Source organism: Terasakiella sp. (genome assembly GCF_048267425.1).
In the GTDB taxonomy this organism is placed as follows: domain Bacteria; phylum Pseudomonadota; class Alphaproteobacteria; order Rhodospirillales; family Terasakiellaceae; genus Terasakiella.
In genome coordinates this window covers 229,103-286,773 of sequence record NZ_JBLWXN010000004.1, presented here as the reverse complement: position 1 = coordinate 286,773, position 57,671 = coordinate 229,103, and the positions used below count along the sequence as shown (strand labels likewise).

At 47.4% G+C, this 57,671-nt stretch carries 56 protein-coding genes (2 of these 56 running past the window's edge); 42 read left to right on the top strand and 14 right to left on the bottom strand.

Translation table 11 applies throughout. The features are described from left to right. The 18 genes from dnaE to gloA form a co-directional block, all read left to right on the top strand. Nucleotides 1-2,065, top strand: the 3' portion of a protein-coding gene (gene dnaE / locus ACN0VA_RS09220; protein WP_417820857.1) for a DNA polymerase III subunit alpha. It extends 1,442 nt beyond the left edge of the window; only the last 2,065 of its 3,507 coding nucleotides appear in the window; its start codon lies off the left edge, out of view; the stop codon is at nt 2,063-2,065. Between the two features lie 2 nt (nt 2,066-2,067). Next, nucleotides 2,068-2,646: a hypothetical protein gene (locus ACN0VA_RS09215; protein WP_417820856.1), complete on the top strand. Its 579-nt coding sequence runs from the start codon at nt 2,068-2,070 to the stop codon at nt 2,644-2,646. Nucleotides 2,647-2,807: 161 nt separating this feature from the next. Further along, on the top strand, nt 2,808-3,599 hold the full coding sequence (gene rpsB / locus ACN0VA_RS09210) for a 30S ribosomal protein S2 (protein ID WP_417820855.1): 792 nt from the start codon (nt 2,808-2,810) through the stop codon (nt 3,597-3,599). 107 nt (nt 3,600-3,706) lie between these two features. After that, nucleotides 3,707-4,630: a translation elongation factor Ts gene (tsf, locus tag ACN0VA_RS09205; protein WP_417820854.1), complete on the top strand. Its 924-nt coding sequence runs from the start codon at nt 3,707-3,709 to the stop codon at nt 4,628-4,630. A gap of 162 nt (nt 4,631-4,792) precedes the next feature. Beyond that, a complete protein-coding gene (pyrH, locus tag ACN0VA_RS09200; protein WP_417820853.1) occupies nt 4,793-5,512 on the top strand; it encodes a UMP kinase in 720 nt (239 codons plus the stop codon). Nucleotides 5,513-5,527: 15 nt separating this feature from the next. After that, nucleotides 5,528-6,097 carry a ribosome recycling factor gene (gene frr / locus ACN0VA_RS09195; RefSeq protein ID WP_417820852.1) on the top strand — a complete coding sequence of 190 codons (570 nt, stop codon included), beginning with the start codon at nt 5,528-5,530 and terminating at the stop codon, nt 6,095-6,097. Between the two features lie 5 nt (nt 6,098-6,102). Next, entirely contained in the window at nt 6,103-6,837 is a 735-nt protein-coding gene (locus ACN0VA_RS09190; protein WP_417820851.1) for an isoprenyl transferase, read from the top strand. Further along, nucleotides 6,830-7,642 carry a phosphatidate cytidylyltransferase gene (locus tag ACN0VA_RS09185; protein WP_417820850.1) on the top strand — a complete coding sequence of 271 codons (813 nt, stop codon included), beginning with the start codon at nt 6,830-6,832 and terminating at the stop codon, nt 7,640-7,642. Before ACN0VA_RS09190 ends, ACN0VA_RS09185 begins: the two co-directional genes overlap by 8 nt. Beyond that, entirely contained in the window at nt 7,633-8,796 is a 1,164-nt protein-coding gene (locus tag ACN0VA_RS09180; RefSeq protein ID WP_417820849.1) for a 1-deoxy-D-xylulose-5-phosphate reductoisomerase, read from the top strand. The genes ACN0VA_RS09185 and ACN0VA_RS09180 overlap by 10 nt, the downstream gene beginning before the upstream one ends. 45 nt (nt 8,797-8,841) lie before the next feature. Further along, nucleotides 8,842-9,972, top strand: a complete 1,131-nt coding sequence (gene rseP / locus ACN0VA_RS09175) for an RIP metalloprotease RseP (RefSeq protein ID WP_417820848.1) — start codon at nt 8,842-8,844, stop codon at nt 9,970-9,972. 28 nt (nt 9,973-10,000) lie between these two features. Next, nucleotides 10,001-12,280, top strand: coding sequence for an outer membrane protein assembly factor BamA (bamA, locus tag ACN0VA_RS09170; RefSeq protein WP_417820847.1), 2,280 nt, complete (start codon nt 10,001-10,003; stop codon nt 12,278-12,280). A gap of 10 nt (nt 12,281-12,290) precedes the next feature. After that, the gene (locus ACN0VA_RS09165; RefSeq protein WP_417820846.1) at nt 12,291-12,845 is read left to right on the top strand and encodes an OmpH family outer membrane protein; all 555 of its coding nucleotides are present in this window, start codon (nt 12,291-12,293) and stop codon (nt 12,843-12,845) included. Between the two features lie 4 nt (nt 12,846-12,849). Next, the gene (gene lpxD / locus ACN0VA_RS09160; protein WP_417820845.1) at nt 12,850-13,863 is read left to right on the top strand and encodes a UDP-3-O-(3-hydroxymyristoyl)glucosamine N-acyltransferase; all 1,014 of its coding nucleotides are present in this window, start codon (nt 12,850-12,852) and stop codon (nt 13,861-13,863) included. A 14-nt stretch (nt 13,864-13,877) separates the two neighbouring features. Then, nucleotides 13,878-14,333 carry a 3-hydroxyacyl-ACP dehydratase FabZ gene (fabZ, locus tag ACN0VA_RS09155; protein WP_188660156.1) on the top strand — a complete coding sequence of 152 codons (456 nt, stop codon included), beginning with the start codon at nt 13,878-13,880 and terminating at the stop codon, nt 14,331-14,333. Beyond that, nucleotides 14,333-15,118: an acyl-ACP--UDP-N-acetylglucosamine O-acyltransferase gene (lpxA, locus tag ACN0VA_RS09150; protein ID WP_417820844.1), complete on the top strand. Its 786-nt coding sequence runs from the start codon at nt 14,333-14,335 to the stop codon at nt 15,116-15,118. Before fabZ ends, lpxA begins: the two co-directional genes overlap by 1 nt. 2 nt (nt 15,119-15,120) lie before the next feature. Next, nucleotides 15,121-15,936, top strand: coding sequence for an LpxI family protein (locus ACN0VA_RS09145; protein WP_417820843.1), 816 nt, complete (start codon nt 15,121-15,123; stop codon nt 15,934-15,936). Next, nucleotides 15,933-17,093 (top strand): lipid-A-disaccharide synthase, encoded by a 1,161-nt coding sequence (gene lpxB / locus ACN0VA_RS09140; protein ID WP_417820842.1) that lies wholly within the window; start codon nt 15,933-15,935, stop codon nt 17,091-17,093. The genes ACN0VA_RS09145 and lpxB overlap by 4 nt, the downstream gene beginning before the upstream one ends. Before the next feature lie 3 nt (nt 17,094-17,096). Then, the gene (gloA, locus tag ACN0VA_RS09135) at nt 17,097-17,495 is read left to right on the top strand and encodes a lactoylglutathione lyase (RefSeq protein ID WP_188660168.1); all 399 of its coding nucleotides are present in this window, start codon (nt 17,097-17,099) and stop codon (nt 17,493-17,495) included. A 38-nt stretch (nt 17,496-17,533) separates the two neighbouring features. Here gloA and ACN0VA_RS09130 read toward each other — a convergent pair whose 3' ends face one another. Both ACN0VA_RS09130 and ACN0VA_RS09125 read right to left on the bottom strand, forming a co-directional pair. Then, complete coding sequence (locus tag ACN0VA_RS09130) at nt 17,534-18,283, bottom strand: TerC family protein (RefSeq protein WP_417820841.1); 750 nt, start codon at nt 18,281-18,283, stop codon at nt 17,534-17,536. A 41-nt stretch (nt 18,284-18,324) separates the two neighbouring features. Then, the gene (locus tag ACN0VA_RS09125; protein ID WP_417820840.1) at nt 18,325-19,224 is read right to left on the bottom strand and encodes a LysR family transcriptional regulator ArgP; all 900 of its coding nucleotides are present in this window, start codon (nt 19,222-19,224) and stop codon (nt 18,325-18,327) included. A 102-nt stretch (nt 19,225-19,326) separates the two neighbouring features. Between ACN0VA_RS09125 and ACN0VA_RS09120 the strand changes: the two genes are divergently transcribed. Continuing rightward, complete coding sequence (locus ACN0VA_RS09120) at nt 19,327-19,926, top strand: LysE/ArgO family amino acid transporter (RefSeq protein WP_417820839.1); 600 nt, start codon at nt 19,327-19,329, stop codon at nt 19,924-19,926. A gap of 61 nt (nt 19,927-19,987) precedes the next feature. On the opposite strand, the gene gltA is transcribed toward ACN0VA_RS09120, so the two are convergent. Then, nucleotides 19,988-21,286, bottom strand: a complete 1,299-nt coding sequence (gene gltA, locus ACN0VA_RS09115) for a citrate synthase (protein WP_188660177.1) — start codon at nt 21,284-21,286, stop codon at nt 19,988-19,990. Nucleotides 21,287-21,395: 109 nt separating this feature from the next. After that, complete coding sequence (gene gltX, locus ACN0VA_RS09110) at nt 21,396-22,808, bottom strand: glutamate--tRNA ligase (protein ID WP_417820838.1); 1,413 nt, start codon at nt 22,806-22,808, stop codon at nt 21,396-21,398. 52 nt (nt 22,809-22,860) lie between these two features. Here gltX and ACN0VA_RS09105 point away from each other — a divergent pair, with 52 nt between their 5' ends. Next, nucleotides 22,861-24,975, top strand: a complete 2,115-nt coding sequence (locus tag ACN0VA_RS09105; RefSeq protein WP_417820837.1) for a ComEC/Rec2 family competence protein — start codon at nt 22,861-22,863, stop codon at nt 24,973-24,975. A gap of 12 nt (nt 24,976-24,987) precedes the next feature. Here the strand turns inward: ACN0VA_RS09105 and lexA are convergent, their stop codons facing one another. From lexA to ACN0VA_RS09075, 6 genes are all read right to left on the bottom strand, one after another. Beyond that, entirely contained in the window at nt 24,988-25,713 is a 726-nt protein-coding gene (gene lexA, locus ACN0VA_RS09100; protein ID WP_417820836.1) for a transcriptional repressor LexA, read from the bottom strand. A 104-nt stretch (nt 25,714-25,817) separates the two neighbouring features. Next, complete coding sequence (glp, locus tag ACN0VA_RS09095; RefSeq protein ID WP_417820835.1) at nt 25,818-27,038, bottom strand: gephyrin-like molybdotransferase Glp; 1,221 nt, start codon at nt 27,036-27,038, stop codon at nt 25,818-25,820. After that, nucleotides 27,035-27,514 (bottom strand): cyclic pyranopterin monophosphate synthase MoaC, encoded by a 480-nt coding sequence (moaC, locus tag ACN0VA_RS09090; protein WP_417820834.1) that lies wholly within the window; start codon nt 27,512-27,514, stop codon nt 27,035-27,037. The genes glp and moaC overlap by 4 nt, the downstream gene beginning before the upstream one ends. 30 nt (nt 27,515-27,544) lie before the next feature. Next, nucleotides 27,545-28,336 (bottom strand): indole-3-glycerol phosphate synthase TrpC, encoded by a 792-nt coding sequence (gene trpC, locus ACN0VA_RS09085; protein ID WP_417820833.1) that lies wholly within the window; start codon nt 28,334-28,336, stop codon nt 27,545-27,547. Nucleotides 28,337-28,340: 4 nt separating this feature from the next. Beyond that, entirely contained in the window at nt 28,341-29,369 is a 1,029-nt protein-coding gene (gene trpD, locus ACN0VA_RS09080; RefSeq protein WP_417820832.1) for an anthranilate phosphoribosyltransferase, read from the bottom strand. Beyond that, entirely contained in the window at nt 29,366-29,944 is a 579-nt protein-coding gene (locus tag ACN0VA_RS09075; RefSeq protein WP_417820831.1) for an anthranilate synthase component II, read from the bottom strand. The genes trpD and ACN0VA_RS09075 overlap by 4 nt, the downstream gene beginning before the upstream one ends. Nucleotides 29,945-30,150: 206 nt before the next feature. Between ACN0VA_RS09075 and ACN0VA_RS09070 the strand changes: the two genes are divergently transcribed. From ACN0VA_RS09070 to ACN0VA_RS09050, 5 genes are read left to right on the top strand one after another with little or no spacing between them, the layout of a single operon-like run. Further along, nucleotides 30,151-32,265, top strand: coding sequence for a heavy metal translocating P-type ATPase (locus ACN0VA_RS09070; protein WP_417820830.1), 2,115 nt, complete (start codon nt 30,151-30,153; stop codon nt 32,263-32,265). After that, complete coding sequence (gene cueR, locus ACN0VA_RS09065) at nt 32,262-32,681, top strand: Cu(I)-responsive transcriptional regulator (protein ID WP_417820829.1); 420 nt, start codon at nt 32,262-32,264, stop codon at nt 32,679-32,681. The genes ACN0VA_RS09070 and cueR overlap by 4 nt, the downstream gene beginning before the upstream one ends. After that, nucleotides 32,656-33,834: a divergent polysaccharide deacetylase family protein gene (locus tag ACN0VA_RS09060; protein WP_417820828.1), complete on the top strand. Its 1,179-nt coding sequence runs from the start codon at nt 32,656-32,658 to the stop codon at nt 33,832-33,834. The genes cueR and ACN0VA_RS09060 overlap by 26 nt, the downstream gene beginning before the upstream one ends. Nucleotides 33,835-33,845: 11 nt before the next feature. After that, nucleotides 33,846-34,052, top strand: coding sequence for a heavy-metal-associated domain-containing protein (locus ACN0VA_RS09055; protein WP_188660208.1), 207 nt, complete (start codon nt 33,846-33,848; stop codon nt 34,050-34,052). Then, complete coding sequence (locus ACN0VA_RS09050; RefSeq protein ID WP_417820827.1) at nt 34,049-34,330, top strand: TMEM165/GDT1 family protein; 282 nt, start codon at nt 34,049-34,051, stop codon at nt 34,328-34,330. The genes ACN0VA_RS09055 and ACN0VA_RS09050 overlap by 4 nt, the downstream gene beginning before the upstream one ends. Nucleotides 34,331-34,396: 66 nt before the next feature. Here ACN0VA_RS09050 and trpE read toward each other — a convergent pair whose 3' ends face one another. After that, nucleotides 34,397-35,917 carry an anthranilate synthase component I gene (gene trpE / locus ACN0VA_RS09045; protein ID WP_417820826.1) on the bottom strand — a complete coding sequence of 507 codons (1,521 nt, stop codon included), beginning with the start codon at nt 35,915-35,917 and terminating at the stop codon, nt 34,397-34,399. Between the two features lies 1 nt (nt 35,918). Next, nucleotides 35,919-37,778, bottom strand: coding sequence for a SurA N-terminal domain-containing protein (locus ACN0VA_RS09040; RefSeq protein WP_417820825.1), 1,860 nt, complete (start codon nt 37,776-37,778; stop codon nt 35,919-35,921). A 273-nt stretch (nt 37,779-38,051) separates the two neighbouring features. On the opposite strand from ACN0VA_RS09040, the gene tpiA reads away from it, so the two are divergent. From tpiA to ACN0VA_RS08960, 16 genes are all read left to right on the top strand, one after another. Further along, nucleotides 38,052-38,819, top strand: a complete 768-nt coding sequence (tpiA, locus tag ACN0VA_RS09035; protein ID WP_417820824.1) for a triose-phosphate isomerase — start codon at nt 38,052-38,054, stop codon at nt 38,817-38,819. A gap of 95 nt (nt 38,820-38,914) precedes the next feature. Further along, on the top strand, nt 38,915-39,265 hold the full coding sequence (gene secG, locus ACN0VA_RS09030; RefSeq protein WP_417820823.1) for a preprotein translocase subunit SecG: 351 nt from the start codon (nt 38,915-38,917) through the stop codon (nt 39,263-39,265). Nucleotides 39,266-39,372: 107 nt separating this feature from the next. Then, the gene (locus tag ACN0VA_RS09025; RefSeq protein WP_417820822.1) at nt 39,373-41,004 is read left to right on the top strand and encodes a CTP synthase; all 1,632 of its coding nucleotides are present in this window, start codon (nt 39,373-39,375) and stop codon (nt 41,002-41,004) included. A 15-nt stretch (nt 41,005-41,019) separates the two neighbouring features. Beyond that, a complete protein-coding gene (gene kdsA / locus ACN0VA_RS09020; RefSeq protein ID WP_417820821.1) occupies nt 41,020-41,883 on the top strand; it encodes a 3-deoxy-8-phosphooctulonate synthase in 864 nt (287 codons plus the stop codon). Nucleotides 41,884-42,159: 276 nt separating this feature from the next. Next, nucleotides 42,160-43,839, top strand: a complete 1,680-nt coding sequence (locus ACN0VA_RS09015; RefSeq protein WP_417820820.1) for a methyl-accepting chemotaxis protein — start codon at nt 42,160-42,162, stop codon at nt 43,837-43,839. A gap of 167 nt (nt 43,840-44,006) precedes the next feature. Further along, nucleotides 44,007-45,284: a phosphopyruvate hydratase gene (gene eno, locus ACN0VA_RS09010; RefSeq protein WP_417820819.1), complete on the top strand. Its 1,278-nt coding sequence runs from the start codon at nt 44,007-44,009 to the stop codon at nt 45,282-45,284. Nucleotides 45,285-45,439: 155 nt separating this feature from the next. Beyond that, complete coding sequence (locus ACN0VA_RS09005; protein WP_417820818.1) at nt 45,440-45,754, top strand: FtsB family cell division protein; 315 nt, start codon at nt 45,440-45,442, stop codon at nt 45,752-45,754. A gap of 13 nt (nt 45,755-45,767) precedes the next feature. Next, the gene (locus ACN0VA_RS09000) at nt 45,768-46,100 is read left to right on the top strand and encodes an antibiotic biosynthesis monooxygenase family protein (RefSeq protein WP_417820817.1); all 333 of its coding nucleotides are present in this window, start codon (nt 45,768-45,770) and stop codon (nt 46,098-46,100) included. A gap of 96 nt (nt 46,101-46,196) precedes the next feature. Then, the gene (locus ACN0VA_RS08995) at nt 46,197-47,504 is read left to right on the top strand and encodes a diguanylate cyclase (protein WP_417820816.1); all 1,308 of its coding nucleotides are present in this window, start codon (nt 46,197-46,199) and stop codon (nt 47,502-47,504) included. Between the two features lie 415 nt (nt 47,505-47,919). Then, nucleotides 47,920-48,933, top strand: a complete 1,014-nt coding sequence (pdhA, locus tag ACN0VA_RS08990; protein WP_188660241.1) for a pyruvate dehydrogenase (acetyl-transferring) E1 component subunit alpha — start codon at nt 47,920-47,922, stop codon at nt 48,931-48,933. A gap of 25 nt (nt 48,934-48,958) precedes the next feature. Beyond that, the gene (locus tag ACN0VA_RS08985) at nt 48,959-50,332 is read left to right on the top strand and encodes a pyruvate dehydrogenase complex E1 component subunit beta (RefSeq protein ID WP_417820815.1); all 1,374 of its coding nucleotides are present in this window, start codon (nt 48,959-48,961) and stop codon (nt 50,330-50,332) included. Nucleotides 50,333-50,354: 22 nt separating this feature from the next. Then, nucleotides 50,355-51,653, top strand: coding sequence for a pyruvate dehydrogenase complex dihydrolipoamide acetyltransferase (locus ACN0VA_RS08980; RefSeq protein WP_417820814.1), 1,299 nt, complete (start codon nt 50,355-50,357; stop codon nt 51,651-51,653). 19 nt (nt 51,654-51,672) lie between these two features. Further along, nucleotides 51,673-53,076: a dihydrolipoyl dehydrogenase gene (gene lpdA / locus ACN0VA_RS08975; RefSeq protein ID WP_417820813.1), complete on the top strand. Its 1,404-nt coding sequence runs from the start codon at nt 51,673-51,675 to the stop codon at nt 53,074-53,076. A gap of 118 nt (nt 53,077-53,194) precedes the next feature. Then, complete coding sequence (locus ACN0VA_RS08970; protein WP_417820812.1) at nt 53,195-54,031, top strand: arsenite methyltransferase; 837 nt, start codon at nt 53,195-53,197, stop codon at nt 54,029-54,031. A 32-nt stretch (nt 54,032-54,063) separates the two neighbouring features. Next, nucleotides 54,064-55,008 carry a lipoyl synthase gene (gene lipA, locus ACN0VA_RS08965; RefSeq protein ID WP_417820811.1) on the top strand — a complete coding sequence of 315 codons (945 nt, stop codon included), beginning with the start codon at nt 54,064-54,066 and terminating at the stop codon, nt 55,006-55,008. 15 nt (nt 55,009-55,023) lie between these two features. Next, on the top strand, nt 55,024-55,464 hold the full coding sequence (locus ACN0VA_RS08960) for a type II toxin-antitoxin system RatA family toxin (RefSeq protein WP_417820810.1): 441 nt from the start codon (nt 55,024-55,026) through the stop codon (nt 55,462-55,464). Here the strand turns inward: ACN0VA_RS08960 and ACN0VA_RS08955 are convergent. Then, nucleotides 55,446-55,931: a CinA family protein gene (locus tag ACN0VA_RS08955; RefSeq protein ID WP_417820809.1), complete on the bottom strand. Its 486-nt coding sequence runs from the start codon at nt 55,929-55,931 to the stop codon at nt 55,446-55,448. The genes ACN0VA_RS08960 and ACN0VA_RS08955 overlap by 19 nt on opposite strands. A 4-nt stretch (nt 55,932-55,935) precedes the next feature. Beyond that, nucleotides 55,936-56,376, bottom strand: a complete 441-nt coding sequence (locus ACN0VA_RS08950) for a phosphatidylglycerophosphatase A (protein ID WP_417820808.1) — start codon at nt 56,374-56,376, stop codon at nt 55,936-55,938. Nucleotides 56,377-56,683: 307 nt separating this feature from the next. Between ACN0VA_RS08950 and ACN0VA_RS08945 the strand changes: the two genes are divergently transcribed. After that, nucleotides 56,684-57,671 carry the 5' portion of a peptidoglycan DD-metalloendopeptidase family protein gene (locus tag ACN0VA_RS08945; RefSeq protein WP_417820807.1) on the top strand. 323 nt of this gene lie beyond the right edge of the window, so 988 of the gene's 1,311 nt are visible here — the first part of the coding sequence; it begins with the start codon at nt 56,684-56,686; its stop codon lies off the right edge, out of view.

Genomic DNA, 57,671 nt, shown 5'->3' with positions numbered 1-57,671 from the left:
CAACGATCCGGGTAAAGCCCTGAGCGTCAGTGAAGCATTGGAACAAATTCGCGAATTTCGTCAAGAAGTCGAAGAAGACGAAACGGTTGCCCGAATGGTTGGTATCGCAAAACAACTGGAAGGCCTGTTTCGTCATGCCTCGACCCACGCCGCCGGCGTGGTGATCGGGGACAGACCGCTGGATAAACTGGTTCCGCTTTATCGCGACCCCAAATCAGATATGCCCGTCACCCAGTTCAACATGAAATTCGTTGAACAAGCCGGCCTTGTCAAATTTGACTTTTTGGGCTTGAAAACACTAACCGTTATCGCAACGGCGCTGAAGTTCATCAATGAAAAACGGGACGTCCCACTGGATATTTCAAAAATTCCACTGGATGATCAACGAACATACGAAATGCTGGGACGCGGCGAAGGCGGCGGCGTCTTCCAGCTTGAATCCGAAGGCATGCGAGGCGTCCTGCGTTCCATGAAACCCAACCGACTTGAAGACCTGATCGCGGTTGTGGCCCTGTACCGACCAGGGCCGATGGATAACATCCCCAGCTACATTAAACGTAAACACGGTCAGGAAAAGCCCGATTACCTGTATCCCACGATCGAACCGATCCTGAAAGAAACCTACGGGATTATGATCTATCAGGAACAGGTTATGCAGATCGCGCAGGTCATGGCCGGATACAGTCTGGGTGAAGCGGATTTGCTGCGTCGCGCGATGGGTAAAAAAATCGCCGAGGAGATGGAAAAACAACGGAAATTGTTTGTTGACGGTTCCGTTGAACGTGGCGTACCCGATAAAAAAGCCAGTGAAATTTTTGATATCATGGCGAAATTCGCCTCATACGGTTTCAACAAATCTCACGCGGCTGCCTATGCCTACGTTGCTTATCAAACCGCCTATTTAAAAGCCAATTTCCCGGCAGAATTTATGGCGGGTATTATGTCGTTGGATCTAAACAACACCGACAAACTTAACCTTTTCCGCCAAGAACTTGACCGAATGAAAATTCCGTTACTTCAACCCGACATTAATAAATCCAATGTCATTTTCAGTGTTGAAGAAATACCAAATCCCAACGAAGAAATCGGCGGCACGATCAAAGCCGTGCGTTACGCCTTATCTGCCGTGCGCAATGTGGGGGATGCCGCGATGGCGGCCCTTGTTGCCGAGCGCAAAGCCAATGGTCCATTTAAAGACCCGTTTGATCTGGCCAACCGGGTCGATAGCAAAGGGATGAATAAACGGATTTTGGAAAACCTTGTCCGGGGCGGCGCTTTTGATAGTATCAACAGTAATCGCAGGCAGGTCTTTGACGGCATTGAAACCTTGATCAAACATTCAAACCTTGCCGCATCAGAACGAAATTCAGACCAAATGGGATTTTTCGGCGCCGATGACAATGCAATGAAAAAAGCCGCACAACTGCCCAATGTGCCCGACTGGCCCCTTATGGACCGACTGCGCGAAGAAGCCTCGGCCATTGGCTTTTATTTGTCAGCGCACCCTCTGGACGCTTATAAAACGACCCTGAAACGCATTGGCGTTAAGTCCTACGTTGATATTTTTCAAAACGGCATTTCCGGTCCTGTCAAAATTGCGGGAACCGTAATTAGCAAGCGCGAGAAAATATCACAAAAAGGCAATCGTTTTGCTTTCGTGCAACTTTCCGATTCATCTGCCGCTTTTGAAATTGCTGTTTTCAGCGAAGCTTTGTCCGTCAGCCGTGACTACCTTGAACCGGGACAATCGGTTTTTATTATGGCTTCCGCACAGTTTGAAGAAGAAAGCCTTCGTTTTATCGCAAACACAATCGAATTGCTTGACGTCAAGGCAGCCAAAGCAACAGCGGGATTAAAAATATTCATTGAAGATCAAACAGCCGTTCCCTTGACCAAAGAACTGTTAGAACGCGAAGGAAAGGGACGGGGCAACGTTGTCATCATGGCCCGAATTGATGCAACCACAGAAGCTGAAATACATTTAAATCAGGGATACCGGATCACACCGGGGTTATTGCAGGCTGTCAAAGCCATTCCCGGAATTGCAGAAGTACAGGAAATTTAATCATGTCAGGCCTTTTTTACCCTCATTTCATCGATTTTGAAGCAAGTGGATTTGGCGAAGATTCATATCCGATCGAGGTTGCCTGGAACGGTGCGGGCGGGACTGTGGAAAGCCACCTGATCAACCCGGATACGATCAAATCATGGACTTATTGGGATAAAGACGCCGAGGTAGACGCCCATCGGATCAGCCGCGACATTTTATCGCAACTCGGAACCTCACCCAAAACCATTGCCTTAAGAATGAATGATAGCCTTGCTGGACAGGTTCTTTACAGTGATGCACCGCAGTTTGATGGCTTTTGGCTCGCCCGCTTGTATGAAGAAGTGGACCTAAATCCGACATTTAAACTTGGTTCAGTTATAGATCTGTTTGATCTTAAAATCGATGAAAGCCAGAAACTTCAAGGTAATTCAACAGAACATGTTCAAAAACGTTTTGATAACATCATTGATACACTGGGATTACAAGCGTGGGAAAATATAGCTTTGCGGCCCCACCGCGCCGGTAACGATGTCCGTCATCTGATGGAAACCTATCGTTTATTGAACGAATGCGGTGGAATTACTCCTAAAAACTAAAAAAGTCTTGCTTTTGCTTTAAAAAAGGCATATCAAGCGCGCCTTAACTTCACACGTGGAATTCACGGAAGTGTGGGGAGACATCCCATACCTTCGATCCGGTGTTCGATTTTCGAGCTCTACCATTCCACGGAGGATCAACCGGAAAAGGAAATGAAATAATGGCACTGCCAACCTTTACCATGCGCCAGCTCTTGGAAGCTGGTGTTCACTTCGGCCACAACACACGTCGCTGGAACCCCAAGATGGATCAATATCTCTTCGGGGCACGTAACGGCATTCACATCATCGACCTCGGTCAAACTGTTCCGCTTCTGCACCAAGCTATGGTTCAGGTTCGTGATAAAGTTGCCAGTGGTGGTCGCGTTCTGTTTGTAGGTACAAAACGTCAAGCGTCTGACATTGTTGCAGAATCTGCTAAAAAATGTGGTCAGTACTACGTAAACCACCGTTGGCTCGGCGGCATGCTGACAAACTGGAAAACAGTTTCTGGTTCTATCAAACGCCTGAAAACACTGGAAGCACAGCTTGAAAGTGGCATGCAAGGCCTGACCAAGAAAGAGCAGCTCAACCTGACACGTGAGTGTGAGAAACTTGAGCGTACCCTTGGTGGTATTAAAGAAATGGGCGGCCTGCCCGACGTCATGGTTGTGTTTGACACTCAAAAAGAAGCCATTGCAATCAACGAAGCCAAAAACCTTGGCATTCCTGTTATTGCGGTTCTTGACTCCAACAGCAGCCCGTTGAACATCACGCACCCGGTACCGGGCAACGATGATTCAATCCGCGCCTTGAAACTGTACTGCGATCTGTTTGCCGGTTCCGTTCTTGACGGTATCCAGAGCCAAATGTCAGCTGCTGGCATCGACGTTGGTGCACAAGCAGAAGCACCGGTGGAAAATCTGCCGGAAGCTGAAGCTTCTAAAGAAGCGGCTGTTGCTGCCGAAGCTTAATCGCACTGTGACAGCGGAAGAATGACTTCTCCCGCTGTCATCGCTTTGACATATAAGACGTGTAAAAGCATTTGAATTTTAGCTCTACTGAACAAGAGGATTTCCCTATGGCACAGATTACTGCTGCGCTCGTAAAGGAACTGCGCGAAACTTCCGGCGCAGGCATGATGGATTGCAAAAAAGCATTGAACGAAACGGATGGCGACATTCAGGCTGCACAAGACTGGTTGCGTCAAAAAGGTCTCGCATCTGCGGCTAAAAAAGCGGGTCGCATCGCGGCTGATGGCTTGGTTGCCGTTGCTTCTAGCGACAACAGCGCTGCCGTTGTTGAAGTAAACTCCGAAACTGATTTCGTTGCCAAAAACGATCAATTCCAGTCTTTCGTTAAAGGCGTTGCTGGTGTTGCTCTTGAAGCTGCCGATTTCGATGCCTTGAAAGCGGCAAACTTCCCGGGTTCTGACAAGTCCTGTGAAGATGCACTTAAAGAACTGGTTGGCACAATCGGCGAAAACATGAACCTGCGCCGTATGGAAAAACTCACAGTATCCAATGGTGTTGTTGCTTCTTACATGCACAACGCGGCAAGCGAAGGTCTCGGTAAAATCGGCGTTCTGGTTGCTCTCGAATCCGAAGGCGACAAAGATAAGCTGAATGCACTGGGCAAACAAATCGCCATGCACGTTGCAGCAACCAACCCGATCTCTTTGGATCGTGATTCTGTTGACGCTTCTGAAATCGAACGTGAACGTACCGTTTTGATCGAACAAGCGAAAGAAGCTGGCAAGCCGGAAGAAATCGCCATCAAAATGGTTGAAGGTCGGATGCGTAAATTCTACGAAGAAAACTGCCTCATCGAGCAGGCTTTCGTTATCGACCCTGACAACTCTGTTGGCAAAACAGTTGAAAACCTCGCCAAAGAAATCGGTTCAGAGATCAAGCTGACTGGCTATGTTCGCTTCGAACTGGGCGCTGGTCTAGAGAAAAAAGAAGAAGACTTTGCTGCTGAAGTTGCCGCTGCTGCCGGTAACTAATTCAAGCAAACTTTTGCTTTTAGTTTAAAATAAGGACGGTTTGGACATTACCAAGCCGTCCTTGTTTTTTTTAATGACAAAGACAAACAGGCGTTGATTATTGAAGCTGAGCAGGGTATGTCTAGCTCTCCATTCAAATATGGTTCATATGGACGAATAATAATGTCGGATACCCCCGTTTTTAAACGTGTTCTCTTGAAGCTTTCCGGTGAAGGCCTCATGGGGAAAAAACAATTCGGTCTAGATACCGAATATGTTGATCAAATTGCCAGCGAAGTTGTCAAAGTCCACAAGCTCGGCACTCAAATTTGTCTCGTTATCGGAGGCGGCAATATCTTTCGTGGCATTTCAGATGCAGCTGCGGGTATTGATCGTACCAGTGCAGACCATATGGGGATGCTGGCAACCGTGATGAATGCCTTGGCCATGCAAAGCGCGCTGGAACGCCAAGGTGTGCAAACACGCGTTCAATCCGCTATTCCAATGCAAAGCGTTTGCGAACCTTACATCCGCCGCCGCGCCATTCGCCATATGGAAAAAGGCCGCATCGTTATTTTTGCCGCCGGTACAGGCAATCCGTTCTTTACAACCGATACAGCAGCCGCCTTGCGCGCTGTCGAAATGAACTGCGATGCCATCCTAAAAGGAACACAAGTTGACGGCGTTTATAGTGCTGATCCGAAAAAAGATCCCAATGCCCAACGCTATGACCAATTAAACTACAAAGAAGTTTTGACAAAAGATCTGAAGGTTATGGACGCAGCCGCCATTACGCTCGCGCGTGAAAACAACCTGCCGATCGTTGTATTTTCCATGCATAAACCCGGATCCTTTGCGAATGTTGTCAATGCGCAAGGGCTCTTTACGGTTATCAAAGATTAACAGAGGGGAAGACACGTGTCTGACGTTGATTTCAAAGCCATTAAAAAAGATCTTCACGCCAAAATGGACAAGGCAATCGAAGTACTTCACAACGAATTCGCCGGTCTGCGCACAGGGCGGGCATCGACAAGCTTGCTTGATCCAATCATGGTTGATGTCTACGGCGCCAAAATGCCGATCAATCAGGTTGGGACTGTCAGTGTGCCGGAAGCCCGTATGCTTTCCATACAGGTTTGGGATAAAACCAATGTTAAAATGGTTGAAAAGGCCATTCGCGATGCAGGCCTCGGCCTCAACCCGCAAGCAGACGGCACATTAGTTCGCATTCCGATCCCGCCGCTCAACGAAGAACGTCGTAAAGAGTTGGTCAAGGTGGCTGGTAAATATGCCGAAGATACCCGTATTGCCATTCGTAACATTCGCCGCAACGGCAATGACGAACTGAAAAAATTGGAAAAAGACAACGCCATTACTGAAGATCAACACCGTGATTTCGGAAAAGAAATTCAGGATGAAACTGATGCCGCCATTAAGAAAGTTGATGAAACTTTGGCGCATAAAGAAGAAGAGATCATGCAAGTATAAATCGCATGAGCCAAGTTTCTCTAAACCTCCAAACAGATATAACCCCAGTACACGTTGCCATTATTATGGATGGCAACGGACGCTGGGCCAAGAAGCGTATGCTGCCACGGACCGCCGGTCATAAAAAGGGGGCCGACGCGGTGCGTCGTGTTATTGAATCCTCTGTTGAATTAGGCGTCACTCACTTAACACTCTTTGGGTTTTCCTCAGAAAACTGGCAACGTCCAAAGGAAGAAGTCGACGCCCTCATGGGATTGTTGCGCTATTATCTGAAAAATGAAGTCAAACGCCTACATAAAGAAGGGGTTCGTATTCGTTTTATTGGGGAACGTGACACCCTTTCAGATGATATTGTGCATTCGATTGAAGAAGCGGAAAATCTGACGCAAAATAACAAACAGCTCGTTTTAACAATTGCCTTAAGTTATGGGGCTCGCGCTGAAATCGTGCATGTAACGAAATGTATTGCCCAAAAAATCAAGGATGGCACGCTCGACATTGATCAAATCGACGAAGATCAATTGGCAAATGAGCTCTATGCCCCTGATTTACCGGAACCCGATTTGCTTATTCGCACAAGTGGTGAGCAACGTGTCAGCAATTTTTTACTCTGGCAACTTGCATATACGGAATTCTTTTTTACCGATGTTCTCTGGCCTGATTTCAATAAAACGCATTTGAAAGAAGCCTTGGGTGAATTGTCAAAACGTGACAGACGATACGGAATGATCAGTGGCTAAATCGCTCCCCAAAAACTTGCTTCAACGTGTTATTTCGGCGATTGCCCTTGCTCTTCCGGCGCTGGCTTCAATCCAACTCGGCGAGCCCTTTTTCAATATTTTCATCGCCATTTTAGGTGTTTTAATGGCTTGGGAATGGTCTCGCCTCTGTCAAGGTAAACTACGGAGCGGCGGGATCTTACTGCTCCTGTTTGTCGGGCTAATCCCCTTTTTGCCAATCAGTGGCTTGGCGTTGCAAGAAGCCATTTTAATTGCTCCGGTCATCTGTGCCTTACTCTTTGCTTTGGCGCAACGCGAAAACGGACGCGTTTTATTTTCTGTGGGCGTACTTTATTTGGCACTCCCTATCTGTGCCTTTATTTTCCTACGAAATAATCTGGAAAACGGTGTTGAATTTGTCTACTGGCTGGTTCTTGTCGTTGTGGCAACAGACACAGGTGGCTATGGTTTTGGTCTGACAATCGGCGGCCCCAAAATGGCCCCCCGCATTAGCCCTAAAAAAACATGGGCAGGTCTTCTTGGCGGGATGTTATGCGCTTGTATCATGGGCATTGTCATGTCCCATATATTTGACTGGAATCAGCCGTTTTTGGTCGGGGCGTTCAGTGCACTCCTTGCCATTATTGCACAAATTGGCGACTTGTTTGAATCACATGTAAAAAGAACATTTAACGTCAAAGATTCCAGCAATATCATCCCCGGACATGGCGGTGTCCTGGACCGGATGGATGGCATGCTGACTGCCGGTGCAGCCTTTGCAGCCATCGTCTTGATGAGTAACGGACATATTTTATCATGGTTTTAAAAAAATCCGTTTCCATTCTTGGTTCCACGGGGTCAATCGGTACAAGCACCATTGACTTAATCCGTCGCAACCCAAATAAATTCAGAACTGTCGCCTTAACCGGAAACAGCAATATCCAATTATTGGCGGAACAGGCGCGAGAACTTAATCCCGAATTTGTCGCAGTTGCAAATGAAGCAAACTATCAGGCTCTCAAAGACGCACTGGCCGGCACGGATATAGAAGTCGGGGCAGGGGAAAACGCAATCATCGAAGCCGCTCTTCGCGATGCCGAATGGGTCATGGCGTCAATCGTTGGTTCGGCCGGATTGGCCCCCACCTTAAAAGCAATTGAACGCGGGGCCACTATTGGTCTGGCGAACAAAGAAAGCCTTGTTTGCGCTGGTGAACTGATGATGCAAGCCGTTGCAACCCACAAGGCCACCTTACTCCCGGTTGATTCAGAACATAACGCCATTTTTCAAGTTTTAGACCGTGAAAATGCCAAAGCCGTCGACAAAATCATCCTAACCGCATCAGGCGGCCCCTTTCGCATATTCAGCATCGAAGAGATGTGTAAAGTAAGCCCAAAAGAAGCGGTCGCCCACCCGAACTGGTCAATGGGTGCAAAAATTTCTGTTGATTCAGCCAGTATGATGAACAAGGGGTTAGAGCTTATTGAAGCTTACCATCTTTTTCCTGTAAGCGAATCTCAAATAGACATTCTGGTTCACCCTCAATCTGTCGTACATTCTATGGTTTCCTATATTGATGGATCGGTTCTTGCACAAATGGGGACACCAGATATGCGGACACCAATTGCTTATGCTTTGGCTTGGCCGGAACGAATGATCGCACCATCCGCAAAATTGAATTTAGCAGAAATTGCACAATTGAATTTTGAAGAACCAGATCCTGTGCGTTTCCCGGCATTGCGTCTTGCACGTGAGGCCTTAAAATTTGGGAAATCTGCACCGGCGGTCCTCAATGCCGCAAACGAAGAGTCTGTCGGCGCCTTCCTCAAAGAAAAAATTGGTTTCTGTGATATCACCGCTGTTGTCGAAGATGTTTTATCGCGCTTTGAGCACCAAGAAATCGCACATATTGACGATATCCTAGCGACAGATAAAAAAGCACGCATTTGTGCGCTGCAAGCCATTGAAAAAAGAAGCTGATAGGCCTATTTTAACGCATACTTTTAAATTATTGGTTTTTCCCATATGTATGATCTCCTTTTTGCCAATCCGATTGTCTCCTTTATTTTCGCGCTTAGTGTGCTTGTTTTCTTCCACGAACTCGGTCACTACTGGGTCGCACGACGCAATGGTGTAAAAGTCGAAGTCTTTTCAATCGGCTTTGGACCAGAACTTTTTGGCTGGAACGATAAAGCTGAAACACGCTGGAAAGTCTGCGCAATGCCCTTTGGTGGATATGTCAAAATGTTCGGGGACAGCGATGCAGCCAGCAGCGGCGTGAATGAAGACGAAACCCGTCCTTTCACAGACGAAGAAAAAGCCGTTTCCTTCCACTATAAATCCCTTGGCGCACGTGCTGCAATCGTTGCAGCTGGCCCGATTGCAAACTTTATTTTAGCAGCCGTCTTATTTGCCTTGCTTTATATGGCCGTCGGTGTCCCGGAAAAATTCCATGCCGGCATTGGTGAAGTTGTCAGTGGCAGTGCAGCCGAAGAAGCTGGCCTCCAAAAGGGCGATTTAGTCGTCAGCTTGGCTGGAAAGCAATTAGATAGCTTTGATGAGTTACGCACCATTATTATGGAAAACCCGTCAACACAGCTGGGTGCCATCGTCTTGCGGGATGGGAAAGAATTATCACTGACAATCACACCCAAAGCAAAAGAAAGCGGCGACAAAACTATTGGGTTGCTGGGTGTTCGCCCAGATCCGGATCAGGCCGAATATATCCGTTACAACCCGGTTACAGCCGTCTGGATGGGGGTGGAACGAACCTATAACATGTCAGCCCAAATTCTTTCGCATCTTGGCACTTTAATCAGTGGCGGGGGCAGCATGAAAGACCTTGGCGGCCCTTTGCGAATTGCCCAAGTTTCCGGTGATGCAGCAAAATCCGGCTTTGATAATTTAATTTATTTGATGGCGGTACTTTCTGTTAACCTTGGCCTGATAAACTTGTTCCCAATTCCAATGCTTGATGGTGGTCACCTGGTATTTTACGCTTTTGAAGCCATTCGCGGTAAGCCTTTAAGTGAAAAGGCACAAGAATATGGTTTTCGTTTGGGGCTAACTCTGGTATTGGGTTTAATGGTCTTTGCGACTTGGAACGACCTTGTACAGTTGAAAGTATTCGATTTTATCAAACAGCTCTTCACCTGAGCAAAAAACTCAATAACGGGGGACAAAGGTGAAATATCGTCAACGCATGGCATCAATCGGTGCAGGACTGGCATTTGGTGTAACGGCAGCACTTGTAAGTGCACCAGCTCTCGCAGCAGGTCTGATCGAAGAAATCACGATCGTCGGTACACAACGTGTCGAACCGGAAACGGTTAAAACCTATCTGACTTTTCAGGAAGGAGATACGTTTAATTCTCGCCAGTTAAACCGTTCGTTAAAAAAGCTGTTTAATACAGGTCTATTTGCCGATGTTACCTTCAAGCGCGAAGGTGGAAACCTTGTCATCAATTTGATTGAGAACCCCGTCATTAACCGGATTGCCTTTGAAGGCAACCGTAAAATCAAAAATGACACCTTAGAGACAGAAGTCACTTTGCGTCCCCGCATTGTCTATACACGGACGCGTGTTCAACAGGATGTTGAGCGTATTCTCACCCTTTATCGTCGCAGTGGTCGCTTTGCGGCGACAGTTGAACCGAAAGTCATCCAACTTGACCAAAACCGGGTTGATCTTGTCTTTGAGATTAAAGAAGGCTTGCCCACAGGGATTGAAAAAATCCGCTTCGTCGGTAACCATGAATATAGTGATGGCAAACTTGGCGAAGTCGTGCGGACAAAAGAAACGCGTTGGTATAACTTCTTAACCGCTGACGATAATTATGACCCGGACCGCCTGAATTACGACAAAGAACTTTTGCGGCGTTTTTATCTTGCGCGTGGCTTTGCCGATTTTAAGGTTACGTCTGCCGTCGCTGAACTTAGCCCGTCACGGGAAGAATTCTTCATCACATATACTATTGATGAAGGTATTCGCTATGAAATTGATCAGGTAAACATCAATAACTCTCTTGAAGGTTTTGATGAAAAAACTGTTGCCGACATCCCCACTTTGGAAAACGGTGATTGGTATAATGCCGATGAAGTCGATAGCTCCATTGAAGATTTAATTGATTCTATCGGTTTTCAAGGTTTCCCTTTCGTTCGTGTAACTCCTTCCATTGACAGGGATGTCGAGAACAGAAAAATCAACCTCACCTTTAATGTTGAGGAAGGCCCGCGCATATTCGTTGAACGAATTGATATTAAAGGTAATTTCCGCACTCTGGATGAGGTTATTCGCCGTGAATTCCAACTCGTCGAAGGTGATGCGCTCAATACCGCAAAATTAAAACGCTCGGAAAAACGCATTAACGACTTAAACTTTTTTGAGAAAGTTGCAGTCTCTCGTTCGCCCGGCAGTGCGCCAGACCAGACTGTTATTGACGTAACCGTCGCTGAAAAATCCACAGGCTCCTTATCAATCGGCGCCGGGTATTCAAGTTCTGATGGTCCACTTGCCGATTTTGGAATTTCCGAAGGTAATTTATTGGGTAAAGGGCAACGTCTCTCCTTTAACGCAAGTGTTGCCGCAGAAAAAACACGTTTTAACATCGGCTTTACAGAACCTTATTTTCTGGACCGTGAGGTTGCTGCCGGATTTGACCTTTACAAGGTTACGGAAGAACGCCAAGACGAAAGTTCTTATGACTCTTCAAGTGTTGGTTTTGCACTTCGTGCGGGATACCCAATCGGCGAGTATTTAACCCAAAGCTGGAGCTATGGACTGGACCAAACGAGTGTTGAAAACGTTCCAACTTCAGCCTCTAGACTTATCAAAAGCCAAGAAGGTGATGAAATTACCTCTTCGATTTCTCACGCTCTGACCTATGACGTTCGTGATAGTAAAATTCTCCCTACGGAAGGATATAAGATTTCCCTTTCCAATAAATTCGCAGGTCTTGGAGGGACAACTTATTATCTCAAAAATCAGATGAATGGGGCATACTATTACCCTATTGGCGACCAATGGGTCATAAGTTCAAAAGCAACCTTGGCTCATATTTTGGGATTAGGGGATGACGTTAATATGCAAGACCGTTTCTTCCTTGGCGGTCAGAACTTGCGTGGCTTTGAAGATAATGGTGTTGGCCCGAGAGATACAGTTTCAACAGACTCTTTAGGTGGCGAATATATGTTCAACGGTACGACAGAAATGCGTTTCCCTTTAGGCTTGCCCAGCGAATATCAAATCGCAGGCACACTCTTTAGTGACTATGGTATATTGACAGAACTAACTCCTAAAGATGCCAACACAATTGATAAAAATGCCTTGCGTGCCTCAGTTGGTGTCGGAATATCCTGGGTCTCTCCGATGGGGCCAATTGGTCTGGATTGGGCATTCCCAGTCCTTAAAGAAGACCACGATAAAACCGAATCTTTCCGTTTCTCTTTTGGAACCCGTTTCTAGGATCTGATATATGACTTTTCTACGGCAATTACCTGTTCTTACTCTTCTCTGTGTTCTTATTTCAGGTGTTTTCTCTGGTGCGCAAGCGCAACAGCAAGTTCCTTTAAATATCGCCATTGTAAATATTGATAAAATCCTGGGAACAGCCGCTGCCCCCAAGGGTATCCTCGCACAGATTAAACAAATCCGCGATACTTACCGTCAGGAAGTTCAAAAAGAAGAAGAAGCTCTTCGTCAGGCAAATCAAGAACTTGCCCAAAAGCAAAGCCTGTTAAGCCCGGAAGCCTTTAAAGAAGAACGCCGCAAGTTCGAACAAAATGTACTGGCTGTACAAAAAAAGGTTCAACAAAAAAACCTGAGTCTGCAGAACGCAAAACAAGAGGCACAAAATCAGGTGCAATCTGCCCTGCGTGATGTTGTTCTCGAGATTTCCAAAGAAAAAGGATACACATTGGTCTTGCGCCGCAATCAAACTGTGATCGTTGCAGATCCGCTTGATATTACAGATCAGGTTATTGCAGCGCTTGACAAAAAGTTGCCTAAAGTCACTGTGTCGCCGAAGTAATCCAATGGCTGACGACCGATTTTTTAAAAAACAGGGTCCTTTCACGGCGCAACATCTTGCCGAAATTGCATCTGCTGAATTACGCGGCGATGCGAATTTGCTCATTAATGATGTTGCCGCTTTGGATCAGGCTGATTCAGGTCAACTTTCTTTTTTAGACAATAGAAAGTATTTGGAAACATTTTGCAGCAGCCAAGCTGGTCTTTGCCTTGTTCATCCAGACCTTGCCGACAAAGCCCCTGTGGGGATGGCACTCCTGATAACACCAGAGCCCTATATGGGGTATGCAAAAATTGCATCGACCTTTTACCCGGCTCCTCATGTTGAAGGATATATCTCTGAACAGGCAAGTGTTGCCGCAAATGCAGAAATTGGGGACAGTGTTCGCATTGATGCTGGGGCTTATATTGGCGAAAACGTAAAAATTGCGGCAAATAGCTGGATTAAAGCAAACGCATCTATCCATGACGGTGTTGAGATTGGCAGCGATTGTATTATTTCATCCAATGTCACCATTAGTCATTCGATTATTGGCAACGCGGTCACAATTCACCCCGGCTGTCAAATCGGGCAGGATGGGTTCGGCTTTGCCAGCGGACCGCAAGGCCATGTCCGCATTCCCCAACTGGGGCGTGTCATCATTAAGGACCACGTAAATATTGGGGCCAACTGCACAATAGACCGTGGTGCCGGGCCGGACACCGTTATTGGTGCCGGGACCCAAATTGATAATCTGGTACAAATCGGTCACAATGTCCAACTTGGTATGGGATGCGTTATCGTGTCGCAAGCCGGTGTATCCGGCAGTACAAAGATCGGGAATTTTGTTGTCATTGCAGGCAAAGCCGGGATCGGTGGTCACTTGACAATCGGCGATGGCGTTACCGTTGCCGCCTGTGCCGGCGTTATGAGAAATATTGAAGCCGGGCAAACCGTTGGTGGTTTCCCTGCAATTCCGCAAAAAGAATGGTTACGTCAACAGGCAATGATTGCCCGATTGACAAAAGGTAAAAAATAAAGAGGGCACCACTTATGTCTGAGCAAGAAGTTACATCTGTCGATATCATGCGTATCATGGAAATGATCCCGCACCGTTATCCTTTTCTTCTGGTTGATCGGGTTGAAGATATCGTTTCGGGCGAAAGCGCAACCGGTATCAAAAATGTCACCATTAATGAACCCTTTTTCCCCGGCCATTTCCCATCAAAGCCCGTTATGCCCGGTGTTTTGATCGTTGAAGCAATGGCCCAGACCGCTGCGGTGCTTGTCGTTCATACAGAAGGCAAAGACATTGAAGGTAAACTGGTTTACTTTATGTCAATTGACGGCTGTCGTTTCCGTAAACCCGTTGGCCCGGGTGATACATTGAATATTAAAGTGCAAAAAGAACGTCAGCGCGGCAATATCTGGAAATTTAAAGGCGAAGCCTATAGCGCAGGAAACCTGATGGCCGAAGCAACCATCACAGCAATGATCGTGAACGAATAATGGCTGAAATCCACCCAAGCGCCGTTGTCGCCCCAGAGGCAAAACTCGCCGATGGTGTCAAAATTGGTCCCTTCTGTATTGTGGGGCCGGACGTACAACTTGGTCAAAATGTTGAATTGCTTTCCCATGTGGTTATCGAAGGTCGAACAACCATTGGCAAAAACAACAAAATTTTTCCATTCGCCTCGATCGGACATTGCCCACAAGACCTGAAATACAATGGCGAACCATCCCGTTTGGAAATTGGTGATAACAATACCATTCGGGAACATGTAACAATCAATCCGGGGACCGAAGGTGGCGGAATGCTGACTAAAATCGGCAGCAACTGCCTGATTATGGTTGGGGCACATGTCGGCCATGACTGCCAGATCGGTGATCATGTTATTTTGGTCAATAATGCCACTTTGGCCGGACATGTGATTATTGAAAACTGGGCCATTATCGGGGGGCTGTCAGCGGTTCACCAATTCTGCCGGATCGGCCAACATGCCATGATCGGTGGTATGTCAGGCGTTGAAAATGATGTCATTCCTTATGGTTCAGTCACGGGCAATCGGGCACGATTGGGTGGGCTGAATATTGTCGGTTTAAAACGCCGCAATTTTGATCGCGAAGTCATCCATTCCATGCGCACCGCTTATCGTTTGCTGTTTGCACAAGAAGGAACGATGGCAGAACGCGTTGAAGATGTTTATGGCATGTACAAAGACATCGAACCCGTTATGGAAATCGTGAAATTTATCCGTCAGGATTCTTCGAGGGGCGTTTGTACGCCGAAATAATCATGGCGGAAAAGCTTGGATTACTAGCCGGTCGCGGCGACCTTCCCAAACGCATTATTCAACAATGCCTTAAAGAAGGTCGCCCTTTTCATATTGTGGCTTTTAACGGACAAACTGAACCCGAACTCGTTGAAAGCTATCCCCATACGTGGGTGCGCCTTGGCGCGGCTGGTAAAACACTATCTGTTTTAAAAGAAATGGGTGCCAAAGATATCGTTATGGCAGGACGTATCAAACGTCCTTCCATTGCCGCCTTGCGTCCCGATGCATGGACCTTGAAATTTCTTGCGAAAACCGGGGCAGGGGCATTTGGTGATGATGGCCTGCTCAGTAAACTAATTGATGCCTTAGAGATCGAAGGTTTCCGCGTTGTTGGTGCACATGAACTGTTAGATGACCTATTGGCGCCTGTCGGTGTCCTTGGACAGGCTGAACCCGATGACCAGGCCAAACGTGATATTCAAAAAGGGTTTTCCATCGCACACAGCCTTGGTGATTTGGATATCGGCCAAGCTGTTGTTTTGCAAGATGGTCTTGTTTTGGCGGTTGAAGCCATCGAAGGAACAGATGCCATGCTTTCGCGTTGTGCGGAACTTAAGCGTGAAGGCCTTGGTGGTGTATTAATAAAAGCCAAAAAGCCCAATCAGGAAAACCGCGCCGATTTACCTACGATCGGAGTTAGAACCATAGAAAACGCCCATCGCGCCGGATTGCGTGGCATCGCCGTAGAAGCCAACGCAACCATCATTGTCGATTTGCAAGGCGTCACAGCCAAAGCGGACGAGCTGGGACTCTTTCTTATAGGTGTCGAAAAATGACAGCGCCGCTAATCTATCTCATTGCGGGTGAACCGTCCGGTGATTTGCTGGGGGCACGTCTCATGCGCGCCCTTAAAGATAAAACCGGCGGAAATGTGAGGTTTTGCGGTGTTGGTGGCCCACATATGTGTGCCGAAGGCATGGAAAGCCTGTTTGATATGGCTGAATTGAGCGTCATGGGATTAACTGAAATTCTCCCGCATATTCCCAAGCTTTTAAATCGTATCAAGCAAACTGTTCTTGATGTTGAAACGCAAAAACCAGACTGCCTTATTACAATTGATGCACCGGGTTTTACCTTCCGCGTTGCCAAACAATTGAAAGGCAAGGGGATACCGCTTGTTCATTACGTTGCCCCAACCGTATGGGCCTGGAAACCGGGACGCGCCCAAAAAATCGCACAGTTTCTGGATCATTTAATGGTCTTGCTGCCGTTCGAACCACCTTATTTTGAAAAAGAAGGGCTCGCCACAACATTCGTCGGTCACAGTGTAATTGAAAGTAGCTTGGAAAGTATCGATGGGAATGCCTTTAAAGAACGTCACGGCATCCCGCAAGACGTCCCTCTCCTGTGTCTTTTGCCCGGTAGTCGCATGAGTGAGACCAGTCAGCTTTTGCCTGTGTATAAAATTGCCTTGAAGCAATTGAAAGAAAAGTTTCCGACCTTGCGTATCGTATTACCCACAGTCTCGAGCGTTGCACGTTATGTGAAAGAAACCACGGCTGACTGGGGCATCCCCATCCTGATTGTCGAAGGAAATGACGAGAAGTTTGGCGCTTTCAAAGCAGCAGATGTCGCATTGGCCGCATCGGGAACAGTCAGTCTGGAACTGGCCCTTGCAAAAACGCCCAGCGTGATTACATATCGTCTGAAAAAAATCACGCATTTTATTGCCAAACGACTTATTAAGGTAAAATACGCGAGTATCGTAAACCTGTTGCATAATAAGTATGTCATGCCGGAATTATTGCAAGACGAGTGCACACCGGATAACATCGTGCGCGAAGTCAGTCACATTCTGTCCAATCACGACAACAGCAAGACACAGTCAAATGAATTGGACAGCGCAATGAAGATGTTAGGACTAGGGAATAAGCAAAAACCCAGTGAACGGGCAGCTGAGTGCGTTCTGAACATTATCAATAAGGAAAGATAATCAATGTCCGATTTCCGTTTTCTTCATACGATGATTCGTGTTTTTGACTTGGACAAGTCCATTCAGTTTTATACCGATATCCTCGGCATGACGCTTTTACGAAAAAATGACTACCCCGATGGGCAATTTACACTTGCCTTTGTCGGGTACGGTGACGAAAAAGACCACACAGTTATTGAACTGACCCATAACTGGGACCAAAATGAACCTTACGATCTCGGCAATGCCTTTGGGCATATGGCTTTGGGTGTTCCTGATATTTATAAAACGTGTGAAGATTTACGTAAAATCGGGGCAAAAATTGTTCGTGAACCCGGCCCAATGAAACACGGAACAACCGTCATTGCCTTCATTGAAGACCCAGACGGGTATAAAATAGAACTGATTGAAACAAAACAATAAACGGATAAAGCCCTTTCAACATACGAGAGTTTTTTTCATCAGCTTGTTTGTTGTTTTTTGCGTTCTTTTGATTTGCGGGATAAGATGTTCAACCCTTCCACAAGAGCTGCAAATGCCATGGCTGTATATATATAACCTTTTGGCATATGCACCCCAAACCCTTCTGCAATAAGCGTTGTCCCTATCAATAATAAGAAACCGAGCGCAAGCATAACAATTGTCGGGTTTGATTCTATAAATCTAGAAATGGGGTTCGCCGCAAATAACATAACAGCAACAGCAAAAATAACCGCTACAAACATAATAGGCACATGTTGTGTCATACCCACTGCCGTAATGATACTATCGATAGAAAAAACAAAATCTAAAAGGATGATTTGACCAACAGCTAGGGCAAAATTTTTCTCCATAACCTTAGCGTTTATATTTTCCTCATCATCTTCAGGAGAAATTTTGTGATGAATTTCTTTTGTCGCTTTCCAAACCAGAAAAAAACCGCCGCAAATTAAAATAAGATCGCGCCAGGAAATTCCCTTACCAAATATATTTATTATCGGGTCGGTTAAAGTAACGATAACACTAATCAGGCTTAAAAGTGCAAGGCGTATAACCAACGCAAGACCAATGCCGATTTTTCGTGCCTTATCCCGTTGATCTTCTGGCAACTTATTGGAAATAACAGCTATAAATATAAGGTTATCTATTCCCAACACTATTTCCAAAATAATAAGTGTTGCTAAGGCTGTCCAAGCAATAGGGTCGCTGATAAGAGTTATTAAGTATTCCATGATCAGTATACAAGCTTTCTAATTTTGAAATATTATAATTATTACTCTTTAATTTTTGCCAATTCCATCATGGCAATCGCTTGTGTAACATTCACCACCGCTTTTAACATCTGGCTATCAATATTGTGATAATGCAGATACAAAGGGCGCATTTCCAGTTTGTCACAAATTTTAATCAATTCGCCACTTTCCAGATAAGGTTTTACCTGATTTTCGGGCACCAAAGCATAAGCCATACCCGTACGGGTTACATTAACAAATCCTTCCGATGACGGAACGACATGCGTTGGAAATTCCCCGGCTGCAATACGGTAGTTCTTTTTCAGAAATCGTTGATGCAAATCATCATCACGCCCAAAAATCACCGCAGGGGCTTTTCGAAGGGCACTTGGCGTTACCCCATCCGGGAAATAACGCTGGATAAAATCCAGTCGGGCAACAGGAACATATCGCATCGCGCCCAACGCCTTGACCTTACAGCCTTGAATACGTTTATCCTGCGTACTGACCGATGCCATGACCGTCCCTTGTTTTAAGAGGTCCAATGTATTTGTCTCATCGGCAACAGACAGATCTACAAGTAGATTATAATCCAAGAATAAAACTTCGGCGACCCGGACAAACCATGTTGCAAGACTATCGGCGTTAACCGCTAAAGAAACCCCTCTGAAATGGGTGTTTTCCAGACTGTCAGGCAGGTCTGTCAGAATTTCCTGTTCCAATAAGTTGACATGCTGAAAATGGCGATACAAGCGTAAACCTGCATCCGTTGCCTTAATCGGTTTAGAACGCACGACAAGCGGTTGCGCAATCCGTTCCTCCAACAGCTTTATGCGTTGAGAGACAGCCGATTGCGTCATCCCCAATTCCTGAGCGGCCTTTTCAAAAGAGCCCAAACGAATGACCGCAGAGACGGCCTCAACCAATTTATAATCCAGCATTTAATAAGCTCATCTTATCGACATTAAGCACTATTCACTTCTATTTATAGGACCAATTGGTTAAAAATCTATCTACAAATTAAGTAAACCAAAGGGTTAAGTATGATTTCAGCTTTTGTTTCCGGGGTGGCGATCGGTGCGGGGTTAATTATTGCAATCGGGGCACAAAATGCCTTTGTGCTGGGCCAAGGCTTACGCCGCCAATATCATATTATGGTCGCGGCTATCTGCGCAATCTGCGATATTCTTTTGATTTCCGCCGGTGTTGCCGGCTTAGGTGCCTTAATATCGGCAAGCCCCGTCTGGACAGATATCATGGCGTGGGGTGGGGCACTTTTTCTGGGGTGGTACGGCTTCCAAAGTTTCAAAAGCCTTTTCCGTGACCACAAGCTTAAACAAGACAAGTCACACGGGAAATCACGCCGCGAGATCTTCTTCTATACCATCGCCGTCACCCTGCTTAATCCGCATGTCTATTTGGACACTGTCGTGCTCTTGGGCGGAATTTCAGCACAATACGACACACAAGATCGCCTCTATTTCGGTTTTGGAGCTGCCTGTGCAAGCATTCTCTGGTTTTCCCTGATCTCCCTTGGGGCGGCATGGGCATCGCCTCATCTGCAACGCCCGATCACATGGAAAGTCATCGACGCGGTCACGGGAGTTATGATGTGGAGTGTCGGTTTGTCGTTAATCCTGTAAAACAAAAAACCGCCCGAATGTTCGAGCGGCTTTTTTTCAGAACAGAAAGCTTGTTCGTATTTTAGCGTTGGTGCAACGGTACGAAATCGCGGTCCACTTCACCTGTGTAAAGCTGACGCGGACGACCGATACGCTGAGACGGATCTTCGATCATTTCGTTCCACTGTGCAATCCAGCCGGTTGTACGGGCCAGTGCAAACAAGACAGTGAACATAGATGTCGGAATACCCATCGCTTTCAAGATGATGCCGGAATAGAAATCAACGTTCGGGTAGAGTTTCTTCTCGATGAAGTAATCGTCTTCCAAAGCAATCTTTTCAAGCTGCATGGCAATCTCCAACAGCGGCTCATCCTTGATGCCCAACTCGCCGAGAACTTCATGGCAGGTTTTCGCCATGATTTTCGCGCGCGGGTCAAAGTTTTTGTAAACGCGGTGACCAAAGCCCATCAGACGGAACGGATCGTTCTTATCTTTCGCTTTCGCAACGAATTCACCAACACGATCCGGCGTACCGATTTCTGTCAACATATTGAGAACAGCTTCGTTCGCACCACCGTGTGCCGGCCCCCACAGGGACGCGATACCCGCAGCGATACAAGCAAACGGATTTGCACCGGAAGATCCCGCCAAGCGAACAGTTGATGTAGACGCATTTTGTTCGTGATCAGCATGCAAGATCAAGATACGGTCCATCGCTTTTGCCAGTACCGGATTCACTTTGTAATCTTCGCACGGTACAGCAAACATCATATGCAGGAAGTCTTCTGCATAACGCATATCATTGCGCGGGTACATGAAGGGTTGACCTACAGAATATTTGTAAGCCCATGCCGCAATTGTCGGCATTTTGGCAATCAAACGATAAGAGGCAACCATACGCTGGTGCGGATCGTTGATATCCAGTGAGTCGTGATAAAAGGCCGACAACGCGCCAACAACACCGACCATAATCGCCATCGGGTGGGCATCGCGACGGAAACCGTCATAGAATTTGTGCAGTTGCTCATGCACCATTGTGTGCATGGTGATGTCGGTTTCAAATTTGGCTTTTTCGTCGATGTTGGGCAATTCGCCTTTCAACAGCAAATAAGCAACTTCCATGAAGTCACAGTTTTCAGCCAGGTCTTCGATAGAGTAACCACGGTGTTGCAAAATACCTTTGTCACCGTCGATGAAAGAGATTTTAGACTCACAGGAACCTGTGGAGGTAAAACCCGGGTCATATGTGAAATGGTCGGTATCTGCGTAGAACTTGCGAACGTCAACAACGCTCGGCCCAACGGACGCATCCATAACCGGCAATTCGTAACTTTTCCCAGACTGATTATCTGTAAGAGTAAAGGACTTCTTAGAACTCATTAGAGACATCCCCTTATAAATGTTGCTCGGACCTAATTGTCCAAGACAAGGTGAACTGACTTAACATAATATTGGTGCAGACTTTACTGCTTGTTAGTCAAAAAAACAATTATTCTCCTTGATTGGCAGGCTCACACGTTAATCGCTTCACGGTTTCATCACGGCCTAAAACGGCCATAACTTCGAAAACGGAAGGCGAAACGGTGGATCCCGTCAAGGCAACGCGGATTGGCTGGGCAATTTTGCCAAGACCGACTTCTTGACTTTCTGCCAAGGCTTTAGCCGCATTTTCAAGGTTTTCCTGCGTCCATTCAGACACAGTTTCAAGGCCCGCAACAAACTGCTCTAGCAGCTCTTTTGCGTTGCCTTTATTGATAAGTTTCAAAGCTTTGTCATCATATGTGAACGGCAGGCTGCGCAGATAAAACGCGCTGCTGTCTGCCAGTTCCAACAAAGTTTTGGCACGTTCTTTTAAGCCGGGCATACCGGCCTGAAGCCAAGCGGCCCCGTCTTTATTAAACTCATCCCCCAGATTGTTTTCAATCAAGGGCAAGACAAGTTCTGTCAAACGGGCATCATCGGCCTGACGCATATATTCAAAATTCAACGCGGTCAGCTTGACGGTGTCAAAACGGGCAGGGGATTTCCCGATGCCGTCCAGATCGAACCATTCAATCGCTTTTTCACGCGGTATAAATTCATCATCGCCATGCCCCCAGCCCAGACGCAGCAGATAATTGCACATGGCTTCGGGCAGGAAACCATCATCGCGGTAACTGGATGCGGCCAAAGCCCCATGACGCTTGGACAGTTTTTTTCCATCAGAACCGTGGATCAGTGGAATATGCGCAAAAGTCGGTGTTTCCCAGCCCATTGCATCATAAATTACTTTTTGTCGGAAGGTATTGGTTAAATGGTCGTCACCACGAATAGCATGGGTAACCCCCATATCGTGATCATCGACAACCACAGCCAACATATAAGTCGGTGTACCATCACCACGTAACAGGATCATATCATCGATCTTGTCATTTGCGACTTTCACTTCACCCTGTACGGCATCAACAACGGTTGTTTCACCTTCCAGCGGGGCTTTCAGACGAACAACCGGTTTAATACCTTCCGGCGGGGTCGCATCAGAATCACGCCAACGACGATCATAAGCCACCGTGCGGCCTTCTGCGCGGGCTTTTTCGCGCATCTCGGTCAATTCATCCGGTGTGCAATAACAATAGTACGCTTTGCCTTCCGCAAGAAGTTGCTGCGCAACCTCTGCATGACGATCCCGGCGTTCAAATTGAGAAACGACATCGCCATCCCAATCAAGACCAAGCCAGTTCAAGCCGTCAAAAATTTTATCCACGGCATCGTCCGTTGAACGTTCACGGTCAGTATCTTCGATACGCAGAAGGAATTTTCCGTTATGATGACGGGCGAATAGCCAGTTGAAAAGAGCCGTACGCGCCCCACCAATGTGGAGGTAGCCGGTCGGAGAAGGAGCAAATCGTGTTACGACAGTCATGTAGCCAAAATCTTTGTTGTTTCTTTAGTTGGCGGTTGTGTACCATATAAAAATGAGATGTGCATTAGTTGCTTTTGAAAAAATACTGTCAAAAATCCGACACAAACATCAAAAGCTTTATTTTTCAAAGCCTTTTAAGCTCTTTTTAACTCAAGAAAAAGATCATTTTTTCTTGTGGATTCCGGTTCTACTTGCCGTTGGAATTGCTTTTTATTTTGGTATCACCACAGAACTCCCTACTTGGATAGGGTTAACTTGCCTATTTATAAGTGGTCTGACCACGTATTATTTACGTGATTATTACATTGTATTCTTAAGTACTTTGTCACTGACTATAATATTCGTCGGTTTTTCATCAGCACAATTGAGAACACTCTCCGTTGATACCAAAGTACTGCCATACAGTGTTGGCGCCACACAAATTCAAGGACGAATCGCTAAAATCATCCCCGAAGAAAAGGGAATAAAACTGGTCCTTGATAACTTGCAAATCAGTCGTTTACGTGCCGATCATATTCCCAGTCGCGTGCGATTACATGTAAACAGCCCCACTTCCAACTTAAAAACAGGCCAATGGATCAAGACTCGCGCGGTCTTGAAGCCACTTCCACAGCCTGTCAGCCCGCACGCCTTTGATTTTCAGCGATACGCCTATTTTAAAGGCATCGGTGCCATCGGTTTTATCTACGGCGATCTTGAAATTTTAAAAAATACAGAAGTTGGACAGTATGATTTTTTTGCAGAACTGAGGCAATCTGTACAAAATCGCTTAACAGATTTTTTCCATAAACCTAAAGACAAGGATATCTTAAGTCTCGCTACCACTTTCCTGACCGGAAGCAAGGGATTGATCAACGAAGAGACAATGGAAAATGTTCGCAAAGCCGGACTGGCCCATCTTCTTGCCATTTCAGGCCTACACATTGGGCTGGTCTGCGCCTTGTTTTTCTTTTGTATCCGTTTTTTATTGAGCCTTATTCCGTCTTTGGCCTTGCGACACCCCACTAAAAAATGGGCAGCTGTCTTTGCCATTGCGGCAACCTTGTTCTTTACCCTTTTAACCGGGGCAAGTGTGCCCACCATACGCGCCTTTATTATGAGCACCATTGTGTTGGTGGGCGTTTTACTGGATCGAAAAGCCATTTCCCTGCGTAGCGTCGCTTGGGCGGCCATTTTCATTTTGATTTTGTTCCCAGAAAGCCTGATGGGTGCAAGTTTCCAACTTTCATTTGCTGCCGTAACCGCCTTAATTGCTTTTTACGAACATCGCAAACCCAGCCCCAGTCGCCCGAAAATAATCAGCTATATTGGTGATATTTTTTCGTCCAGCCTGATCGCCACTTGCGCAACAACACCTTTTGCCGCCTACCATTTCAATCGTGTGGCGCTATGGGGGATTGGGGCAAATCTGTTGGCGATACCGCTAACCGTATTTTTGATCATGCCGTTTGGATTGGCGGCACTCATCCTGATGCCTTTCCATCTGGAGGCTTTCCCCCTCTGGATCATGGGGAACGGTATTTCTGCTTTGTTGTGGGTTGCCAATGAAACAGCTGGGTTACCTTTTGCGCAAATCAACATATCTGCACTCAATGACCTTTCCCTGATTTTGCTGACGCTTGCGGGTTTATGCCTTTGTTTATTAAAATCGAAAATCCGTTTTCCTGCATGTGCTATTGCAAGCTCAATCGCGTTTATCGTCACTTATAACAACAAACAACCCGATATCTTAATCAGCGGGGATGGTCGGGTTTCTGCCATTCAAACAGAAAGCGGGGAAGTCGTTGTCTCGCAATTACGACGCGCTGCTTATACGCGCGAAAACTGGTTGCGGCGTTGGGGGAAGGATGAAAATCAGCTCAATTCATTCGAACAACAACTGGCCTGTGACCGTCAAGGCTGCCTGTTTCGAGATCGAAATGGCTATCAAATTATTTTTAACCGTCAATCTATGGCCTTGGGTGAAGATTGCCAACGCGCTGATATCTTAATTACGCCACAACATAGCCCTGCGGTTTGTACAGAACCCCAATTGATTATTGATCAGCACAGCCTGAAACAACACGGTGCGCATGCCATCTATATTGGCACAACGGGTAAGATTGAACTTGAAACCACCCGCAATGTCAGAGGGCAACGCCCTTGGACCATTTATGGAACCGATTAACCGAACAGAGGCCTAATATTTGCGGATCAAACCAACAAGACGTCCCTGTATTTTCACACGGTCCGGCGGCAAAATGCGGGTTTCATAGGCCGGGTTCGCCGGTTCCAGCGCAATTGAGCCCCCTTTGCGGCGCAATTTCTTCAAAGTCGCTTCTTCCTGATCGACCAGCGCAACGATAATCGCGCCATTTTCCGCGGTATTACAGCGTTGAATGATCACCGTATCTCCATCATTAATACCCGCTTCAATCATGGAATCGCCTTCGACTTCCAACGCATAGTGGTTCCCCAGTCCCAACAGACTGGCGGGAACATCCACATGATTGCTATCATCTTGCAAGGCGGCAATCGGTGTACCGGCAGCGATTTTACCAACAAGGGCAAGCTGCACAGCTTCGGAGTCCGGTAAAATATCCGTATTTGCACGTTTATTACCGTCAAGGCCACCCACTTGATTGCGCGCTTCCTGTAAATCATGGACTTTGGAGCTATCAGAACGCAAAGGTCCCTCAAGCTGATCCTGATTTTCAGGGACACGTAAAACCTCAACCGCGCGGGCACGGTGAGGAAGACGGCGGATAAAGCCCCGTTCTTCCAATCCGGTAATCAAACGGTGAATGCCTGATTTGGACTTCAGGTCCAATGCTTCTTTCATTTCATCATAAGAGGGGGAAACACCTGTATCCTTAAGGCGTTTTTCAAGGAACAAAAGCAGGTCGTATTGTTTTTTCGTCAACATAGTTGTTCACCCTCCCGAAGTGGAACAAAAGTAAAACACATCATATGTTCTACTTTAGTTCCTAAAACAGGTCAAGAACAAAACAGGTTCTTACAGAACAGGCATCAAACAGAAAGCAAGGTGTCCCGAACGTAAATCACGTTTGTCTCATCACCTTTATCCAAGGCTGGGGCGTTAACCGGGCGAAGAATGAAACCTTCGCAATGGGCAAGGTTCGCCAGCATCGCACTGTCTTGCTTATCGTAAGGTGTTGCGACCAGTTGCCCGTTTTCGTTATGAGAAAAGACCGCGCGCATAAATTCTTGCCGCGCCCCATTGGCTTTCACAGCGCCACCCAAAACGGCCCGAATAGGTTTATCCTGTTCAAACGGCAAGCCTTGCATTTTCTTTAAAGCGGCACGCAGGAAAATGAAGGCCGTCACATAAGCCGATACCGGGTTACCCGGCAGTCCCATCGCGGGTTTATCTTTTATACGGCCAAACATAAACGGCTTACCGGGCTTAATAGCAATCCGGTAAACATCAATATCCAGACCTTCTTCACCCAAGACATTGCGAACCAGATCATATTCACCAACCGAGACACCGCCGGACGTCACCAACAAATCCGCTCCATCCACACCTGCCAGCATAGATCGCAGGGAACTTTCGCTATCCCCCGCAATTCCCAGATTGATGGCTTCACCGCCCATCGCGGTTACCATTGCCCCAATCATCAGGGAATTTGATGAAATAATTTGACTATCGCGCAACGCTTCACCGGGCATAACCAGTTCATCACCCGTCGCCAAAATCGCCACACGCGGTTTGCGATAGACATGAACCCAAGGCACATTCATCGCACACAGCAAACCGATATCACGCGCCGATAAAATTTGGCCTTTCTTGATCAGGATATCACCTTTGGAAAAATCCAGCCCGGCACGGCGCACGAACTTACCTTCAAACGCGACTTCCTTAAAGGTAATCAGATCGCCATCGACCTCGGTATCTTCCTGCATGATGACCGCATCCGTACCCGCCGGTAAGGGCGCACCTGTGAAGATACGGACACATTGCCCAGCTTGTACCGTACCCATAAACGGCCCACCGGCTTGTGATTCTCCAATACGTTTAAGGCTTACAGGATGTACAGGGATATCAGATGAAACCACCGCATAGCCATCCATTGCAGAAACCGGTGCAGGGGGCTGGGTTAAGCGTGCAGCCACATCTTCGGCCACCACACGGCCCAAGGCATCGGCAACAGAAACCATTTCAGCAGGCAGGGTGCGAATACCTTCTTCAACTTTGGCAAAGGCATCGTTTAAGGGGATTAAACTCATTGTGCGACGAACTTTCCTGATTTGCCGCCTTCCTTATAGGTAAGACGCACATCCGTGATCGTCATTCCCTTATCAACGGCCTTACACATGTCATAAACGGTGAGACAGGCAACGGAGACCGCTGTTAAAGCTTCCATTTCGACCCCGGTACGACCCTTGAGCTTGCAGGTTGCCTCTACATCCACGGCATTACGTTCGGGCACGCAGATCAGTTCCACTTTTACAGACGTCAACGCCAGCGGGTGACATAACGGGATTAAGTCAGGCGTTTTTTTCGCCCCCATAATGCCTGCTAATTGCGCAACACTAAGGACATCACCTTTCTTCATGGTGCCATCCATAATGCGTGCCAGCGTTTCAGGCTGCATAATAACACTGCCTTTTGCGGTTGCACTGCGTTCGGTAATGTCTTTTTCCGAGACATCGACCATCACGGCGTTCCCGTCCTGATCGAAATGCGTGAACTGATCGCCCATATGTTCCTCTTAAAATCGCGTGGTTAATTCTCAGCGGGCCAAAAGTGCTTGTGTCGCGGCTTCCACATCATCCTGTCGCATCAAAGATTCCCCAACAAGGAAACAGTTGGCATTGACTTTGGACATGCGGGCCAGATCTTCCGGGTTAAAAATCCCGCTTTCACAAACCAGAAGTCTATCTTTTGGTGCCATCGGAGCCAGACGTTCCGTTGTCGTCAGGCTAATTTCCATCGTCTTCAGGTTCCGGTTATTCACGCCGATTAATTTGGATTTCAATTTCAAGGCACGTTTCATTTCTTCTTCATCGTGCACTTCAATCAGACAATCCATCCCATAAGACAAGGCTTTTTCTTCCAACTCCGCTGCCAGATCATCTGACAACGCCGCCATAATCAGCAAAATACAATCGGCACCCAAGGCACGGGCTTCCGTGACCTGATAGGTATCAATCATAAAGTCTTTGCGTAAAACCGGCAGGGATACAGCATTGCGCGCTACAACCAGATATTCGTCAGCCCCTTGGAAATAGGGAACATCCGTTAAAACAGACATACAGGCTGCGCCGCCTGCTTCATAGGCTTTGGCAATTTCAACCGGATCAAAATCCGGACGGATCAACCCTTTGGACGGGGATGCTTTCTTGATTTCCGCAATCAACCCATATTGTTTTGCCCGCACCCGTGTTTTCAGCGCACTGATAAACCCGCGTGGTCGTGAGGCTTGCTTGGCGGCAACTTCCAAAATGTTCAGGCTTTTGCGTTTTTTACAATGTTCAACGTAGTCCCGCTTATCAGCACAAATTTTTGCCAGAATATCACTCACTGACTTATTCTCCGTTTGTGGCCTTGACCAAATTCGCCAAGGCTGCTTTTGCCTTGCCTTGATCAATTGAATCCGCAGCCATTGCCATACCATCCGTCAGACTTGTGACTTTATCTGCCACCATCAAAGAGGCAGCAGCATTTAACAATACAACATCGCGATAGGGGCCGGTTTCACCGTCAAACAAACGATGGATCGCTGCCGCATTATGGGCCGCGTCACCGCCTTTAAGGTCTTCTTCACTGACCAGTGACAAACCAAAATCGCTTGGATTAATTTCAAATTCACGGACTTGACCGTTTGCAAACTCCGCCACATAAGACGGACCCGTTGTTGTGATTTCATCCATGCCGTCACTGCCATGCACGATCCAGACTTTCTCGCTGCCCAAACGCCCCAGCACCTCTGCCATTGGGCGCACCCAGCGTTTATCAAAAACCCCGGTCATTTGGCGTTTCACACCTGCCGGATTAGACAACGGCCCGACAAGGTTGAAAATCGTACGCGTGCCAAGCTCCACCCGGTGCGGACCGACAAAACGCATGGCTGTATGATAAAGCGGGGCCATTAAAAAACCGATCCCGACTTCGGCAATGGCTTTTTCCACTATGGGTACAGGGGCTTCCATATTCAATCCAAGACTGGAGAGAACATCTGCGGCCCCGGATTTTGAAGACAAAGCCTTGTTACCGTGTTTTGCAACCGCCACACCACAACCAGCCACCACAAAAGCCGTTGCTGTTGAAATGTTCAGCGTTCCTTTGGCATCCCCGCCTGTACCAACAATATCAATCGCATCGGCCGGTGCCTTGATCGGGCGCATTTGTTCGCGCATGGTCGTCACAGCGCCTGTGATTTCATCTACAGTTTCACCACGCACACGTAACGCCATCAAAAAACCGCCAATTTGTGCCGCGCTTGCTTCACCTGTCATAATAATATCAAAGGCGGCTTTGGCTTCTTCCTGCGTCAAGGACAAGCCATCGGCAACCTTGGCAATAAGGGGTTTCATCGCGTCACTCATCTGGCTCATCCCTGTTTTTCTGCGAGTTCTAAAAAGTTTTTCAAAAGCTGATGCCCATGTTCAGAAGCAATGCTTTCAGGGTGGAACTGCACACCATGAATGGGCAATTCTTTATGTTGCACCCCCATAATCACGCCATCGTCCGTTTGTGACGTGACTTCCAGACAATCGGGCATACTTGCCGGGTCAATCGTCAAAGAGTGATAGCGCGTTACAGCCAGCGGCGAAGGAATATTAGCAAAAACACCTTTGCCTTCATGGTGGATCGGGCTGATTTTTCCATGCATGGGTTCAGGGGCACGCACAATCTTTGCCCCAAAAGCCTGACCAATGGATTGATGCCCCAGACAAACCCCGAAAATCGGCAACTTGCCAGATGCTTTTTCAATCAATTCCAGGCAAATACCAGCCTGATCCGGGTCACAAGGGCCGGGGGACAAAATGATCCCTTGCGGATTCAAGGCCATCGCCTCATCCGCACTGAGCACGTCATTTCGCCGCACGACCATCTCCGCCCCCAGTTCCCCAAAATAGTGAACGAGGTTATAGGTGAAGCTATCATAATTATCAATTAACAGAAACATATCAGCAACTTACATGTAAAAGTTCAGGTGTCACACAAAGCATATACCCCAAACAAAATTCTTTATGGACGCAGAATGCAAGCAGACTGCCGTAAGGTCAAGGTGAATATAGCCATAAAATGTCGTCAAATTCGAATAATTTATCCCTTGACCTTGCCCTTACTGGAAAGACCATATAACATTACAGTTAGATGGAAGGTAAAGCCATGACAGAGTATAAACTGAACATCACCGGAATGACGTGCGCGTCTTGCTCCAGCCGCATTGAGAAAGTTCTCAACCGCATGACCGGAGTCAAAGAGGCAACGGTTAATCTCGCCATAGAACAGGCTCATATCAACGTAAGCGATGACGGCGTATCCGTTGGTGATTTGATTACCAGGGTCGAAAAAGCCGGATTTGGTGCCACTGAAATACGTGACGATACGATTGAGCCGGAAGAAAAGCCCGATAATCGCGAAAAAGGGATTTTAACCTTCTGCTTGCTCTTAACCATTCCCTTGGTTGCTCCGATGATCTTGATGCCCTTTGGGATCACTTGGCATTTAAACGGTTATGTTCAGCTTTTACTCGCAACCCCGGTTCAACTGGTTGCCGTTTATCGCTTTTATGGTTCTGCCTGGGCGGCGCTCAAAGGATTGACGGGAAATATGGATTTGCTTGTTTCCCTTGGGACAACAGCGGCCTTTGGCCTCAGTCTCTATGAGTTATTTGCCCCATCCGGCAATCATCAAGCCCTGTATTTCGAAGCGGCGGCAGCAGTGACCAGCTTAATCCTGTTGGGAAAATGGTTGGAAAACCGTGCCAAGCACGGGGTTACACAGGCCATTCGTGCCTTGATGCATTTGCGCCCGGAAACAGCCCGCAGACAAGAAGGTGATATGGAAAAGACCGTTTCTGTCAGCGACATTCGCCTTGGCGACATTATCATTGTCAAACCCGGTGAAAACATCCCGGTCGATGGAAAGATTATCAAAGGCCGCAGTGAACTGGATGAATCCATGCTCACCGGGGAAAGTATGCCCGTCACAAAAACTGTGGATGAGGAGGTTACAGGCGGGGCGATTAACGGATCCGGATTGCTGGTCATTGAAACGACTGCAATCGGCAAAGAAACCGTGCTATCCAAGATTATCGAGATGATCCAAGGCGCCCAAGCCAGTAAAGCCCCTGTGCAGAAACTCGCAGACCGTATTGCCGCCATTTTCGTCCCCATTGTCTGTATTATCGCCGCGTTTACCTTGGTTGGCTGGCTGATTTATGGGGTCAGCAGCGATATTGCCATCATTAACGCCGTAACAGTGCTTGTTATCGCATGCCCTTGCGCCCTTGGCTTGGCCACGCCCACTGCGATCATGTCCGGGACCGGGGTCGGTGCACGTCATGGCATTTTGATTAAGGATGCGCAATCACTGGAACTTGCCCACAAGATCGACACTGTTATTTTCGACAAAACAGGAACGTTGACCGAAGGCAAACCCGAACTGATTGACCAAAGCGGTGATTTTCTTTTTATCGCTGCCAGCTTGCAACAAGGCAGTGAACACCCCTTGGCAAAAGCCTTTATCACCGATACGAAATTATCAGAAGTTCAAGATTTTCAGGCGACCACAGGGCAGGGGATCAGCGGACAAATCGACAATGTTGTCTATCGCTTGGGCAATCGCAAACATATGCAAAACGCGCTTGCCCCCTTTGAAAGTCAGGCCCAAAAATGGGAAGAATGCGGCCACACGGTTGTTTGGTTGGAAAATGATGAAAGCGTCCTCGGTATTTTTGCCATTGGCGATAAAATCAAAGCCAGTGCCAAACAAGCCATTGCCACCTTGAAAGAAAAAGGAATTACGCCAGTACTCCTTAGTGGGGACAATAAAAAAACGGCGCAAAGCGTTGCTCAACAAGTTGGCATCGAAACCGTTATTGCCGAAGTTCTGCCTGCGGATAAAGCTGATCAGGTCAATCAATTGAAGGCAAAGGGCGCCACGGTTGCAATGGTCGGTGATGGCGTAAACGATGCCCCCGCCTTGGCTGCTGCCGATGTCAGCTTTGCGATGGGCACCGGATCGGACGTTGCCATTCACAGTGCAGGCATAACGTTGATGCGTGCCGACCCTGCATTGGTGGCACAAGCCATTGATATTTCAAATGCAACCTACAACAAAATACGTCAGAACCTGTTCTGGGCCTTTTTCTACAATGTCGTTGCCTTACCAGCTGCGGCGCTCGGTTTGCTTAATCCGGTAATTGCCGGTGGTGCAATGGCGCTCAGTAGTGTAAGTGTGGTCACCAACTCCTTGTTATTGAAACGGTGGAAGCCATGAATATAAGTAAGGTCTCCAAATTAACCGGCGTCAGCGCCAAGACCATTCGTTATTATGAAAGCATCGATCTGATGCCCGAACCGGCACGCGCTGATAACGGCTATCGCGATTATTGCGAACGCGATGTCGAAATCCTCCGCTTTATCCAAAGTGCCCGCAAAATGGGATTTCCGTTGAAAGATGTCGGTAGCCTTCTGGAGCTTTGGCAAGATAAAAACCGTGCATCTCGCGATGTGCGCGAACTTGCCAAACGTCATATTGAAGAAGTCGAAAGCCGCATCAAAGAGCTGGAAGGCATACGCGAAACCCTAAAAAATCTGGTGGACTGTTGCCACGGGGATGATCGCCCTGATTGCCCGATCCTAAACAGTTTTTTAAAGGAAGACAGCTGTGGCTGCGCCGAAACCGAAGAATAAAAAAAAGAAAAAAAGAAATCTGGGACCGCTGATCGGCGCATTGCTGATTGGCGGACCCTTGGTTTATGGCGCCGTCTATTTTAAAGATCGGATCTTCAACCATGATCCGCAACAAAAGGCACAAGGCCAAGCGTGGTATAAAGAACATGCCCAAGCCCCTGAAATGATCCGTCTGCCTGATGCGCCGCTTATTCTGGCCGCAAAGGAAGCCGAGATCGACCCCCATGTGCGTGAGTTACCCCCCAAACGACCCTTAAGAAAACAGATCCCTTCCGAAGTAAAGCCGCGCATCAACAGTGTCGATATGACGGCAAAACCCCAGCCGCCTGCCGCTGTTTATGAAGAAGCTTTGCCTCAGGACGTGTATACGCCTGCAATTGTTCCAAATACAGAACGCGCCCCCGTCATCGTTGCCCCGCAACACTTACAACCGCGTTGGATGCAATATGCTTTAAAAATGGATGTGCCGACCAATAAACCCATGATCGCCGTTGTTATTGACGATTTGGGATTGGACCGTAAACGCACAGCGCGCACACTCGCTTTACCCGCCCCATTGACGATGGCTTTTATCCCTTATGCCAAAAGTCTGGATAAACAAACCGCAACAGCGCGCAACAACGGACACGAACTTTTAGTTCACCTTCCAATGGAACCTTTGAATGAAAAATTGGATGCAGGCCCGAACCATTTAAACACCCATCTTGCCCATGAAGACCTGCAAGACCGTATTCATTGGAATTTGGAACGTTTTGGCGGCTATGTCGGTGTTAACAACCATATGGGCAGTCGCGCAACAACTGATAAGACAGTAATGAGCGCCCTCATGGCGGAATTGCGTAATCGCGAAATGTTATTTTTAGATTCCCGTACCAACGCAAAATCTGTTGGCGGTGAAATGGCCGCGCAGGAAGGGGTTCCTTTTGCAGAACGCAATGTCTTTCTGGATAACGTAAACGACAAAACAGCCGTGCTCAAACAATTAAGCTTATTAGAAAGAGTTTCACGAAAAACAGGCTTTGCCGTCGGTATCGGGCATCCGCGCGACGGCACAATTGCCGCCTTAAAAGAATGGCTCCCCTTGGCACAAAGCAAGGGGTTTAGCCTTGTTCCCATCTCGCAAATCGTATTAAAGAAACAAGAACTGAGCTAAGGAGTTCCCGGATGACTAATACATATATCGTTGACGGCATGACATGCGGCCATTGTGCACAAGCTGTCACAAATGCCCTTAAATCCTTAAACGACACCGCAGACATTCAAGTGGACCTGGAAAAGAAAACCGTGACGGTCAGTGGTATTGACGATGATGCAGCCATTTCAGAGGCCGTCGAAGACGCAGGCTTTGATTTTAAAGGAAAAGCGGAATGAACCTTGGTTACCTGCTCCCCATTTTTGTCACTGTTTTTTTAGCAGAACTGGGAGATAAGACCCAATTGGCAACGGTTTTATTCGCATCGGATAAAAACCATAGTCCGCTGTTTGTTTTTATTGCCGCTGCCGCCGCTTTGGTGGCATCAACCGCAATCGCCGTTATTCTGGGCGCTGCGGCAGGAAAATATCTCGACCATATACCGCTGAAATTGATTGCGGGTATCGGCTTCATCGCCATCGGCGCATGGACAGTCTTTGATCACTTCAAAGCATAAAAATAGCGTCGATCCAAGAGGTTACCAGGATCGACGCTATTATATTTTTTAATAATCTGAATAAAATCAGTTTCGTTGCTTATCATCAGAAGCAAATTTATAGGCTTCTTCCGCTGCGCGAACCAAGGCACGTGCCTTGTTGATACTTTCCTGATATTCACCTTCCGGACTGCTGTCGGCAACAACACCACCACCGGCTTGAACATACATCTTGCCATCTTTAAGCAAGGCCGTGCGCAAGGCAATGGCGGTATCCATATCACCATTGGCCCCGAAATAGCCGATACATCCCGCATAAAAACTACGACGTTCTGGTTCCAGCTCATCAATAATTTCCATCGCCCGGACCTTCGGCGCCCCAGAAACAGTCCCTGCAGGGAAACCACCGATTAAGGCATCCATATTGTCAAATCGATCTGTATCCAGTTCACCGACCACATTCGACACGATGTGCATCACATGGGAATAAAGCTCGACAATCATTTGGTCCGTAACTTTAACCGTCCCGATTTTGGCAACACGTCCAACATCGTTGCGCCCCAGATCCAGTAACATTAAATGTTCGGCCAATTCTTTTGGATCAGACAGAAGGTCTTCCATCAGGGCCTTATCTTCAGCAGCATCTTTGCCCCGAATACGCGTTCCGGCAATCGGACGAATGGTCACTTCACCATCGCGTTGACGGACCAAAATTTCAGGACTGGACCCCACCAATGAAAATTCCCCAAAATTAAGGAAGAACAAGAACGGAGACGGGTTCAATCGACGCAAGGATCGATAAAGCGCAAAAGGCGGCAATTCAAAGGGCAGGGTAAAGCGTTGCGACAACACAGCCTGAAAAATATCACCGGCCAGAATGTATTCTTGTGCCTTATGAACCATGCCATGAAAATCTTCACGGCTCATATTCGACACAGGTTCCGGCAATTCACCAATATTTTCGTTAAAGTCGCGACTGATCCGCAAACTGGATTGCAGTCCATCGACAATTTCCTGCAAACGATCCAGTGCTGCATCATACGCATCCTTGGCGCTTAATCCCATTTGTGGGCGCACAGGGGTGACAATCGTAACCACGTCCTCGATATTATCAAAGGCGGCAATGATCGTCGGGCGCATAAACACCCCATCGGGAATGCCAAGCGGGTCAGGGTTATTATCTGGCAGCTTTTCCATCAAGCGCACCGTGTCATAGCCCATATACCCCACAAGGCCAGCAGCCATCGGGGGCAGGGGGGCTGGTAGCTCGATCGCACTTTCGTCAATCAAGGCACGCAAGGAATCCAGCGACGTTTTATCGCAAGCCTCAAAAGTATCACGTGTCAATCCGGCATTGCGGTTGATCTCTGCCTTTTCCCCGAAACACCGCCATGTCACATCGGGTTTCAAACCCAAAAATGAATAACGACCACGCTTGGCACCGCCTTCAACAGATTCCAACAGGAAACTATCAGGCTCACCTTGCGCCAACTTCATCATCGCAGAAACAGGCGTTTCCAAGTCGGCAACCTGTTTGGTCCACACAACCTGTGCCGTTCCATTTTGATAAAGTTTTTCAAAAGCGGAAAATTCGGGGAAAGCAATCATATTATTGAGACTCTGACACAAAGAGACGATTAACCATTGCACGGTCGACATTGACGCTGTAGCGACTGCGCAGGGCGTTTACGAATTGGGTCTGCATATCATTGGAAACTGCGTTCACCATTTCGCCACGTAACGCTTCGATTTGGGATTTATCAGCATCACCGTCTGTCGATTTGATTTCACTCAGTACGGCAATGATTTGACCGTTTTGCGTTGCCCCAATCGCCGTATCACCAACGTTGCTTTCAAACAAAGTTTTAACAACGTCTTTGGGCAATTTCGCATCCATGCGAGTGAAGTTCATTTCACTGGTCAATACCAGTCCTGCTTCTTCAGCTACTTGTGCAATCGGTGTACCTGATTTGATTTTGGCAACGACTTCTTCTGCTTTTTTCTTGGCAGCATCAAATTTCTTCAAATCAAGAACGAAAGATTCAACAGCCAGTTTTACATCCTCAAACGGACGCGCTTTACTGCTGGTGATATTATCAACGCGAACCATGAAATAACCGCCTTGGCCGTCATCTTTCATCACCGGTTCAGCGTTCATATCCAGTTGGAAGGCTTCATCCAAAATGGCTTGCTGCCCTTTTAATGCCTCGACCTTCTTATAATCTTTGCTGTTGGCACGATCATCAGTTGATGCAATGCTCACAACATCGAAACCGACAGCTTTTGCCGCCTCTTCAATTGTCGCACCGCCGCCCAAGGCATCTTCAATCTGATTTGAAATCGCGAACACTTCTTCCGTTGCCAGTTCAAGGGCAACAGCATCACGTAATTCATCTTTCAAATCATCAAATGTCGGATCAACCGCTTCCACCGCGTCACTGACATGGACAATGTGCCAACCAAGCAATGATTGAACCGGTGCACTGGCTTCGCCTTTAGACAAGGCAAAAGTGACTTCGCGCAAATCTTCCGGCAATTCTTCTTTGGTCACATCGCCGAGTTCCAGCACCTCGCCACCTAATTCAGCAAAAGCTTTACCTTCGGCCAGTTCTTGTGCGGCTTTCTTGGCGTCTTCTTCATTTGCAAAGACGATTTGCTCAACGGTGCGGCGCGCCGGCTTTTTAAATTCAGCATGGCGGGCACTGAACGCATCTTCGATTTTTTCAAGCGGAACGTCGATTGTTTTGGCAATCGCAGCAGGCGTAATATGCAACAGGGTCAAGCCGCGATATTCCGGTGCCATAAATGAATCGATGTTGTCTTCGTAATATTTACGAACTTCTTCTTCCGTCGGGGCGGGAATATCGCCAACGGTATCCAGACCAACTGTCAAAACATCTGCAGAACGTTTTTCCTGTAAATAAACGTACAGGTCCTTGGCTGCACTGCCCGGCATATAAACACCACTGTTTAAGACACTGATGACTTGTTCGCGGGCAAGATCGCCACGCACAAGTTCAATATACTGCGCTTCGTTCAGGCGGTTGGAAAACATGACTTGTTCAAACCGTGCCCGGCTGAATTTGCCATCTTCCAAAAACATTTCAGTGGATCGGATTTCTTTAGCGACTTGTTCATCGCTAATCGCAACATCCAGATCGTCCGCGTTTACCGCCAACAGAGTACGGTTAATTGCACGATCAACCACACTGCCGCCAATGGCCTTGGACAGATTTTCGTCAACCCCTTGATCCCCGGTCAACTGACGCATACGGGCCATTTCACGCTGGAAATCATTATAGACTTCCTGTGCCGAGATTTCCTTGCCATCGACTGTTGCAACCGAGTTACCAGTTGCTGCGGGGCGCAACATATCCCCAATCCCCCATGCCGCGAAACTCGCGATCAACAGGAATAAAAGGGTTTTAACGACTATAGAATTAGAGTGTTTGCGAAAACCATCGAGCATGATGAAGACAATCCAACGATTAAGAGGAGTTATAAATTTGGTGCGCATCATAAGTAAGGAAGCACGACCTCGCAACAGCTTAAACACTCAAAATTTGCCAATATTGTGACAATTTGCCTCTTTTCCTCCATCGAACACAGAAAACTGACATAACAAGGCCTTAGGATTGGTCATTTTTTAGATTATCTTCTGGCTCTTAATAGGCAAATTGTGTAAAAGCAGGACAAATCTTAAACATCATTTGACATGACAGAATGAATGAGGGTGGACATTATGAGTGCACGACGTCCGTTAATTGCCGGTAACTGGAAAATGAATGGCCTGCGTGCAGATGCACGTGCCTTGGCCGACGAAATCGGAACCCTGCGGAAAAACAAATCCCAGGATGCGTTTGATTTATTGATCTGTCCCCCCTTTAGCGTCATCGAAACCGTTGGTCATGTCCTTGATAGCACGGGTGTCTTTTTAGGGGCGCAAGATTGCCACACAGCAGAAAAAGGCGCCCATACAGGTGATGTTAGCGCTGCCATGTTAAAAGATGCCGGGTGCAGCCACGTTATCCTTGGTCATTCTGAACGTCGCACCAATCACAAAGAAACCGACGAACTGGTAAAACAAAAAGCCATCGCAGCACAGGACGAAGGATTAACCGCGATTATCTGTGTCGGTGAAACCGAAGCCGAACGCGAAAACGGTAAAACACTGGAAGTCGTCACATCACAAATTAAAGATTCTGTCCCGGAAGGGGCACGCGCGGACAATACGGTCATTGCTTATGAACCTGTTTGGGCAATCGGCACAGGTAAAGTCGCGACTCCAAACGATGTACAGAATGTTCATGGCGATATTCGCAAAACTTTAGCCGCGAAACTTGGTCAAGAAACAGCGGATGGCATTCGTATTCTCTATGGCGGGTCGATGAAACCCGAAAATGCCAAGGAATTACTGGCTCTCCCTGATGTTGATGGGGGGCTGATTGGTGGTGCTGCCCTAAAAGCAGAAGATTTTTGGGCAATTGCGCAAAGTTGTCCTAGCCTTTAAGGAAACTTCGCGCTAAAAGAAGCGCCAAGATTTTTTCGCGGGCGTAATTTTTACGCTCGCTCGATTTGTTTGAATGTAAGGATGGAAGAGAAGCGATGACAAACGTACTTCTCGTTATTCATTTGATCTTGTGCCTCGGCCTGATCATTCTGGTTTTGATCCAACGCTCTGAAGGTGGCGCATTAAGCGGCCTTGGTGGCGGCGGTGGCGGTGGCGGTATGAGCGGTCTGATGACCGGGCGTTCCGCAGCAAGCTTGTTAACGCGTGCAACGGGGCTTCTTGCTGGCGGTTTCATGCTGACAAGCCTGATCCTGTCATTGCTTGCCAATGCAGAGCGCAACACCACCTCTATTTTAGATACGGACACAAGTGCACCGGCCGCAGTAGAACAATCTGCACCGGCACCGGAGAAGTCCGATGAGCCGGGTGCGCCTCTAGCAAAATAAGTTTTTGCTTTTGGTTTAAAAGCAAGCTTGAAATTAGGTGAAAGAGGCGGTCAAATGACTGCCTCTTCTTCTTTGAATGAATTTGATCGACGTTTAGGTTGTTTGATATGACACGTTATATTTTTATCACTGGCGGTGTGGTTTCATCCTTGGGAAAAGGTCTGGGTTCAGCTGCGCTGGGCGCCTGTCTCCAAGCCCGCGGGTTTAAAGTTAGACTGCGCAAACTTGACCCTTATCTGAACGTCGATCCGGGCACCATGAGCCCGTATCAACATGGCGAAGTTTTCGTCACCGATGACGGCGCGGAGACCGATTTGGACCTTGGTCACTATGAACGCTTTACATCGGTCAATGCCATGCAAAGCGACAACGTAACCTCCGGGCGAATCTATTCCACCGTCATTCAAAAAGAACGTGCTGGCGAATATCTGGGCGCAACGGTACAAGTTATCCCGCATGTGACCGAAGCCATTAAAGAATTTACCAAAGCCAATGTAACCGACGAAGATTTTATCCTCGTTGAAGTCGGCGGTACGGTCGGTGATATTGAATCGTTGCCATTTTTAGAAGCCATTCGCCAAATGGGTAACGAGTTGGGGCGTGGGCGCACCATGTACCTGCACACCACCTTAGTGCCTTATATTCCTGCGGCAGGTGAATTAAAAACCAAACCGACCCAACACTCGGTCAAAGAATTACTTGGTCTGGGCATCAGCCCGGATGCGTTGCTCTGTCGTTGTGATCGTGAAATCCCGGCAGGCGAGCGTCGCAAAATCGCCCTGTTCTGTAATGTTGCCGAAGATGCCGTCATTCCGGCACTGGATGTGGACACCATCTATCGTGTACCTCTTTCTTATCACGAAGAAGGACTCGACACAGTCGTTCTTAAACACTTCGGCATGGCTGCACCGGAACCGGATCTATCCAAGTGGGAAGAAATCGTTCATCGCGTTCTGGAACCGGAAGGCGAAGTGAACATCGGTATTGTAGGTAAATATACAGAACTTCTGGAAGCCTATAAGTCATTGGCCGAAGCCATGACCCACGGCGGCATCGCCAACAACGTCAAAGTCAATCAACATTGGATTGATGCCGAAACTCTTCTTGAAGAAGGTGGTCTGGCGCAGTTGGAAGACAAAGATGCGATTTTGGTTCCCGGTGGGTTCGGTGAACGCGGTGCTGAAGGCAAAATTGCCGCCATCAAATATGCCCGTGAAGAAAAAGTCCCTTATTTCGGGATCTGTCTCGGTATGCAAATGGCTGTTATTGAAACCGCCCGAAACATGGCGGGCATCGACGGGGCAGGGTCTTCCGAATTCGGCGCCTGCAAAACACCAATTGTCGGATTGATGACCGAATGGGCAAAAGAAGACGGTAGCAAGGAAAAACGCAGTGAAGATGGTGATCTGGGCGGCACGATGCGCCTGGGCGCTTATCCTTGCTCACTTGTGCCCGATACCTTGGCGTACAATATTTATAACGGTGCCAATGAAATTTCAGAACGTCACCGTCACCGCTATGAAGTCAATGTCGATTTCAAACAAAAACTTGAAGATGCCGGCATGAAATTCTCTGGTCTGTCACCTGACGGTATTTTGCCTGAAATCGTTGAATTGCCGGGACATCCGTTCTTTATTGGCGTTCAATTCCACCCGGAACTGAAATCACGCCCGACAAACCCGCACCCGATCTTTACAGCCTTCATCAAGGCGGCGATCGAACAGAACCGTTTGGTATAATCAAGGGAAACAATCATGGTTGCGCAAAAACACGTTCAAGTCGGCAATGTCACCTTTGGCAACGATCTGCCTTTTTGCCTGATCGCCGGACCTTGTTCTATGGAAGGGCGCAACCATGCCCTTGAAATGGCCCATGCCTTAACGGAAATGTGTTCCGATCTTGGTATCGGTCTGATTTACAAATCTTCGTTTGATAAAGCCAATCGTACATCGGTGGCAGGCAATCGCGGTATTGGTATTATGCCAGCCCTTTCCATCTTTCAGGAAGTGAAAGACACATACGGTTGCCCCGTTATCACCGATGTTCATACCGAAGACCAATGCGCGGTTGTGTCTGAAGTTTGCGACATGATGCAAATCCCGGCCTTTTTATGCCGTCAGACCGATCTTCTTTTGGCAGCAGGCCAAACCGGCAAGGCAGTAAACGTTAAAAAGGGTCAATTCCTTGCCCCTTGGGATATGCCCAATGTCTGCAAAAAAGTGGCCTCAACCGGTAATGAGAACATTTTAATTACCGAACGCGGTTCCAGCTTTGGCTACAACACGCTTGTGACAGATATGCGCGGCCTGCCGCAAATGGCCCATGATACCGGCTATCCGGTTATCATTGATTGTACCCATTCCGTCCAACAACCGGGCGGGCAGGGCAATAGCTCCGGTGGTCGCCGCGAATTGGCCCCGGTTATTGCACGTTCCGCCATTGCCTTGGGCATTGCAGGGGTTTTTGCCGAAACCCACAATGACCCGGACAAAGCCATTTCAGATGGCCCGAACATGATCCCGGTCCACAAGCTGAAAGGCGTTCTGGAAACGCTGAAAGCCTTGGATGAAGTTGCAAAAGCCAACCCGGTCGATCTGGTTGGTATGGCGACTTATTAACTCAAGAAACTCTTAATTTCAAGAAGCTCCCGGATACATATTCCGGGAGCTTTTTTTTGCCTATTCCAAAGTGAATTAACCTGGCTCCAAACACTCGTATAAAGTTTATAAATAGAAAGTTAAAACTCTTAATGAGTATTTAAGCTTATAATTCAACAACTTAACCGTATATTTACAGCATGTAGAACTTTTACATTTATCTAATTTAAGGTATCTTTACATAGAAAACACCTAAAACTTTTATGGGTATTAGGCTGCATTTAAACTGTTACGAAAGTGAAAATCCAAATGAGTTTAGCACAGAGACTCGCCATCTTAATCTCCATTTCAGCAATTGGAATTTTCGTTGTTTTCGCATTAGACCTTCGTTCATTACATTCCAATCTGATCGAAGACCGGAAAACAACAATCAAAAATATTGTCCAGACGGGCGTCAACATTGCAAAATCGTATCATCAACTCACTCTTGACGGAAAAATGCCCGCCGATAATGCTAAAGCAAATTTAATAGCAGCTTTATCAGCCATGACTTTTGGTGACGGCGATTATGTATTTGCAATCACAAATGCCGGAGATATGGTCGCTCACCCCAGTTCAAAATTAAAAGGTAAAAACCTTATTGGATTAAAAGATGTTGACGGAAACCCCATTATTAAAAAGTTGATTGAAGCTGCCGAAAAAGGGGGTGGGTATGTAAGTTACAAATGGAATAAGAAGGGTAAAGAACAAGCTGTTCCCAAAGTAAGTTACGCAGAATATTCCAAAGATTGGGATATGGTCATCGGTACGGGGATCTATATTGACGATGTTGATGCCGTGTTTAAGAGAGAGCTAACCTTTGGTGCAATCATCACCATTTTCATATTATGCATTACTTGCAGCGTTGGCTATTTCATCGCACGCAGCATCAAAATCCCGTTAAAAGCTTTGCAAGTACAGATGAAACGCCTTGTGAATGGCGATCTGGAAATTAACGTTCCCTATCTTGAACGTAACGACGAAGTTGGAAACTTTGCCCAATCTCTGGAGTCTTTCAAAAAACAAGCCATTACCAACCATGAACTTGAAGAACTTGCAAAACACAAGGAACATGAATCTGCTGCCAAACAAAAGAAAGCCTTGCTGGACATGGCAGATCATTTCGAAAAATCTGTCGGTTCAATCGTCAATTCAGTTGTTAAAGCCACTCAAAGCTTGAATGCCAACGCAGAAAGCATGACGCATATTTCACATACAACAAGTTCTGAGGCCCTACATGTCAGAGAGAGCGCAGCAGATGCGACAGATAACGTATCCACCGTTGCCGCTGCTTCCGAAGAGCTTCATTCCTCAATTCAAGAAATAAGCCGACAAGTGAGTGAAGCCAGCACCGTTGCCCAAAATGCAGCTGAAAAAGCAAACGTGACGGCCAAACAGATGGAAGTTCTTTCCTCCTCGGCTGATCGAATTGGTGAAGTCATTGCCCTGATTAACGGTATTGCAGATCAAACCAATTTATTGGCATTAAATGCTACAATTGAAGCCGCGCGAGCCGGAGAGATGGGAAAAGGCTTCGCCGTTGTTGCCACTGAAGTAAAAAATCTAGCCAACCAAACATCCAAAGCAACTGAGGAAATTTCCAGTCAAATTACAGCTGTTCAATCTGCTGTAGGTGATGCGGTTGTCTCAATCACTGAAATCAGTGATGTTGTGGAGCGTGTTCGCGAGGTTTCTTCAGGAATAGCAGCCGCAGTTGAAGAACAAACCGCCGCAACACAGGAAATTGCCAACAGCGCACAATCCGCAGCACAAAGTACCGGACGTGTTTCCGAGCATATCAAAAAAGTTTCTTCTTCTTCTGACCAAACACTTACTGTCTCAAATGAAGTTGTCAGTGCAGCCGATGCCTTAAATGCAAACTCCAGCCAATTGAACAAGGCTGTAGATGATTTCCTCACAGAGGTCCGCGCAGACTAAGAAATACTTTCGTATGGCGGGGGGAAGCTATCCTTCTCCCCGTTACATCTTGTGTTTTTTGTCCTTGTTAATGAATTGGGTATTTTCTTGCTTTTTTGTGCCCAACCAAGTATCAAACGGGCACTATTTTCCATTTTGTTTTCTGATCTTCCGAGAGGGCTTTTTTAATGAGCGCCATTATCGATATTCACGGTCGCGAGATTCTCGACAGCCGTGGCAATCCTACTGTTGAAGTTGACGTTTTGCTGGAATCAGGTGCGTTTGGTCGCGCTGCCGTTCCGTCCGGTGCCTCCACCGGTGTCCACGAAGCCGTTGAACTGCGCGATGGCGACAAAGAACGCTACCTCGGCAAAGGGGTTGAGAACGCTGTTGAATCCGTCAACGGTGAAATCTTCGATGCGCTGTTGGGTATGGAAGCTGACGAACAGCTGTTGATCGACCAAACCATGATCGATCTGGATGGCACAGAAAACAAAGGTCGTCTGGGTGCAAACGCTATGTTGGGCGTTTCTATGGCGGTTGCACGTGCGGCTGCTGAAGAAGCTGGCCTGCCGCTTTATAAATATCTTGGCGGTGTCTTTGCGCGTGAATTGCCGGTACCACTGATGAATATCATCAACGGTGGTGCCCATGCAGACAACCCGGTTGATATTCAGGAATTTATGATCATGCCGGTTGGCGCCTCATCCATCCGCGAAGCTATTCGCATGGGTGCCGAAGTTTTCCATGCCCTGAAAGCCGCCCTGAAAGCCGCAGGCCACAACACCAATGTTGGTGATGAAGGTGGTTTTGCACCGGCTGTCGGTTCTTCTGAAGAAGCTTTGAGCTTCATTATGACCGCTATTGAAAATGCAGGTTACACAGCCGGGGACGACATTGTTCTGGCTCTTGATGTTGCCTCTTCCGAGTTTTACAAAGACGGTAAATACGAATTGGCGGGCGAGGGGAAATCCCTGTCTTCTGCTGAAATGGCTGATTATCTGGCTGACTTGGTTGAGAAATTCCCCATCGTCTCCATCGAAGACGGCATGGACGAAGATGATTGGGACGGTTGGAAAATCCTGACCGATAAAATTGGTGATAAATGCCAATTGGTCGGTGATGACCTGTTCGTAACAAACCCGAAACGCTTGGCTGATGGGATCAACCAAGGCGTTGCCAATTCCATTTTGGTCAAGGTCAACCAAATCGGGACCCTGTCTGAAACGTTGGAAGCTGTAGAAATGGCACAAAAAGCAGAATACACAGCTGTTATTTCGCATCGTTCTGGTGAAACGGAAGATTCGACAATTGCCGACATCGCGGTTGCAACAAATGCCGGTCAGATCAAAACCGGTTCTCTCAGCCGTTCTGATCGTATTGCGAAATACAACCAATTGATCCGCATTGAAGAAGAGCTTGGTTCTTCTGCTGTTTACGCAGGTCGTTCGGTTCTACGCTCATAAAAGAAACATTTTTGGTTTCTCTAAAAGGCCGTCTCCATTGAACTGGAGACGGCCTTTTTCTATTTATTTTGTCGAACAATCACGATCTATATAGAATTTGTTTACCAATTGTGTGCATAAAAAGAGGATCAGTACTTCTTTTGGATAGGGTAAAAATGAAAGCTTGGCGCACCATAAGGACCAAGTTTCAGCCGGGAATTTTCCTCCCGGTTCTTGGTGTGTGCGTGGTTCTTAATTTTGCCTATCATTTTGTACAGGGCGATGGCGGCATCCGAGCGTTGCTTGATTATCAAAATCGCATTGAAAAAACCCAACTCCAATTGGACCAAATTCGGGCAGAACGCCAACAGCTTGAACATCGTGTTTATTTGCTGCGCTCTGATAGTTTAGATCCCGATATGTTGGAAGAACGTGCGCGTGCCGTTCTCAATTTTGCCGCACCCAACGAATTTGCTATTGTTATAGAATAGGACAGACACAGTCATGACTGCAAAAAACTTACCAAACCCGCCTTATTACGCAGTCATTTTTGTCAACCAACGCACAAATGAGGATGCAGAAGGATATGGTCAAATGGCGGACCGTATGGTTGAATTGGCACAACAGCAACCCGGTTATCTGGGTATGGAAAGTGTACGAGAACCCGCAGGCAAAGGCATTACCGTTTCCTATTGGCAAGACCTGGACGCGATCCAAAACTGGAAGAAAAACCTCGAACATATCGAAGCGCGCAAACTTGGTAAGGAAAAGTGGTACGAAGATTATCAATTGCAGGTAGCGAAAATTGAGCATGGTTACCGCTGGATTAAAAATTAGTCTTATCTGATTAATTAGCCCTTGATTCCATTACATATTTCTCTTACTGATTCATACAATTATATTTTTTTGTAGAAGAAAGGGGACGTCAGGGAAATGGAATGCAATGATATTGTCCCCAATCTCGAATTCTACAAAAACTTATGTGCGCATATTTCTGACGCTGTCTATTTGATAGAACCAGACAGTTCAAAAATTTTATGGGTAAATCCGGCAGGCTATAAGGACTTACTGATGGACGAAGATGACGTTCTTCATCAATCCGTGCTCAGTCTACAAAAAGATGTAATTGGCCCTCAACAATGGTCCTCCATTGCACAAGTTATCCACGAGACAAAACGCTTTACCTTCATTGGCAATCACAAACGCAAAAACGGTACAATATTTCCCGTTGAAGTGATCACCTCGGTTATTCAGTATCAGGGAAAAGAACTCTTTCTTTCTATTGCCCGCGATATTACCAACCGACAACTACAAGAAGCTGACCTTATCGGCCGTGAAAAGAATATATGGACTGCAATCAATGCCAGTTCCGATGGTGTATGGGATTGGAATATTATAGATAACAGTGTCTATTTTTCACCCAGTTTAAAAAGAATGCTGGGCTACGGCCCCGATGAGATGGAAACAAAAGTCGAAACTTGGAAAAATAATATTCATCCTCACGACCTGTCCCGCGTTATGCAAGCACTTGAAGAACATATTCAAGGAACGCGTGAAAGATATGAATCCGTCTATCGGCTTAAAAATCGCAATGGGCATTATTTGTGGGTCCATGATATTGGCTGTATCACAGAACGTCTCAAAAATGGTGAAGTCCTCAACTTAACAGGGATTGTGCGCGATATTACTGATTACAAAACACATGAACTGCGCCTGATGGAAATGGCGGCTTATGACGAATTAACCCACCTTCGAAATCGACGAGAATGTATTCGAATTTTTGATAAACAGTTGGAATTTGCCGCACGTAGCAAGCACCAGCTTAGTGTGCTTTTATTTGATTTGGATTTTTTCAAGACTGTAAATGACAGATATGGTCACTTGGCTGGCGATCAGGTCTTGAAGGATATAGCACAAATTCTAAGCCAACACGTCCGAAAATCAGATTATCTTTTTCGCTGGGGTGGGGAGGAATTCATGCTGATCTGCCCCTCAACATCACGTGAAGAAGCCTGCATCTTAGCCGAAAAATTGCGCAATGTGATTGAAAAACATATTACGCATTACCAAAACATCACTATTTCCATTACAGCCAGCTTTGGCCTTGCAAGTTATCCAGAAAATGCACAGTCACGCGAAGAGTTGACGCTCAGTGCCGACTCAGCCCTCTACACAGCCAAATCCAAAGGCCGTAACTGTGTTGTTTACGCTAAAACCCAACCGGGCCAAGTCACCCTTTGATTTTTCACAATATGAAATTAGGCTTTCTACGAATCTGGATGTTTATCCGGTATTCAAATACCGCCCTCTGTCTTTTTTTCTATTTTTGCACCGCAATAAGTGCAATTCCTCTAAAAAGTACACTTATTGTTTCTACTACAAACAATATACACCTTATAAATATTAATATGATTTTAGTTAATTTGAAGGTTTTACTAGGACCTTGATGGTAGCACCGCTAACCCAGCCTAAGTCAAACCACAGCATAAGATACACCCAATAATTAACCAATATAAAGTTAAATATACTTTTTGCACTGCAATACAAATAGTTATACCCCTTGAAAAACTTGCGTCACAGCCCCTTTTCAGGTTTTAACAGGGTATAAATTTGCTTCGCATCTATTGCCTATCATGGTCAGCCAAGGGGAGCCCTTATGGCAACACAAACAAAACGTACAACTCGGGGTAAGAAAAAGTCACCTGAGTCCACACCTGAAGAACTTATCAAATTCTATAAGGACATGCTGTTGATCCGCCGCTTTGAAGAAAAAGCCGGTCAACTGTATGGCATGGGCCTTATCGGTGGTTTCTGCCACCTTTACATTGGACAGGAAGCCGTTGTTGTCGGCATTCAATCCATTGCCAACCCACAAGACACATTGATCACATCCTATCGCGACCACGGTCATATGCTGGCCTGCGGCATGGACCCGGACGGCGTTATGGCTGAATTGACAGGGCGCGAGGGCGGCTATTCCAAAGGGAAGGGCGGCTCGATGCATATGTTCTCTAAAGACAAAGGATTCTACGGCGGTCACGGGATCGTTGGGGCACAAATCCCGTTGGGAACTGGTCTTGCCTTTGGTCACAAATATAAAGAAGATGGCGGCGTCAACTTTGCCTATATGGGTGATGGCGCGGTCAATCAGGGTCAGGTTTACGAAGCCTTTAACATGGCGGCCCTATGGAAATTGCCGGTTGTTTATGTCATTGAAAATAACCAGTACGGCATGGGTACGAGCTTGGAGCGTGCATCCAGCAACACCAACCTGTCTCAACGTGGGGCCGCACACGGCATTCCCGGCGTTCAAGTCAACGGCATGAGCGTTCTTGAAGTCCGCGAAGCCGCCCGTGAAGCGGCTGAAAAATGTCGCCGTGGCGAAGGTCCGGTCATTCTGGAAATGAAGACATACCGTTATCGCGGTCACTCTATGTCCGACCCGGCGAAATACCGCCCCAAGGAAGAGGTCCAGAAAGTCCGCTCAGAAAGCGACCCGATTGATTTCGTTCGCAATCTCTTGATCGAAGGCAATCACATGGACGAAGCCGGTCTCAAAGAGATCGACAAAGAAATTAAAGCCATTGTGACAAAGTCCGCCGAATTTGCCCAAACCAGCCCGGAACCAGCAGAAAGCGAGCTATGGACCGACGTGTTGGTCGAAGCCTAAGCGTTTAAGAGATAGAGGAAAAAATATGCCTATTGAAATTCTTATGCCTGCGCTTTCTCCGACCATGGAAGAAGGCAATCTTGCAAAATGGTGCAAGTCAGAAGGTGATAAAGTTGAATCCGGTGATGTGATTGCCGAGATCGAAACCGACAAAGCCACAATGGAAGTCGAAGCCGTCGATGAAGGTATTCTCGGCAAAATCGTTATCCCTGAAGGCACACAAAACGTTAAAGTAAATGAACTGATTGCCTTGCTGCTCGAAGATGGTGAAGATGCCGCCGCAGCCGACAATTATTCAGCAGGTGGCGCCGCTGCCCCGGCAGTACAGGAAAGTGCCCCGGCGCAAAGTGAAGCAAGTGCCGCACCGACCGCATCAGCCGCCCCGGTTGCCGTTGCAGAAGACGCCTACACAGGCCCGACCGAGGCCATGACCGTCCGCCAAGCCCTCAACACTGCTTTGTTTGAAGAATTCCGCCGTGATGAAAAAGTATTCATCATGGGTGAAGAAGTGGCCCAATACCAAGGCGCTTACAAAATTTCTCAAGGCTTGCTGGAAGAATTTGGCGACAAGCGCGTTGTTGATACACCGATCACCGAAATCGGCTTTACTGGCTTAGGTGTCGGCGCTGCATGGTCCGGTTTGAAACCCGTTGTCGAATTTATGACCTTTAACTTTGCCATGCAGGCCGTTGATCATATCATCAACTCTGCAGCTAAAACACTTTATATGTCCGGTGGGGAAATTCCCTGTCCGATCGTCTTCCGTGGGTGCAACGGGGCCGCTTCACGCGTTGCGGCACAACATTCACAATGTTATGCGTCTTGGTATGCGCACTGTCCGGGCCTTAAGGTCGTTGTGCCTTATTCCGCCGAAGATGCGAAAGGGTTGCTCAAGGCCGCTATTCGTGATCCTAACCCGGTGATTGTACTGGAAAACGAAGTTCTTTACGGCAAAACATTTGATTGCCCGACAGACGAAGATTTCGTTGTTCCCTTCGGTAAAGCCAAGATTGAACGCAGTGGTACAGACGTCACATTGGTGGCTTATTCCATCACGGTTGGCTGGGCATTGGAAGCGGCTGAGAAGCTTGCAGAACAAGGCATTTCAGCCGAGGTGATCAACCTGCGTTCCTTGCGTCCGCTAGATACACATACCATCGTTGAGTCTGTGAAAAAGACAAACCGTCTGGTTACGGTCGAAGAAGGCTGGGCTTACGCCAACATCGGTTCTGAAATCGCCGCACAGGTGATGGAACATGCGTTTGATTATCTGGATGCGCCTGTTACCCGTATTGCCGGTGCTGACGTGCCGATGCCATATGCCGCCAACCTTGAAAAACTCGCCTTGCCGCGGATCGACGATATCGTCAATGCCGCCAAAGCAGTTTGTTACAAGTAACCTCGGATAAAGGAACAGCATTATGCCTATTCAAATTTTGATGCCTGCACTTTCTCCGACGATGGAAGAAGGTAATCTGGCAAAATGGTGCGTTAAAGAAGGCGACACCGTTGAATCCGGCGACGTGATTGCCGAGATTGAAACCGATAAAGCCACAATGGAAGTCGAAGCCGTTGACGAAGGCGTTATCGGTAAAATCCTCGTTGCCGAAGGCACACAAGGCGTGAAAGTCAACGAACTGATCGCCCTGTTGCTGGAAGACGGCGAAGACGCAAGCGCCCTTGAAGGGGCAGAGACAGCAGCACCGGCCCCCAGTGCCCCGGCGCAGGCCGACGCACCGGCAAAACCCGATGCAGCCCCAGCCCCGACACCGGCAGCCCCCAGCACAGAGACGGGGGATCGCATTTTCTCAAGCCCCTTGGCACGCCGAATTGCTGCCCAAGAAGGTTTAGACCTGGAAGCCTTGTCTGGTACAGGCCCGCGTGGTCGTATCGTCAAACGCGACATTGATGCGGCTCTGGCTGCTGGTACAGGCAAAGCGACACCAGCCGCACCGGAAGCGAAAGCTGCACCCAAAGCAGCCGCGAGCGAAAGCAAAACCATTAGCGTTGATGATCCGATCTTTAAATTGCTGCCGGACTACGACGCAGTTCCAAATTCAAACATGCGCAAAACCATTGCCAAACGTTTGACGGAATCAGCCCGTGATATCCCGCACTTTAACCTGCAAGTGGACGTGGAAATCGACAAGTTGATGGCTTTGCGTAAAGAACTCAACAGCCGTGATGGTGCCGATTACAAGATCTCGGTTAACGATTTTCTGGTTAAGGCCACCTCTTTGGCCCTGACACGTGTCCCGGATTGCAATGTGGCTTTCACTGATGGGGCGATTTTGAAATTTAAACGGGTCGATATGGCAATCGCCGTTGCCGTTGAAGGTGGCCTGATCACGCCGATCATCAAAGATGCCGCTTCCAAAGGCTTAGCGACATTGGCAAATGAGGCCAAAGATCTGGCCGCACGCGCCCGTGACGGTAAATTGGCACCGGAAGAATATCAAGGCGGGACATTTACTATCTCCAACCTTGGCATGTTTGGGATCAAAAGCTTTAACTCCATCATCAACCCACCCCAAGGCGGCATCCTGTCCGTCGGTGCCGGCGAACAGCGCCCTGTTGTTAAGGATGGTGCCCTTGCTGTTGCAACCGTTGTCACCCTGACACTGGCCGTTGATCACCGTTGCATTGACGGGTCCACAGGCGCGGCCTTTATCAAGGAACTCAAAACCTTGATCGAAGATCCGATCGCATTGATGCTTTAACCCGGGAAAGAGAGAAAAGATGTCCGATACAAATTTTGACGTCATTGTCGTCGGCGCAGGCCCGGGTGGCTACGTCGGTGCAATTCGCGCGGCACAACTGGGGCTGAAAACAGCCCTCGTTGAAGCCAAGCATCTGGGTGGGATTTGCCTGAACTGGGGCTGTATCCCAACCAAGGCGCTTCTGCGTTCTGCAGAAATCTACGAACATATGAAACATGCCGCTAACTTCGGTCTGGGCGCCAAGGAGGTCTCCTTTGACCTCGCCAAGATCGTTGAACGTTCTCGCGGTGTGTCCAAACAACTGTCCGGTGGCGTGGGCCACTTGTTAAAGAAAAACAAGGTGCAGGTGTTTGACGGTTACGGCAAGTTGCTGGGCGGCGGTAAACTTTCTGTCGAAAAAGACGGTAAAGTCTTTACCACGTTGTCTTCCAAAAACATCATCATGGCCACAGGCGCACGTGCGAAATCCTTCCCCGGATTGGAGCCCGACGGCAAACAGGTCTGGACCTATATGGAAGCCTTGGTACCCAATGAAGTCCCGAAATCTCTGCTGGTCATCGGCAGTGGTGCCATCGGGATTGAATTTGCCAACTTCTTCCATACTTTTGGCGCAGATGTCACCGTTGTCGAAGCTTTAGACAGCATTATGCCCGTCGAAGATGCCGAAATTTCCGCATTTGCTAAAAAAGCAATGGAAAAACGTGGCATGAAGTTCAAAACAGGGACACTTGTTAAAAAACTGGATAAAGCGGCGGACGGTGTAACCGCAACCTTGGAAAAAGGTGGCAAGACCGAAACAATCAAAGTTGATAAGGTTATTACGGCTGTCGGTGTGGTTCCGAACGTGGAAAATATCGGTCTGGAAGCTGCAGGTGTGAAACTGGACGAACGCGGTTTTGTTGCCATTGACGGTTATTGTAAAACATCGGCTGACGGTGTTTATGCAATCGGTGATGTGGCAGGTGCGCCGTGTTTGGCCCACAAAGCCTCCCACGAAGCCATCATCTGCGTTGAAAAAATTGCAGGCGTGAAAGATGTTCACCCATTGGATAAATCCCTTATTCCGGGTTGTACATATTGCGAACCGCAAGTGGCATCGGTTGGCTTGACGGAAAAAGCTGCCAAAGACAAAGGTTATAAGGTGAAAGTCGGTCGGTTCCCGTTCATGGGCAACGGCAAGGCCATTGCCTTGGGCGCACCGGAAGGGCTGGTTAAAACCGTCTTTGATGAAAAGACCGGCGAATTGCTGGGCGCCCATATGGTCGGGGCTGAGGTAACCGAACTGATCCAGGGCTTTGGTGTTGCCAAAACACTGGAAACGACGGAAGCCGACCTGATGCATACGGTCTTCCCACATCCGACCTTGTCGGAAATGATGCATGAATCGGTTTTGGATGCTTACGGTAAAGCCATCCACTTCTAGTTCATGTCGTGTCTTTCAAAAAATGAAGGACACACGCTTTTGTGAATTGATCAAGACGGGGAGGGGGCTTTAGTTTCTTCCCTGTCTTTGTCTTCACAATTATTTTAAGAGGTTTTCCATGTCCAGTTGCTGCGGTCCACAAACAGAAGTTCAGTCTGAGGACGATGTGCATAAAGCTGTTTCTGAAAGCTATGCCGCAATCGCCAATTCTGGGGGCAATGCCGGGTGTTGCCTGCCTGCAACGGGTGGCGCCGAAGTGCCGAGTGCGGAAGAATTCGCCAAAAATTTTGGCTATAGCGATGAAGAACTTGCCGCCGTTCCTGATGGGGCAAACATGGGACTGGGATGTGGTAACCCATCTGCGATTGCAGCGATGAAACCGGGTGAAACCGTTGTGGACCTTGGTTCCGGTGGCGGTTTTGATTGTTTTCTTGCTGCGCGTCAGGTCGGTAAAAACGGGCAGGTGATTGGGGTGGATATGACACCTGATATGTTGCGCAAAGCCCGCGACAACGCACACAAAATCGGAGCAACAAATGTTGATTTCCGATTGGGCGAAATTGAAAATCTGCCCATTGCAGACAATACGGTTGATGTCATCATTTCCAACTGCGTAGTGAACTTATCCCCACGTAAAGACCGCGTTATTGAAGAATCATATCGTATCTTAAAACCTGGCGGACGTGTTGCGATCTCTGACGTTGTTCAAACACATGATATGCCTGAAGACATTCAAAAAGATACGGAACTTCTATGTGGTTGCGTTTCTGGTGCCGCCTCGGTACAAGATTTGACAAAATGGTTGGAAACAGCCGGATTTGAACAGATTAAAATCGACGTCAAAGAAGAAAGCCGCGACTATATCAAAGACTGGGCACCCGGGCGCGGTATCGAAAAATATGTGGCATCGGCTACAATCGAGGCTATAAAGCCGTCAAAGACTTGCTGTGGGTAGGAACACCTGAAGCGTTAAAAGGATCAAAAAGCATGAGTGAAGCACAAAAATTGCGTCACCCCGAGAAACAGAAGAACCCGGACAACCCGATCCAGCGTAAACCCGACTGGATTCGTGTAAAGGCACCTGTTTCTAAAGGTTACAAAGAAACACGCGACCTGATGCGCGATAAAAAACTGCATACGGTTTGTGAAGAAGCTTCCTGCCCTAATATTGGCGAATGCTGGGAACGCAAGCACGCCACCTTTATGATCCTTGGCGAAATTTGTACACGGGCCTGTACTTTCTGTAACGTTATCACGGGCAAACCCAACGCGCCGGACCCGATGGAACCTGAAAACGTTTCCATTTCTGTTGCAACGATGGGGGCAAAACATGTGGTTATCACCTCTGTTGATCGGGATGACCTAGATGATGGCGGGGCGGACCAGTTTGTACAATGCATTGATCGTATCCGCGAAAAATCACCCGGCACCACGATTGAAATCCTAACACCGGATTTCCGGGGCAAAAAAGGGGCGTTGGAACAGGTCGTGGCAGCCAAACCCGATGTGTTCAACCATAACCTTGAAACCGTGCCACGCCTGTTCCCGTCTGTCCAATTGGGATCACGTTATTTCTACTCTTTGCGCGTCTTACAGCAAGCAAAAGAGATTGACCCGCATATCTTTACCAAGTCCGGCATTATGGTTGGTCTGGGTGAAACAAAAGAAGAAGTCATTCAGGTAATGGACGATATGCGATGCGCCGATGTTGACTTTCTCACCATTGGGCAGTACTTAGCACCCACACCGAAGCACGCAGCGATTGATCGTTTTGTGACGCCGGAAGAGTTTGAAGAATATGCAAAAATCGCTAAACGTAAGGGGTTCTTGCTGGTTTCTTCAACCCCGCTGACCAGATCGAGCTATCACGCAGATCACGATTTTGCAAAGTTGCGCGCTGCCCGTGAAGAACTTTTGGCGAAACAGAAATAGCTTTAAATCGAATTCATGCCGACACATGCAGAAATAAAATATAGCCCTTATTCGGCGGCGCAGATGTATGCACTCGTCGCCGATGTGGCCTCCTATCCGGATTTTCTGCCTTGGTGTCTGGCGACCCGTATCAGGTCCGTTGAAAATAACGTGATGATTGCCGACATGGTGATCGGCTTTAAAATGATCCGTGAAAAATATACATCCGAAGTGACGCTTGATCCCGACAAAGAAGTCAAGATCGTCTATAAGAATGGTCCGTTTAAGTATCTGAACAGTCACTGGAAATTTACGGACAAGCCGGAAGGCGGATGTGAAATTGACTTTTTTGTCGACTTTGAATTCCGTTCCGCCTTACTGCAGAAGGTCATGGGCGCTGTCTTTAACGAAGCTGTTCAGCTTATGATGTCAGCCTTTCAAAAACGGGCCATCGAACTTTACGGTACCAACGCCTGAATTTTCAACAGTTCCAACGCACGCTTGGCTGTCTGAAAACGTACCTGATCACGATCTCCTTCAAAGACATGGCGCTCTACAATCGGGGCGCTGTCTTTTTTGGCGCAGGCCAGATACACCAGACCAACCGGCTTTTCTTCACTCCCGCCACCGGGGCCGGCAATTCCCGTTACCGCAACACATAAATCCGTTTTTGCCGCCCTCAATCCACCTTGGGCCATTTGCAGGGCGACAATTTCACTCACTGCCCCCTGTTGATCCAGTGCATCGGATTCCACCGATAGCAGATCCATTTTCGCCTGATTGGAATAGGTGATAAACCCACGATCCACCACATCGGACGATCCGGCAATCGCGGTTAAAGCCGCCCCAATCATCCCACCTGTACAAGATTCTGCCGTCGCAACCGTTAAACGGTGGTCCCGACAGGCCTGTAATGTTTGCGTCGCCAATTGATCCAGTTTCATAAATTTACATCCCTGCAAGCTGGATATTCAAAAAATATAAGACAATCAGTCCATAAAGGGCTGCAACAACATCATCCAACATGATGCCCAACCCACCATGTACATTCTTGTCAAACCAGCAAGCTGGCCACGGTTTAAAAATATCAACCAAACGGAACAAGGCAAACCCCACGAGATAAAGTAACGGATCCAGACCAGCGGGTAAAAGAACCAGCCATTGCCCGGCAACTTCGTCAATGACAACGGCCCCGGGATCTTTGACGCCAGATTTAGCTTCAAACACATGAGCGGCCCACCAACCGACCAGAAAAACAACAACGCTGGCCACGGCCAAAGCCTGCCAACCACCCCAATATTGAATACCCCATGCAAAAGGCAAGGCGGCCAACGATCCCCATGTCCCCGGTGCCTTGGGCAAAAGGCCGGAAAAAAACCATGTCGCCAAAATCCCCGCCGGGGATAATATAAATTTTTTATTTAATTTCTTAATGTTAGTCACAATCTTATACCGAATTTAAAAATAACAATCTTTTAAGACTCTTTGCGTATCATAGAAACAGCAGATGATATTGGAAAGAAATTACATTTTTTTTATTATTGCCGTAGCGTTACATCTCAAACCACTGTATAAAAGCGGTGGATTGGTTGGAGCTTTCCGATCATGTCACCGACAAATATTTGAGATAAGAACCTGCTAAAGGTTTGAAAATATTACGTTACATTCAGGGCTGTCTAACAATACCTAGGGGCACATGAGCAATTCTGAAACACGGTACAAAAGTTTTGTAGAAAAAACAAAAGAGTTTACCGACAAACATTTCCCCGAACGTCAATTGGTCTTGCGTACCGACGGTGACGTCAAATACTTCTGCATCTCAAAACGCTTTCAAATGAGTGTCAGCGCCGGGGTTCTGGCCTTCCTGACTTGGTCTGCCTTTACGAGCGCAACTCATTTTATGCATGATTACGAACTCCTCGCCAAGGATAAGGAAATTCTCAGCGTTCAGGTGGCTTACCGCAGTCTTCTCAGCGAAGTGACCGAATACCAGAGCAAATTCACGAATATCAGTAACGAGCTGGAAGCCAACCATTCCAAGTTGGTCGCAAGCCTTGATCAAAACATCCTTGAAAATAAGGATCGTTTGGTATCAGCAGAATCCGCCCGTAAAGAAGCACAGGTTGCACGCCGCCAATTGAACTCGCAGCTTCATTCCATTGAAGAATCCATGCGTGAACTCGCCAATCGCAACTATTCCCTTAAAGGTGACCTTTCCCTCAAGGAAATGGATTTACAGACGGCCTTGGCTGAACGCAACACGGCGCGGCTGCAAAAACAACGGATTGAAGAAAAATTACGGGCTGCCGAAATTAAAATGGCGCACCTGAATCAAAGTCAGGAAGAGTTGATCAAACGTGTCAGTGATCAAGCCAGTGAAGAAATTGCAGATATTGAAAATATCCTGACAATTGCCGGTCTTGACCCGGATAAAATGCTCAGCAACATGGATCAGGATACCACAGCATCCGGTGGACCGTTCATTGCTGCCACAGGCAAAGTATCAGACGAAATGCCTGCACCTGAAGAAATCCAGTTAAACGCAATTGATCGACATCTTGCACGCTGGCAAGGTCTGCAAGGGATACGACAATCCTTGCCTTTGGCACAGCCTCTGGATTATTATTATATCAGCAGCCGTTACGGTAAACGCCGGGACCCTGTAAACAAAAGATGGGCTGTTC

Bases quoted from the DNA above. Each gene is read 5' to 3' on its own strand.
- ACN0VA_RS09215 (WP_417820856.1), top strand. From the start codon at position 2,068: ATGTCAGGCCTTTTTTACCCTCATTTCATCGATTTTGAAGCAAGTGGA.
- rpsB (WP_417820855.1), top strand. From the start codon at position 2,808: ATGGCACTGCCAACCTTTACCATGCGCCAGCTCTTGGAAGCTGGTGTT.
- tsf (WP_417820854.1), top strand. From the start codon at position 3,707: ATGGCACAGATTACTGCTGCGCTCGTAAAGGAACTGCGCGAAACTTCC.
- pyrH (WP_417820853.1), top strand. From the start codon at position 4,793: ATGTCGGATACCCCCGTTTTTAAACGTGTTCTCTTGAAGCTTTCCGGT.
- ACN0VA_RS09190 (WP_417820851.1), top strand. From the start codon at position 6,103: ATGAGCCAAGTTTCTCTAAACCTCCAAACAGATATAACCCCAGTACAC.
- ACN0VA_RS09180 (WP_417820849.1), top strand. From the start codon at position 7,633: ATGGTTTTAAAAAAATCCGTTTCCATTCTTGGTTCCACGGGGTCAATC.
- rseP (WP_417820848.1), top strand. From the start codon at position 8,842: ATGTATGATCTCCTTTTTGCCAATCCGATTGTCTCCTTTATTTTCGCG.
- ACN0VA_RS09165 (WP_417820846.1), top strand. From the start codon at position 12,291: ATGACTTTTCTACGGCAATTACCTGTTCTTACTCTTCTCTGTGTTCTT.
- lpxD (WP_417820845.1), top strand. From the start codon at position 12,850: ATGGCTGACGACCGATTTTTTAAAAAACAGGGTCCTTTCACGGCGCAA.
- fabZ (WP_188660156.1), top strand. From the start codon at position 13,878: ATGTCTGAGCAAGAAGTTACATCTGTCGATATCATGCGTATCATGGAA.
- lpxA (WP_417820844.1), top strand. From the start codon at position 14,333: ATGGCTGAAATCCACCCAAGCGCCGTTGTCGCCCCAGAGGCAAAACTC.
- ACN0VA_RS09145 (WP_417820843.1), top strand. From the start codon at position 15,121: ATGGCGGAAAAGCTTGGATTACTAGCCGGTCGCGGCGACCTTCCCAAA.
- lpxB (WP_417820842.1), top strand. From the start codon at position 15,933: ATGACAGCGCCGCTAATCTATCTCATTGCGGGTGAACCGTCCGGTGAT.
- gloA (WP_188660168.1), top strand. From the start codon at position 17,097: ATGTCCGATTTCCGTTTTCTTCATACGATGATTCGTGTTTTTGACTTG.
- ACN0VA_RS09130 (WP_417820841.1), bottom strand. From the start codon at position 18,283: ATGGAATACTTAATAACTCTTATCAGCGACCCTATTGCTTGGACAGCC.
- ACN0VA_RS09125 (WP_417820840.1), bottom strand. From the start codon at position 19,224: ATGCTGGATTATAAATTGGTTGAGGCCGTCTCTGCGGTCATTCGTTTG.
- ACN0VA_RS09120 (WP_417820839.1), top strand. From the start codon at position 19,327: ATGATTTCAGCTTTTGTTTCCGGGGTGGCGATCGGTGCGGGGTTAATT.
- gltA (WP_188660177.1), bottom strand. From the start codon at position 21,286: ATGAGTTCTAAGAAGTCCTTTACTCTTACAGATAATCAGTCTGGGAAA.
- gltX (WP_417820838.1), bottom strand. From the start codon at position 22,808: ATGACTGTCGTAACACGATTTGCTCCTTCTCCGACCGGCTACCTCCAC.
- ACN0VA_RS09105 (WP_417820837.1), top strand. From the start codon at position 22,861: ATGAGATGTGCATTAGTTGCTTTTGAAAAAATACTGTCAAAAATCCGA.
- lexA (WP_417820836.1), bottom strand. From the start codon at position 25,713: ATGTTGACGAAAAAACAATACGACCTGCTTTTGTTCCTTGAAAAACGC.
- glp (WP_417820835.1), bottom strand. From the start codon at position 27,038: ATGAGTTTAATCCCCTTAAACGATGCCTTTGCCAAAGTTGAAGAAGGT.
- moaC (WP_417820834.1), bottom strand. From the start codon at position 27,514: ATGGGCGATCAGTTCACGCATTTCGATCAGGACGGGAACGCCGTGATG.
- trpD (WP_417820832.1), bottom strand. From the start codon at position 29,369: ATGAGCCAGATGAGTGACGCGATGAAACCCCTTATTGCCAAGGTTGCC.
- ACN0VA_RS09075 (WP_417820831.1), bottom strand. From the start codon at position 29,944: ATGTTTCTGTTAATTGATAATTATGATAGCTTCACCTATAACCTCGTT.
- ACN0VA_RS09070 (WP_417820830.1), top strand. From the start codon at position 30,151: ATGACAGAGTATAAACTGAACATCACCGGAATGACGTGCGCGTCTTGC.
- cueR (WP_417820829.1), top strand. From the start codon at position 32,262: ATGAATATAAGTAAGGTCTCCAAATTAACCGGCGTCAGCGCCAAGACC.
- ACN0VA_RS09055 (WP_188660208.1), top strand. From the start codon at position 33,846: ATGACTAATACATATATCGTTGACGGCATGACATGCGGCCATTGTGCA.
- ACN0VA_RS09050 (WP_417820827.1), top strand. From the start codon at position 34,049: ATGAACCTTGGTTACCTGCTCCCCATTTTTGTCACTGTTTTTTTAGCA.
- trpE (WP_417820826.1), bottom strand. From the start codon at position 35,917: ATGATTGCTTTCCCCGAATTTTCCGCTTTTGAAAAACTTTATCAAAAT.
- ACN0VA_RS09040 (WP_417820825.1), bottom strand. From the start codon at position 37,778: ATGCTCGATGGTTTTCGCAAACACTCTAATTCTATAGTCGTTAAAACC.
- tpiA (WP_417820824.1), top strand. From the start codon at position 38,052: ATGAGTGCACGACGTCCGTTAATTGCCGGTAACTGGAAAATGAATGGC.
- secG (WP_417820823.1), top strand. From the start codon at position 38,915: ATGACAAACGTACTTCTCGTTATTCATTTGATCTTGTGCCTCGGCCTG.
- ACN0VA_RS09025 (WP_417820822.1), top strand. From the start codon at position 39,373: ATGACACGTTATATTTTTATCACTGGCGGTGTGGTTTCATCCTTGGGA.
- kdsA (WP_417820821.1), top strand. From the start codon at position 41,020: ATGGTTGCGCAAAAACACGTTCAAGTCGGCAATGTCACCTTTGGCAAC.
- eno (WP_417820819.1), top strand. From the start codon at position 44,007: ATGAGCGCCATTATCGATATTCACGGTCGCGAGATTCTCGACAGCCGT.
- ACN0VA_RS09005 (WP_417820818.1), top strand. From the start codon at position 45,440: ATGAAAGCTTGGCGCACCATAAGGACCAAGTTTCAGCCGGGAATTTTC.
- ACN0VA_RS09000 (WP_417820817.1), top strand. From the start codon at position 45,768: ATGACTGCAAAAAACTTACCAAACCCGCCTTATTACGCAGTCATTTTT.
- ACN0VA_RS08995 (WP_417820816.1), top strand. From the start codon at position 46,197: ATGGAATGCAATGATATTGTCCCCAATCTCGAATTCTACAAAAACTTA.
- pdhA (WP_188660241.1), top strand. From the start codon at position 47,920: ATGGCAACACAAACAAAACGTACAACTCGGGGTAAGAAAAAGTCACCT.
- ACN0VA_RS08985 (WP_417820815.1), top strand. From the start codon at position 48,959: ATGCCTATTGAAATTCTTATGCCTGCGCTTTCTCCGACCATGGAAGAA.
- ACN0VA_RS08980 (WP_417820814.1), top strand. From the start codon at position 50,355: ATGCCTATTCAAATTTTGATGCCTGCACTTTCTCCGACGATGGAAGAA.
- lpdA (WP_417820813.1), top strand. From the start codon at position 51,673: ATGTCCGATACAAATTTTGACGTCATTGTCGTCGGCGCAGGCCCGGGT.
- ACN0VA_RS08970 (WP_417820812.1), top strand. From the start codon at position 53,195: ATGTCCAGTTGCTGCGGTCCACAAACAGAAGTTCAGTCTGAGGACGAT.
- lipA (WP_417820811.1), top strand. From the start codon at position 54,064: ATGAGTGAAGCACAAAAATTGCGTCACCCCGAGAAACAGAAGAACCCG.
- ACN0VA_RS08960 (WP_417820810.1), top strand. From the start codon at position 55,024: ATGCCGACACATGCAGAAATAAAATATAGCCCTTATTCGGCGGCGCAG.
- ACN0VA_RS08955 (WP_417820809.1), bottom strand. From the start codon at position 55,931: ATGAAACTGGATCAATTGGCGACGCAAACATTACAGGCCTGTCGGGAC.